This window comes from Pseudoalteromonas sp. Bsw20308 (assembly GCF_000310105.2).
Classification (GTDB): domain Bacteria; phylum Pseudomonadota; class Gammaproteobacteria; order Enterobacterales; family Alteromonadaceae; genus Pseudoalteromonas; species Pseudoalteromonas fuliginea.
This window is the reverse complement of record NZ_CP013138.1, coordinates 3,228,505-3,286,175: the sequence shown is the minus strand read 5'-3', so window position 1 is coordinate 3,286,175 and position 57,671 is coordinate 3,228,505. Positions and strand designations below refer to the sequence as shown.

47 protein-coding genes (2 of these 47 only partly in view) are annotated in these 57,671 nt (G+C 39.2%); 32 read left to right on the top strand and 15 right to left on the bottom strand.

The annotated features are described in order from the left end of the window. Positions 1-1,904, top strand: the 3' portion of a protein-coding gene (locus tag D172_RS14525) for a DUF2339 domain-containing protein (protein ID WP_007377500.1). 739 nt of this gene lie to the left of the window's left edge; 1,904 of the gene's 2,643 nt are visible here — the last part of the coding sequence; its start codon lies off the left edge, out of view; it ends in the stop codon at positions 1,902-1,904. Between the two features lie 122 nt (positions 1,905-2,026). Here D172_RS14525 and D172_RS14520 read toward each other — a convergent pair whose 3' ends face one another. Next, positions 2,027-5,467, bottom strand: coding sequence for a PAS domain-containing hybrid sensor histidine kinase/response regulator (locus D172_RS14520; protein WP_007377499.1), 3,441 nt, complete (start codon positions 5,465-5,467; stop codon positions 2,027-2,029). A 414-nt stretch (positions 5,468-5,881) separates the two neighbouring features. Here D172_RS14520 and D172_RS14515 point away from each other — a divergent pair, with 414 nt between their 5' ends. From D172_RS14515 to D172_RS14495, 5 genes are all read left to right on the top strand, one after another. Next, on the top strand, positions 5,882-6,145 hold the full coding sequence (locus D172_RS14515; RefSeq protein WP_007377498.1) for a DUF4212 domain-containing protein: 264 nt from the start codon (positions 5,882-5,884) through the stop codon (positions 6,143-6,145). 10 nt (positions 6,146-6,155) lie between these two features. After that, positions 6,156-7,880, top strand: a complete 1,725-nt coding sequence (locus tag D172_RS14510; protein ID WP_007377497.1) for a sodium:solute symporter family protein — start codon at positions 6,156-6,158, stop codon at positions 7,878-7,880. Positions 7,881-7,984: 104 nt separating this feature from the next. Beyond that, a complete protein-coding gene (locus D172_RS14505; protein ID WP_007377496.1) occupies positions 7,985-9,823 on the top strand; it encodes a DUF294 nucleotidyltransferase-like domain-containing protein in 1,839 nt (612 codons plus the stop codon). Positions 9,824-9,838: 15 nt separating this feature from the next. Further along, positions 9,839-10,462, top strand: a complete 624-nt coding sequence (locus tag D172_RS14500) for a 3'-5' exonuclease (protein WP_007377495.1) — start codon at positions 9,839-9,841, stop codon at positions 10,460-10,462. A 139-nt stretch (positions 10,463-10,601) separates the two neighbouring features. Further along, positions 10,602-11,324, top strand: a complete 723-nt coding sequence (locus D172_RS14495; RefSeq protein WP_007377494.1) for an SIMPL domain-containing protein — start codon at positions 10,602-10,604, stop codon at positions 11,322-11,324. 58 nt (positions 11,325-11,382) lie between these two features. Here the strand turns inward: D172_RS14495 and D172_RS14490 are convergent, their stop codons facing one another. Beyond that, complete coding sequence (locus tag D172_RS14490; protein ID WP_007377493.1) at positions 11,383-13,176, bottom strand: putative bifunctional diguanylate cyclase/phosphodiesterase; 1,794 nt, start codon at positions 13,174-13,176, stop codon at positions 11,383-11,385. A gap of 524 nt (positions 13,177-13,700) precedes the next feature. On the opposite strand from D172_RS14490, the gene epd reads away from it, so the two are divergent. From epd to D172_RS14460, 6 genes are all read left to right on the top strand, one after another. Further along, entirely contained in the window at positions 13,701-14,717 is a 1,017-nt protein-coding gene (gene epd / locus D172_RS14485; protein WP_002961528.1) for an erythrose-4-phosphate dehydrogenase, read from the top strand. Positions 14,718-14,781: 64 nt separating this feature from the next. Then, entirely contained in the window at positions 14,782-15,957 is a 1,176-nt protein-coding gene (locus tag D172_RS14480) for a phosphoglycerate kinase (RefSeq protein ID WP_007377492.1), read from the top strand. Positions 15,958-16,157: 200 nt separating this feature from the next. Beyond that, positions 16,158-17,222: a class II fructose-bisphosphate aldolase gene (gene fba / locus D172_RS14475; protein ID WP_007377491.1), complete on the top strand. Its 1,065-nt coding sequence runs from the start codon at positions 16,158-16,160 to the stop codon at positions 17,220-17,222. A gap of 697 nt (positions 17,223-17,919) precedes the next feature. Next, the gene (phoB, locus tag D172_RS14470; protein ID WP_006791869.1) at positions 17,920-18,609 is read left to right on the top strand and encodes a phosphate regulon transcriptional regulator PhoB; all 690 of its coding nucleotides are present in this window, start codon (positions 17,920-17,922) and stop codon (positions 18,607-18,609) included. A gap of 199 nt (positions 18,610-18,808) precedes the next feature. After that, complete coding sequence (phoR, locus tag D172_RS14465) at positions 18,809-20,116, top strand: phosphate regulon sensor histidine kinase PhoR (protein WP_007377490.1); 1,308 nt, start codon at positions 18,809-18,811, stop codon at positions 20,114-20,116. Between the two features lie 278 nt (positions 20,117-20,394). Further along, entirely contained in the window at positions 20,395-21,363 is a 969-nt protein-coding gene (locus D172_RS14460; protein WP_007377489.1) for a PstS family phosphate ABC transporter substrate-binding protein, read from the top strand. 96 nt (positions 21,364-21,459) lie between these two features. On the opposite strand, the gene D172_RS14455 is transcribed toward D172_RS14460, so the two are convergent. The 8 genes from D172_RS14455 to sfsA form a co-directional block, all read right to left on the bottom strand. Continuing rightward, positions 21,460-21,696, bottom strand: a complete 237-nt coding sequence (locus D172_RS14455) for a hypothetical protein (protein WP_007377488.1) — start codon at positions 21,694-21,696, stop codon at positions 21,460-21,462. 32 nt (positions 21,697-21,728) lie between these two features. Then, positions 21,729-22,577, bottom strand: a complete 849-nt coding sequence (gene panC, locus D172_RS14450; RefSeq protein ID WP_007377487.1) for a pantoate--beta-alanine ligase — start codon at positions 22,575-22,577, stop codon at positions 21,729-21,731. Then, a complete protein-coding gene (gene panB / locus D172_RS14445) occupies positions 22,577-23,371 on the bottom strand; it encodes a 3-methyl-2-oxobutanoate hydroxymethyltransferase (protein ID WP_007377486.1) in 795 nt (264 codons plus the stop codon). The genes panC and panB overlap by 1 nt, the downstream gene beginning before the upstream one ends. Before the next feature lie 30 nt (positions 23,372-23,401). Beyond that, a complete protein-coding gene (gene folK / locus D172_RS14440; protein WP_007377485.1) occupies positions 23,402-23,887 on the bottom strand; it encodes a 2-amino-4-hydroxy-6-hydroxymethyldihydropteridine diphosphokinase in 486 nt (161 codons plus the stop codon). Positions 23,888-23,891: 4 nt separating this feature from the next. Then, complete coding sequence (gene pcnB, locus D172_RS14435; RefSeq protein ID WP_007377484.1) at positions 23,892-25,313, bottom strand: polynucleotide adenylyltransferase PcnB; 1,422 nt, start codon at positions 25,311-25,313, stop codon at positions 23,892-23,894. A 146-nt stretch (positions 25,314-25,459) separates the two neighbouring features. Next, positions 25,460-26,404 carry a tRNA glutamyl-Q(34) synthetase GluQRS gene (gene gluQRS / locus D172_RS14430; RefSeq protein WP_007377482.1) on the bottom strand — a complete coding sequence of 315 codons (945 nt, stop codon included), beginning with the start codon at positions 26,402-26,404 and terminating at the stop codon, positions 25,460-25,462. A gap of 20 nt (positions 26,405-26,424) precedes the next feature. Beyond that, positions 26,425-26,868 carry an RNA polymerase-binding protein DksA gene (gene dksA, locus D172_RS14425; protein WP_007377481.1) on the bottom strand — a complete coding sequence of 148 codons (444 nt, stop codon included), beginning with the start codon at positions 26,866-26,868 and terminating at the stop codon, positions 26,425-26,427. A 304-nt stretch (positions 26,869-27,172) separates the two neighbouring features. Further along, positions 27,173-27,892: a DNA/RNA nuclease SfsA gene (gene sfsA / locus D172_RS14420; protein WP_007377480.1), complete on the bottom strand. Its 720-nt coding sequence runs from the start codon at positions 27,890-27,892 to the stop codon at positions 27,173-27,175. 123 nt (positions 27,893-28,015) lie between these two features. On the opposite strand from sfsA, the gene pepB reads away from it, so the two are divergent. Both pepB and D172_RS14410 read left to right on the top strand, forming a co-directional pair. Next, positions 28,016-29,311, top strand: a complete 1,296-nt coding sequence (gene pepB, locus D172_RS14415) for an aminopeptidase PepB (RefSeq protein ID WP_007377479.1) — start codon at positions 28,016-28,018, stop codon at positions 29,309-29,311. A gap of 189 nt (positions 29,312-29,500) precedes the next feature. Beyond that, positions 29,501-30,067, top strand: a complete 567-nt coding sequence (locus D172_RS14410; protein WP_007377478.1) for a phosphoribosyltransferase — start codon at positions 29,501-29,503, stop codon at positions 30,065-30,067. A gap of 286 nt (positions 30,068-30,353) precedes the next feature. Here D172_RS14410 and rdgC read toward each other — a convergent pair whose 3' ends face one another. After that, entirely contained in the window at positions 30,354-31,277 is a 924-nt protein-coding gene (gene rdgC / locus D172_RS14405; protein WP_007377477.1) for a recombination-associated protein RdgC, read from the bottom strand. A gap of 84 nt (positions 31,278-31,361) precedes the next feature. Continuing rightward, positions 31,362-33,128: an ATP-binding protein gene (locus tag D172_RS14400; protein ID WP_007377476.1), complete on the bottom strand. Its 1,767-nt coding sequence runs from the start codon at positions 33,126-33,128 to the stop codon at positions 31,362-31,364. A gap of 512 nt (positions 33,129-33,640) precedes the next feature. Between D172_RS14400 and D172_RS14395 the strand changes: the two genes are divergently transcribed. From D172_RS14395 to D172_RS14330, 14 genes are all read left to right on the top strand, one after another. Then, complete coding sequence (locus D172_RS14395; RefSeq protein ID WP_188085272.1) at positions 33,641-34,006, top strand: response regulator; 366 nt, start codon at positions 33,641-33,643, stop codon at positions 34,004-34,006. 228 nt (positions 34,007-34,234) lie between these two features. After that, positions 34,235-36,652, top strand: a complete 2,418-nt coding sequence (thrA, locus tag D172_RS14390) for a bifunctional aspartate kinase/homoserine dehydrogenase I (RefSeq protein WP_007377474.1) — start codon at positions 34,235-34,237, stop codon at positions 36,650-36,652. Between the two features lie 9 nt (positions 36,653-36,661). Further along, positions 36,662-37,597 carry a homoserine kinase gene (gene thrB / locus D172_RS14385; protein ID WP_007377473.1) on the top strand — a complete coding sequence of 312 codons (936 nt, stop codon included), beginning with the start codon at positions 36,662-36,664 and terminating at the stop codon, positions 37,595-37,597. A gap of 11 nt (positions 37,598-37,608) precedes the next feature. Beyond that, a complete protein-coding gene (gene thrC, locus D172_RS14380; protein ID WP_007377472.1) occupies positions 37,609-38,892 on the top strand; it encodes a threonine synthase in 1,284 nt (427 codons plus the stop codon). Between the two features lie 268 nt (positions 38,893-39,160). Continuing rightward, positions 39,161-40,417 carry a serine hydroxymethyltransferase gene (gene glyA, locus D172_RS14375; protein WP_007377471.1) on the top strand — a complete coding sequence of 419 codons (1,257 nt, stop codon included), beginning with the start codon at positions 39,161-39,163 and terminating at the stop codon, positions 40,415-40,417. Between the two features lie 367 nt (positions 40,418-40,784). After that, positions 40,785-41,234 carry a transcriptional regulator NrdR gene (gene nrdR / locus D172_RS14370; RefSeq protein WP_002961761.1) on the top strand — a complete coding sequence of 150 codons (450 nt, stop codon included), beginning with the start codon at positions 40,785-40,787 and terminating at the stop codon, positions 41,232-41,234. Positions 41,235-41,237: 3 nt separating this feature from the next. Continuing rightward, positions 41,238-42,371: a bifunctional diaminohydroxyphosphoribosylaminopyrimidine deaminase/5-amino-6-(5-phosphoribosylamino)uracil reductase RibD gene (ribD, locus tag D172_RS14365; protein WP_007377470.1), complete on the top strand. Its 1,134-nt coding sequence runs from the start codon at positions 41,238-41,240 to the stop codon at positions 42,369-42,371. Positions 42,372-42,387: 16 nt separating this feature from the next. Next, positions 42,388-43,041 (top strand): riboflavin synthase, encoded by a 654-nt coding sequence (locus D172_RS14360; protein ID WP_007377469.1) that lies wholly within the window; start codon positions 42,388-42,390, stop codon positions 43,039-43,041. Between the two features lie 29 nt (positions 43,042-43,070). Next, the gene (gene ribBA / locus D172_RS14355; protein WP_007377468.1) at positions 43,071-44,183 is read left to right on the top strand and encodes a bifunctional 3,4-dihydroxy-2-butanone-4-phosphate synthase/GTP cyclohydrolase II; all 1,113 of its coding nucleotides are present in this window, start codon (positions 43,071-43,073) and stop codon (positions 44,181-44,183) included. Between the two features lie 100 nt (positions 44,184-44,283). Next, on the top strand, positions 44,284-44,748 hold the full coding sequence (ribE, locus tag D172_RS14350) for a 6,7-dimethyl-8-ribityllumazine synthase (RefSeq protein ID WP_002961753.1): 465 nt from the start codon (positions 44,284-44,286) through the stop codon (positions 44,746-44,748). A gap of 15 nt (positions 44,749-44,763) precedes the next feature. Beyond that, positions 44,764-45,174, top strand: a complete 411-nt coding sequence (gene nusB, locus D172_RS14345; RefSeq protein ID WP_002961751.1) for a transcription antitermination factor NusB — start codon at positions 44,764-44,766, stop codon at positions 45,172-45,174. 94 nt (positions 45,175-45,268) lie between these two features. Further along, a complete protein-coding gene (gene thiL / locus D172_RS14340; protein WP_007377467.1) occupies positions 45,269-46,243 on the top strand; it encodes a thiamine-phosphate kinase in 975 nt (324 codons plus the stop codon). After that, positions 46,240-46,725: a phosphatidylglycerophosphatase A gene (locus tag D172_RS14335; RefSeq protein ID WP_007377466.1), complete on the top strand. Its 486-nt coding sequence runs from the start codon at positions 46,240-46,242 to the stop codon at positions 46,723-46,725. The genes thiL and D172_RS14335 overlap by 4 nt, the downstream gene beginning before the upstream one ends. A gap of 37 nt (positions 46,726-46,762) precedes the next feature. After that, positions 46,763-49,849, top strand: a complete 3,087-nt coding sequence (locus tag D172_RS14330) for a ligand-binding sensor domain-containing diguanylate cyclase (RefSeq protein WP_007377465.1) — start codon at positions 46,763-46,765, stop codon at positions 49,847-49,849. 81 nt (positions 49,850-49,930) lie between these two features. Here the strand turns inward: D172_RS14330 and dxs are convergent, their stop codons facing one another. The 3 genes from dxs to D172_RS14315 all read right to left on the bottom strand — a co-directional run bounded on the left by dxs (position 49,931) and on the right by D172_RS14315 (position 53,031). After that, entirely contained in the window at positions 49,931-51,793 is a 1,863-nt protein-coding gene (gene dxs, locus D172_RS14325) for a 1-deoxy-D-xylulose-5-phosphate synthase (RefSeq protein WP_007377464.1), read from the bottom strand. A 105-nt stretch (positions 51,794-51,898) separates the two neighbouring features. Next, complete coding sequence (gene ispA / locus D172_RS14320; RefSeq protein WP_007377463.1) at positions 51,899-52,786, bottom strand: (2E,6E)-farnesyl diphosphate synthase; 888 nt, start codon at positions 52,784-52,786, stop codon at positions 51,899-51,901. Between the two features lie 2 nt (positions 52,787-52,788). Beyond that, the gene (locus tag D172_RS14315) at positions 52,789-53,031 is read right to left on the bottom strand and encodes an exodeoxyribonuclease VII small subunit (protein ID WP_007377462.1); all 243 of its coding nucleotides are present in this window, start codon (positions 53,029-53,031) and stop codon (positions 52,789-52,791) included. 322 nt (positions 53,032-53,353) lie between these two features. On the opposite strand from D172_RS14315, the gene pomA reads away from it, so the two are divergent. The 4 genes from pomA to D172_RS14295 all read left to right on the top strand — a co-directional run. Beyond that, a complete protein-coding gene (gene pomA / locus D172_RS14310; protein WP_007377461.1) occupies positions 53,354-54,121 on the top strand; it encodes a flagellar motor protein PomA in 768 nt (255 codons plus the stop codon). Between the two features lie 2 nt (positions 54,122-54,123). Then, the gene (locus D172_RS14305; RefSeq protein ID WP_007377460.1) at positions 54,124-55,044 is read left to right on the top strand and encodes a flagellar motor protein MotB; all 921 of its coding nucleotides are present in this window, start codon (positions 54,124-54,126) and stop codon (positions 55,042-55,044) included. A gap of 170 nt (positions 55,045-55,214) precedes the next feature. Further along, on the top strand, positions 55,215-55,706 hold the full coding sequence (locus D172_RS14300; RefSeq protein ID WP_007377459.1) for a hypothetical protein: 492 nt from the start codon (positions 55,215-55,217) through the stop codon (positions 55,704-55,706). Between the two features lie 61 nt (positions 55,707-55,767). Then, a protein-coding gene (locus D172_RS14295) for a DNA topoisomerase III (RefSeq protein ID WP_007377458.1) crosses the window boundary here: on the top strand, positions 55,768-57,671 show its 5' portion. 37 nt of this gene lie beyond the right edge of the window; 1,904 of the gene's 1,941 nt are visible here — the first part of the coding sequence; it begins with the start codon at positions 55,768-55,770; its stop codon lies off the right edge, out of view.

The following is a 57,671-nucleotide window of genomic DNA, read 5'->3' as shown; positions in this document are numbered from 1 at the left end:
TTATTGGCGCTTATAGTGTACCAATATGGGTTAGTACAGGCAGTGGTAACTTGTTTGCATTATTTATGTATGTTGGTTTTGTAAGTTTGTCGGCTGCGTTAGTTGCACATAAAGTACAGCGAGCTTGGTTGTGGTATTTATTATGGGCAGGGCACATTGGCTGGTATTTAGTTGGTTTTACATTACTTAAAATTAATACCGTTTGGTTAATGGGGACGTTTGCTTTACTTAGTATTATAGGGCTAATTGCTATACCGCGCTTAGGTCTAAAACTGAATGTTATTGAACATCGCCCGCACAGTTTAAAGCGCTTAATTAAAGTGCTCCCAGATCACCTCTTATTACTCGCTTTTATAGCGCCCTTAATATTTACCATGTTGATCAGTCACTTTGATATGCAGTGGCAAACAGTCGGCGTGTTAAGTATTGGTTTGGTGCTATTTTTAGTCCTTAAAAATAGCCGCTGGGATATTTGGCAGGGCGTAGCGTTAGTTATTTCAACGCTATTAGTTATAAGTGCTCAGCGCACGCATTTGTCGCCAAACCTATTTGATGACACACTCTTTATATTCAAAAATGAGTATGGTTTGGGTTTATTACTCGGGTTGTTACTTACAGTTTACGGGCTTTATTACGGTAAAAAGCAATCTAAGCGTTTAGCGTTTCATATAACTGGGGCATTTAGTGTATTTGTAATGATAGCGGCTTTGTATGCGCTTATTCCTAATTCTGCGTTAAGTACTGCATATCCACTTTGGGCCGTTGTATTGTTTGTAGTGGCGGCTATTTTAATAAAGCTCGCGCAGCATAATACAACGCTATTTCAGCGTTTTACTTATTGGGTAGGCGCTAATGCCAATATTACGTTAGCAATTACCATGCTACTCAGTGACAGCGGCTTAACCATTGCACTTGCTGTACAAGTATTACTTATAAGCGTGCTTATTAAGCGCTATAGCGTGCCTATGCCGCATTGGCCTATAAAAGCCTTGGTTGCTGCGTTGTTACTACGCCTTACGCTTTCACCTTGGACGCCAAGCTACGATGCGTTAACGGTATTTGGTTTGCATTGGAGTATTGTGGTTTATCCGTTATGTATTGCGTTATTTTTTGCCGCAGCTAGGTGCTTTAACACATCTCAATTAAAAGTATGGTTAGAGGGTGCGGCGCTTCATTGTTTAGCGCTTTTTATTACCACCGAAACAAGTTATCAGTTAGTAGGGCATTATCCGCAATTTGATTCACTTAACTTTTACGAACAAATACTCCTTACCTGTAACTGGCTGGCATTAGGGTGCGTGTACTTACACAGAGCAAAACTTGCCGGTACTTTAGCTAAGTTATATAAAGTGGCGGGTTTTGCACTTGCAGGGTTAGCGGGGTTTTTTGCTATTAAAACACTGCTTGACGACAACCCATTATTTGAATCACTTTACATAGGTGAGCTGCCAATATTTAACTGGTTATTACTATTGTGGTTAGTACCTGCAGGATTAACGCTTTGGCTGGCCAAGCTTGTAAAACCAATAAATGCTAAAGCTACGTCATTTATATTGGCCGTTGCGGGTGGTTTTATATTATTGGCTATAAACAGCTTTATTCGCCAATATTGGCAAGGCCCTTACATTTACTTATCAAAAGGCGCAAGCAATGCAGAGCTTTATAGCTACTCTGTTATTTGGTTATTATTGGGTGCGGGTACTGTTATTTTTGGTCATTTAAAAAATCAATTATTAATACAAAAAGTAGGCTTAGGCTTACTAGCTGCCGTTATTGTTAAGGTGTTTTTAATTGATATGGCTAACTTGGAGGGCTTACTTAAAGCGCTTTCGTTTATTGGATTGGGGCTTTCGTTAGTGGGACTAAGTTGGTTGTTCCAAAAGCTCAGAAGCCGAGTAAATTAGTTTAACTTTATGAACACTTTATAAAGCAAAGCCCAGTAAAGATACTGGGCTTTTTGTTTTACGGTATTACTAGATAGCTTTTAACTAGAACACTTTTAACTAGAACACTTTTTACTAGCCTATTATGTACTGTGATTAAGCAGTGCTTTTAGTTTGCCCGGTTTAATTGGCTTGCTTAAATAATGAATATTAGCGGCTTTGGTTTCTTGTTTAAGCTCTGTGTCGCGTACTGCGGTAATTAAAATAGCAGGTACTTGGCTTTGCCAAATTTCGCGCAGGGTTTTAATTAGTGTTATCCCATCGCAGTCGCTGCCTAGTTGATAATCCATTAAAATAACATCGGGTGCGCCATTTTGTTTAGCATAAGTGAGTACACTATCTACGTTATCAAATAGTGTGTAATTAGCTTGCCATTTTTTAAGTAAACTCGCCATGGCGGCTAAATTTTCGGGGTCGTCGTCTACGGCTATTATATTAATTGCTGCGCGGTTTTCTATTAGGCTACTTGCAGTGTTTTTTTGCTGTACGAACAGCTTATCGCCATAAGGTACTTCAACACTAAACCGACTGCCTTTATTGGGCTCTGAGCGTACATGCAATGGCAAGCTAAGTAAGTCAGCCATTCGTTTCACTACGCCAAGGCCTAAGCCAACGCCTTTGTTATCACCCGATTCAACACGGTAAAAGTCGTTAAATATTTTGGCTTGTTCAACTTCGCTAATACCTGGGCCTGTGTCCCATACTTCTATCAGTAGGTTGTGTTTACGGTTTCTACAGGCAATTAATACACGGCCTTTGTCAGTGTACTTAACGGCATTAGATACTAAGTTTTGAATAATTCGGCGTAAATAGGTTATGTCGCTGTGTACGATTTGTTGATTTGAACGCACCGTTAGTTTAAGCCCTTTATCACTAGATAATATTGCGTATTCGCTTTGTAATGGCGCTAAAATTTCATCAATGCAAAAATGGCGAGGCGTTGGGGTCATCGCGCCTTGTTCTAGTTTGGCTATTTCGAGCAAAGCTGACATTAAATGCACGGTTGAGTCGAGGCTGTCGCCCAATTTATCAAAGTTATTTTGGTTGGTGCTATCGAGCTGCTTTTCGTCAATAGCAGCAAGGTATAAACGCGCTGCATTAAGCGGCTGTAAAATATCGTGGCTTGCCAACGCTAAAAATCGTGTTTTACTGTCGTTAGCTTGCTCTGCTTCACGCTTGGCTAAAGTAAGAGCTTGCTCTGTTTGTACGCGACTGTCTATTTGTGCTTGTAAGTCTTTATTAATTGTTTGTACTTCTTGGGTACGTGCTTCTATGCGATTTTCAAGATCCATGTTTACTTCTTCAAGCGCATTTTGTGTGCTTATATGATTTGTAATATCCGAAAAGCTAGTAACAAAACCGCCATCAGGTAATGGGTTACCAATCATCTCAAATACTTGGCCGTTACGGCGGTGGCGAATAAAATGATGGGAACTGCCATTTTTTAAATGTTGTACGCGTTTTTCTACTTGGCGTTCTATTTCGCCTGGGCCACATTCACCACGGTTGGCGTTGTACCTAATAATATCTTCAATATGTTGGCCTACTTCTAAAAAGCCCTCTGGGTAGCCAAACATTTCACCATAGCGTTTGTTCCATGCAACAAGTTTTAAGTCTTTATCGACTACTGAAATACCATGACTTAAATTTTCGAGCGAGGTAAACAATAAATTTTGATTAAACTGCAGTGCTTGTGTCGTTTCGTCAAAAAAGTTTACAACCTCTTCAAACGCCATACGCTTACCCGACGATACCGTATGTATTAATGCTTGTGCCGATGAGGCGCCTAACACACCCGTAAGAGCACGCTCACAATAAGCAATAAATTCAGGTTCAGGGTGAGCGTTGTTGTCACTTAAATGATGTGCCAATGCGTAATGCGCGAGGACTTGTTGGCTACGCTGAATACCTAAAAAAGTTTGCAGTAGTATTTTAAAATCGTAAACCGTGGCTTTTACGTCTTTATTTAAACGCCTTGCTAAAATAGCCTGATCTTTGGGGTTAACAAATGCAGCTGCTTGAATTTTATCGATTAGACGCTCTTCTGCGCCTAATGAAAAGCTAATATAACAACCAATATTGGCAAATAAGGCAATGAGCGTCCCGCGTGTTATGAGTGTTTGTTGTAATTCACTATTTAAGGTGTTGCCTGCATCTAAAATAGGTAGCATTAAAAATAGCACCCAACAAATAATGCCAGCTATTAAACCAGCATAAACACCGTAAGCATGACCTTTTCGCCAGTATAAACCGCCAACAATAGCGGGCAATAATTGCGTAACGAGTGAAAATGCCACTAGCCCCATACTCGCCAATGCACTGCTGTGGCCAAACCATTGTTGATAAAAATAAGCCAAGATTAGAATACCGGCAATGGTAAAACGTCTTACCAATAAAATTTGCGATTTGTAGCTGGTGGTAATTAAGTTACGTTTAAATTTACGGCGTAATATTAATGGCAATACAACATCATTTGAGATCATAGTACTTAATGTAAGTGTTGCGACCACTATCATTGCGGTGGCGGCAGACAACCCGCCTATAAATACAAAAGTGGTTAAAAATGCATTGTCGTTAATTAACGGTAGGGCAAGTACAAAGCTGTCGGGGGAATAACCACTGCCAATTTCAGGATGGATAGCGGCAGTTGCAATGGGTAAAATCATCGCAGCAGTCAATAACAAATACAGAGGAAAAGCCCAGCGAGCAGTAAATAAATGACGTTTATTTTGGTTGTCTACAACGGTGACATGAAATTGGCGTGGTAAGCATATAATGGCAGCTGCAGCCATTAACGACTGACCAATAAAGTTAAAACTGAAAAAGTTAAAATCGCTCCAGTGATCCCAAATTGATTCGGTGATTTTACTTGAGGTTGATTCGGGCAAATTAAATAGTGTGAATATGGCAAGTCCTGCCACAGCCATAAGTGCAATAAGTTTAATCATTGATTCAAAGGCAACAGCAAGCATTAAGCCTGAGCGATATTCGGTTACATCGACTTTGCGCGTACCAAAAAATATAGCAAATAAAGCCATAATTAATGTGGCAGAAAGCGCGAGCATATCGCCGGATATTTTATTACTGTTTTGCAAAAGTAAAAAGCTGGTACTGAGTGCTTTTAGTTGTAGTGCGATATAAGGAATAGTCGCCAGTAACGCGATAACTGTTACCATAATTGCAGTAGTTTGGCGCTTACCGTAACGAGCAGAGATGAAATCGGCAATAGTGGTTATGTTTTGTTTTTTACTCACCAATACTAATTTACGTAAAAAGCCTTGTCCGAAAAAAAACAACAATGCAGGACCAAGCAAAATAGGTAAGTAGCTCCAGCTACTAGTTGCCGCAGTTCCTACTGACCCATAGTAGGTCCATGAAGTACAATAAATACCTAATGAAAATGAGTAAACAAAAGGGTGGTGGCTAATGCGTTTTGCTAAAGGCGTCGTTTTATCACCCCAGTTAGCCAGCCAAAACAGCACACCTATATATCCTAAAGCAACAATAATGAGTACGGCAGTCATGTTGTTATTAAACCTTATTATTTAAAATAGCCCCCCAACCCTATGAGGGATTAACACAATACCAGAACTCAGGTTAAGTGTGAGGGTTGAATTTAAATCATAATTTTAGTTTTGTTTTTATCTTTTTGAATATTAAAGATAAAAATAAAATAACTTATAGCATTAGACTAATGTCGCATTAATTTAGTACTTAGCTTCTTTATAACCCTAAAACTCAACTTAAAAACCTTAACAGGCTGAAAAATAACAAAAAGAGCTATTTAGGTTTAGTTGTTTTTATACAGTTTACGTAAACGTTAATAAGCTGTTACGACTATGGTCGCAATTCAATCTTGAGACAGCATTGCTAAATTGGTAAGTGAAGATAAAAAACCACTCATCGCGATATTGCGGTGCTTAAAGGGGAAAATAAAAATGGCTTTTAAAGATGAAGAACAAGCAAAAGCTTATTGGGCAGAAAATATTTCACTGTTATTTAAACTATTAGCAGTGTGGTTTATTGTGTCTTTTGGCTTTGGCATATTATTGGTAGATGTACTTAATGAAGTACGTTTTTTTGGGTTTAAACTTGGCTTCTGGTTCGCCCAGCAAGGCGCGATTTATACCTTTGTTGCTTTGATTTTTGTGTACGTTTTCAAAATGAATACGTTAGATAAAAAATATGGCGTAGACGAATAGGAGCTAAGCAATGGATGTTCAAACACTCACGTTTTTAATTGTTGGTTTAAGCTTTGCGCTTTATATCGGCATAGCAATTTGGGCCCGAGCGGGTTCAACTAAAGAATTTTATGTCGCGGGCGGCGGCGTACCTCCTCTTGCTAATGGTATGGCAACAGCAGCTGATTGGATGAGCGCCGCGTCGTTTATTTCAATGGCGGGTATTATTTCGTTTGCAGGTTACGATGGCAGCGTTTACTTAATGGGGTGGACAGGTGGTTATGTACTATTAGCTATGTGTTTAGCGCCTTACTTACGTAAATTCGGCAAGTTTACTGTACCTGACTTTATTGGCGACCGTTACTATTCACGCACCGCACGTTTAGTGGCAATTGTATGTGCCATATTCATTTGTTTTACTTATATTGCAGGGCAAATGCGCGGCGTAGGCGTCGTATTTTCACGCTTTTTAGAAGTAGAAATTGAAACTGGTGTTTACATCGGTATGGTGATTGTATTCTTTTATGCGGTACTTGGCGGCATGAAAGGCATTACCTATACACAGGTAGCGCAATATTGTGTACTTGTATTTGCCTACCTTGTACCAGCCATTTTCATCTCAATGATGATGACGGGTCACTTTTTCCCACAAACCGGTTTTGGTGCCACATTAATTGGCAGCGACGGCGTGTACGTACTTGATAAACTAGACGGCTTAAGCGCTGAACTTGGTTTTGCGCAATATACCGAAGGCTCTAAGAGCATGATTGACGTGTTCGCTATTACTGGTGCGTTAATGGTAGGTACTGCTGGTTTACCACATGTAATTGTACGCTTTTTCACTGTACCTCGCGTAAAAGACACGCGTATTTCTGCCGCATGGACTCTTGTGTTCATCGCGATTGTTTATACTACAGCACCTGCGGTTGCAGCTTTTGCTCGCGTAAACATGGTTGATACCATTAATGGTAAAGACGGTAGCGGTACAGCTTACGCAGAAGCACCTGCATGGATTAAAAATTGGGAACGTACGGGATTAATCACGTTTGATGATAAAAATGGCGATGGCAAAATGTTCTACACGGCGGGTAAAATTACCGATCCGAACAGTGCTAACGAAGTTAATGTAGATCGCGACATTATGGTATTAGCAAATCCAGAAATTGCTAACTTACCAGCATGGGTTATTGCACTTGTAGCAGCAGGTGGTATTGCCGCCGCATTATCTACAACAGCAGGTTTACTACTGGTTATTTCGACCTCCGTTTCGCACGATTTACTCAAGCGAACCCTCAAGCCCGATATTACCGACAAGCAAGAGCTACTTGCAGCGAGGTTGGCAGCCATGGTTGCTATTGTTATCTCCGCGTACTTTGGTATTAACCCGCCTGGATTTGTGGCATCGGTTGTGGCATTTGCCTTTGGCTTGGCGGCTGCAAGTTTCTTCCCTGCAATTATTATGGGTATATTCTCTAAAACAATGAACCGCGAAGGTGCTGTTGCCGGTATGGTAACGGGTATAGGCTTTACCGCTGCGTATATCATCTTCTTCAAATTTGTTAGTCCAGAGCTAAACAGCCCTGAAAATTGGTTCTTAGGTATTTCGCCTGAAGGTATTGGCTTAATTGGTATGATTATTAACTTTGCAGTTGCTGCAATTGTTCTTAAATTTACTCAACCAACACCTGTTGAAATTCAAGAAATGGTAGAAGGTATTCGTAATCCTAAAGGATCGGCAGAAGCGCACGATCACTAAGGTTACTTAAAATAAAGCGTAAAAAGCCCGACTTAAGTCGGGCTTTTTATTTGTATAAAAAATGAGTACATTGGTGTTGTGTATACTTTTTAATGAGCACAACTATGAGCGTAGAACAACAAGAAATAGCCCAATATGTTTGCATGCAAGCACCATTTAGCCTACTTGATAGCAGTGCATACGAGTATTTTGTAAATCACCTCGACATTATTTACCTCACCCGCGAAAATCAAACTCAGTGGTTGCAAAGTGAAAACCCTAAACTATTTTTAATTCGCTCTGGTTTGTATGATTTAGTTGATGCTAAAGGCGACGTTGTTACGCGTTTAGCACAAGGTGATTACTTTGGCTTCCCGTCGTTACTAACGGGGGAAGCGATTCAAAACCGTTTAGCGGTACAAAAAGAGGGCATAGTGTATATGCTCTCTCAAACGCATTTTGATTTTTTGCGCAGAGAATATAAATCGTTTGAGCAATACTTTGTACGCGCTCATGCTAACCGGTTGTTGTCATCGCATTATAAAAGTAAAAACGATAGCTGGTCTGAGCGTAAAATATCAGAGCTGATGGCACGCACAGCGATTACGCTTGCGCCTGATGCAAGCATTAGGCAAAGCGCTAAAAAGATGAAACAGCATGGTGTGTCGTCAATAATGATAACGCAGCATGCACATTTAGTTGGCGTGGTTACCGATCGTGATTTACGTAACCGCGTACTCGCCGACGAGGTAAACCCTCAAGATGCTGTAAGCAGCATTATGACCGCTAAGCCCAAGTTTATATTTGAAAATAATCGAGTGTTTTCAGCGCTGCACTTAATGCTTAAGCATAATATTCATCACTTACCGGTTCTTGATGAAAACCATAAACCGATAGGAATGATAACCAGCACCGACTTATTACGCCAACAAAAAAGTGACCCCGTGCAGCTTATTGGGCGCATTTATAAAGCGCACACTATTACTGACTTAAAACGCTATGCAAAAGAAATCCCCGAGTTATTGCGTGGTTTTTCGTACAACATTGACGACATATCGCTAATTGGTAAATTACTAAGTGGATTAACCGATGCGCTTACATCGCGACTAATTCACTTATTTCAAGAAGAGCATGGCGCAGCGCCAACCAGCTTTAGTTTTATTTGCTTTGGCTCGCAAGCACGCGAAGAGCAAACTCTGCACTCAGATCAAGATAACGGCTTATTACTTCCTAACGACTTAAGCACTGATCAGCAAGCTTACTTTAAAAGCATGGGGAAATTTGTATGTGAGAACTTAGTTGAATGCGGCATTAGGCGTTGCCCTGGTAATATTATGGCAAGCAGCGATGAGTGCCGAATGAGCGTAAACGACTGGAGCGAGCGCTTTTTTAAATGGATAAAAAGCCCCACACCAGATGCGATGCTTAATTGTAAAATATTTTTTGACCTGCGCTTTATTGAAGGTTCAAACGCTTTATACACCGCTTTTTGCGAGCAGCTAATTCGTATATCGCGTAACGACTTATTCTATGCTGCAATGGCAACCGACATAAGTAGTAACAGCGTGCCAATTGGTTTATTTAATAAATTTAAAACCGAAAAAACCGATGAAAATAATAAATACATAGATTTAAAAAAACGCGGTGTCGTAATTATAAATGACATAGTGCGGTTATACGCTTTAAAAGCGGGTATTAAGCGAGCTAATACCCAAGAGCGACTAGAGGCACTGCTCAAACATAAATTGCTTAGCAAAGAAGATATATACAACCTAAAAGATTGCTGGCGGTTTTTAACGCAACTTCGACTTAGTACGCAGATAAACGAAGAAGGTTTACCAAGTAATTGTATTAATCCTAATAAATTAAACTCACTAGAGCGCCATCAACTAAAAGAAGCGTTTTACCTTGTTAAACAAGCGCAGCAAGCTGCTGCGTTTAAGTTTGCTCGCGGCAGTTTATAATGATGGATTACTAACATGGTAAAAAAGCTGCTCACTCGGTACTTAAAGCGCCGTAAATTACTAGGCAAAAATGCCTTGCAACAGCGTTACTTAGTGATTGATTTAGAGCTCACTGGCCTTGATGCAAAACAGCACGAAATTGTATTGGTAGCGTGGGTGGTAATAGATAATCAATGTATAAAAATGAGTGAGTCGCAGCACATTATCAATAAAGACGTTATAAGCCTCGAACAAAGCCCTGTTTATCACGGTATAAATGATGATGCGGTAGCAAAAGGGCAAAGTTTACACAGTATACTAACGCAACTAAGTAGCCACTTTAGTGATTGTATTTTAGTGTTTCATAATGCCATGCTCGATTGGGGCTTTTTAAAAATAGCCCTAAAAAATGCCAATATAACAACGCGGCCTAAACTGATACTCGACACCCTCCACATCGAGAAAAAGCGTTTACTCAACCATTCATCTGAAATAAAGCAAGATGATTTAACCCTTAATGCCTGTCGTATACGTTATGAGTTACCAAGCTATCATTGTCATCATGCACTGACCGATGCACAAGCCACTGCCGAGTTACTGCTAGCCCAGTGCCATCAAATAAGCCGTGGTAAAGAGCTAAAAGTAGGCGAGTTGACGTAGGTTGGCTGTAGGCGGGGCTTTATGCCGTGCGAAATAAACTCCCGCCTACAATAAAGAGCAGTTTACTTTTATTGTTATCCGTATGACTATAGGTACAGTTGCGTAATCATTATCTAACTAATTACTTCAAGGAACGAATATGAAACTCATTATCACTATTTTTCTAACATTATTCCCACTCATCACTTTTGCTAATTCAAGCTTAGCTACAAATCGTCATATTACGGTTCAAGGGACTGCTGAGATATTAGTTGAGCCTGACATGGCTCAAGTTTCTTTTGAAGTAACGAGCATTAAAGATACGTTGCTTGAGGCTAAACGAGATCTTGATACCCAGATTAACTTGTTACTTGAAGGAGTCGATAAATACGGTTTTGAGCAAGACGATATTTTTGTATCTGGTTTAAAAAGCAATGTATACAATATTATTGGTACAGAAACGGGGACTGTTTCAGGCGATAAATACTTAGCGCTAAAAACGGTTAAAGTAACAATAAACGATATTAAAAAAATAGATGGTTTTATTGAATTTGCACAAAGTCTAAAAATAAATAATGTTATAGCAATCGAGAGTTTATCTTCAAAAGCAAAGTTGTTAGAGGCGCAGGCAACACAAGCTGCAGTAGATGACGCAATAGCTAAAGGAAGCATGCTTGCTAAAGCATTTGGCGTTGAACTTGGAAAAGTTTATAGTATTAATTCAACTGCTAATCATCAAAGATACCCTACTAATAATGTTAATAGTTTAATTTTTCCAGGTTCTGGTGCTAACTCAAATCCATTCGAACAGGTGCGGTATGTGGATGAAACAATAATTTTTACATCATCAATAAACGTGGTGTTTGATTTAGACGTAAAATAATAACAGTAAGTACGGGGAACTCTTTAACGAATTTGTTTTTGTTTGATTTTTAGCTTTTTTATAAAAACAATTTGGATTTAAATTCATCTATATCGATAGGTTTTGATAATAAATATCCTTGAAAAAAATGGCATCCTAATGACTTTAAATAATCTAACTGAAATTCAGTTTCAACACCTTCAGCCACTACATTTAAATCATATAAATTAGCTAAAGACAAAATCACTTCAACCATAGAGTTCTTATTTTTATTACTTATCGTAGTTTCATTAATGTTATTAATGAAACTACGATCTATTTTTAAAGTGTTAACCGGATAGTTTTGCAACTGATTAAAGGCTGTATAACCAGTGCCAAAGTCATCCAAGGATAACTTAAAGCCTTCATTTTTTAATTGTTCTAGAGTTCGAGTTGCATTTTCTTCTCTAGTTATTAAGCTTGTTTCTGTTATTTCAAACTCGATTATTTCGGGGGGAATATTATACTTTGTTATTAATTTAAGTATTTTCCCAATGAAAGACTCTGAATTTAGCTCCAAAGCTGAAATGTTTATAGCAAAAAAGAATTTTTTATTTTTAATTATTGGTAATATTTTTTTTATTTCATTAAATGCTTTTTCAATTACTATAAAGTCAATTCTTGATATTAGGCCTGCTTCCTCCGCTATAGGAATATATTTATCTGGCCCATGTTTTTTTAAAATTTCGTCGTCATTTCTAATTAGTATTTCTACACCAATCATTTCATTAGAATTATAAATAGGCATGAAATTTAGAAAAAAGGACTTTATTTCTATCGCGCGGTCCAGTGCTATAATAATTTCGTTTTTGACGACTAGTTCATTTGATAATTTTTCATTAAAAAACTCTATTCTATTTTTCCCCGTTTTTTTAGCTTTGAACATAGCTTGATCAGCATCGCTAATTGCCTGTAAAGGTGTTAATTTGAGATCGTTAGTTGTTGATACTCCAATACAAGCATCTAATTTGAACTTTACACGCTCTATATACATTGATAAATTAATTTTTTTTAATAACTCATTGGCTGTTTCGGTAATATGAAAATTATTATTCGAGACTTTCAATACAACTATAAACTCATCACCTGCGACTCTTGATACCGTACCATCGAGGACATTTTTATTTGTTTTTACTTCATCTATAAATGTAATAAGTTTTTGGCTAATTTCTTTAAGCAATAAGTCACCGACAGTATGGCCATAAGTATCGTTTACCCGTTTAAAATTATCGATATCTATGTAGTAGAAAACAAGCTGTGTAGTGGGCTCTAAATTTTTAAACTGATGCTTAATCCAAAAAGTAATACTTCTCCTATTATTAATACCTGTTAGATAGTCTTTGTTAGCTTCTTTAATTAATTTCAATTCATTTCTTTTCAAGTTTTTCGAATATAAATATGAGATAATTATAGTTATCGAAATGCTAATAGATAAACCAATGACTACTCGGATAACTTGTTGGAAACTAACTGCGTATAACGAAGCTATAGCGAAAATCAAGCTAATTAAGAGAGCTTTGTTTGTCGTATTCGTATAGTACATCACGATAATAAAAGGATAGAGGTAAACAATTCCCCGCACATCAAAATAATAAGATGTATATATAATACCAAGCCCTAAAATATAAGTTAAAAGCTTCTTATGATAACTTTTCAAACCATAACGAACAGCTGTTATTGCACAGTATAAAAGAAATATTAGATTAATAAGACAAAACCAAGCCATCTCTGATGCACCATACATAGAGTGATAGTATGTATAAGATGCCCAAGGGACCATGCCTAAAAACATGAGTATAATGTATACTCTATTTGAATTTTTATTTGTAGCCATTAATAACCCTGAAAATAAACAATGTTGTTATTTGTGCCTAATATTAACACGAACAAGAGTAGGAGATACAGCCGGGGAACACAGAGAGGGTGATACATTTTGTAAAATAATGTGATTTAATAGAACTCATTATCTATAGCATATTATTTGAGCCTCATAGATTTCCTTTTGCTAAGATAAATGGATTAGATTTTCTCGAAAAACAGCTCTGGTCATTTAGTTTTGTTAGTAGGCTTGTTTACAGCAATTGGTTTGGCAACTTTAATCGTATACACGATAAACCAATATCAGCGGTCAAATACTATGGTGGTAGTAGGATGGCAGGTTGTTTTAAATAGGTATCTAAGTCATAGCTGCTAGATGATTACGTAACTTAAATGTTTTGAAATATATTTGTACTTTACTCTTAATTTAAAGTTTCTAATGCTTCCCTCTTATAATCAGATGCAAGGTCGATTACAATACAGCCATCTAAAAGGCATATTGCCTTTATCTGCACGCTAAAAGAGTGGATTTTATATTTCATGGCAATCAAACTTGCAATTAATGGTTTTGGTCGTATTGGTCGAAATATTGTCCGCGCGTTATACGAGTCTGGTTTGAGCGACGATATAAAAATTGTTGCGATTAACGAACTTGCTGATCCTGAAGCTATTGCTCATTTATTAAAATACGACACATCCCACGGTCGCTTTTCTTTTCCTGTAAAACTTGGTGAAGACACCATTAGTGTTGCAGGCGATACCATTGCACTTTTTTGTGAAGAAAACCCAATTGAATTACCTTGGCAAACGCTCGATGTAGACGTTGTACTTGAATGTACAGGTGTTTATCACTCGCGCGAACATGCGCAGTTACATATTACAGCAGGCGCTAAAAAGGTGTTGTTTTCGCATCCGGCCGATAACGATGTTGATGCCACTATTGTGTATGGTATTAACGACGATGAGCTTAAAAGCGAGCATACAATTGTGTCTAACGGCTCGTGTACAACTAACTGTGTTGTGCCGGTTATTAAAGTATTAGATGATGCATTTGGTATTGAGTCGGGCGCTATTACAACGATTCATGCGTCGATGAACGATCAACAAGTGATTGATGGTTATCATCATGATTTACGCCGTACTCGCGCTGCAAGCCAATCAATAATTCCAGTTGATACAAAGCTCGCCCGTGGTATAGACCGTATTTTACCTAAGTTTAAAGGTCGTTTTGAGGCCATTGCCGTACGAGTTCCGACTATAAATGTAACGGCAATGGATTTAAGTGTAACGGTTAATACCGATGTAGATTTAAACGCAGTAAATAATGCACTTAAAGCACAAGCAAAAGATCGCTTAGAAGGTATTTTAAGTTATACCGAAGAGCCGCTTGTATCGGTTGATTTTAATCACGACCCACATTCTTGTATTATTGATGGCACACAAACACGTGTTAGTCACAAACGACTGATAAAGTTATTAGTATGGTGTGATAATGAATGGGGTTTTGCTAATCGTATGCTCGACACCGCGCGTGCTATGATGGCAGTGAATAAGTAATTTATTAATATAATAATTTTAAACGTATTTTTCAGGTTCAGTATCGTTAACTAAGGAGATGTTCATGTCGGTCATAAAAATGGTAGATTTAGATTTAAACGGCAAACGCGTATTAATTCGTGAAGATTTAAATGTACCAGTTAAAGCAGGTAAAGTGACGTCAGATGCGCGTATTCGTGCAGCACTACCTACTATTAAACTAGCCCTTGAGAAAGGCGCTAAAGTAATGGTTATGTCACACCTTGGCCGTCCTACGGAAGGGGAATACGATGAAGCGTTTTCGCTTGCACCTGTAGCTGATTACTTAAACGATGCCCTAGAGCAAACTGTACGTTTAGAAAAAGATTACCTAAATGGTGTTGATATTGCTGATAACGAAGTGGTTGTTTTTGAAAACGTGCGCTTTAACAAAGGCGAGAAGAAAAACGACGAAGCGCTATCTAAGCAATTAGCAGCACTGTGTGATGTATATGTAATGGATGCATTTGGTACGGCTCACCGTGCACAAGCATCTACCCATGGCGTTGGCTTATTTGCTGATGTGGCATGTGCAGGTCCGCTGTTATCGGCTGAACTTGAAGCATTAGGCAAGGCACTTGATAACCCCGCTCGTCCATTAGTGGCGATTGTAGGTGGTTCTAAAGTTTCAACTAAATTAACCGTTTTAGATTCACTTTCTAAAATTGTCGATCAGTTGGTTACCGGTGGTGGTATTGCAAATACCTTCATTGCTGCATCAGGTAGCCCAGTTGGTAAATCGCTTTACGAACCTGATTTAATGGATGAAGCGAACCGTTTATGTGCAGCAGCGATTGCTAATAATGGTGAAATTCCGGTACCGACTGACGTAGTTGTTGGTAATGAGTTTTCTGAATCTGCTGTAGCTACGCTTAAAGATGTAAGCGAAGTAACAAGCGACGATATGATTTTTGATATTGGCCCTGATACAGCGAGCAAGCTTGCAAAAATTATTGCAAATGCAGGCACTGTTGTATGGAATGGTCCAGTAGGCGTGTTTGAGTTTGACCAGTTTGGTAATGGCACTCGTGCTATTGCACAAGCAATTGCTAACTCAAATGCGTTTTCAATTGCGGGTGGCGGTGATACCTTAGCCGCCATTGATAAATACGGCATTGCCGATAAAGTATCTTATATTTCTACTGGTGGTGGTGCGTTCTTAGAGTTTTTAGAAGGCAAAAAACTGCCAGCAGTTGAAATGCTAGAATCGCGCGCTAAGTAATTTTAGTCGCGTAAGGTGAGGGGTAATAGCCCTCACCGACAATTAATTATTAAATACCTCTCACCCTAATTTAATAGTTAATTTAGACGGAATTTTACTGCAAAGCAGTGGTTTTTCGTGGCGTTGTTATAACGCCAAACTAACACATCCGTTCAAACTAGATGGTAGGGAACTACTGTCGATAAATTGGAGAATACCCAATGGCTTTAATCAGTATGCGACAACTTTTAGATCATGCAGCAGAGCATGGTTACGGCGTACCTGCTTTTAACGTTAATAACCAAGAGCAAATGCGCGCAATAATGGAAGCGGCTGACAAAACAAACAGCCCAGTAATCGTGCAAGGATCAGCGGGCGCACGTGCTTATGCTGGTGCTCCATTTATTCGTCATATGATTTTAGCAGCCGTTGAAGAATGGCCACATATCCCCGTTGTTATGCACCAAGATCACGGCACATCGCCAGGTGTATGTCAGCGTTCAATTCAGCTTGGTTTTTCATCAGTAATGATGGATGGCTCGCTAATGAGCGACGGTAAAACCCCTTCAAGCTACGAATACAATGTAGAAGTAACGCGCGAAACTGTTGCTATGGCGCATGCCTGTGGCGTATCGGTTGAAGGCGAGCTAGGTGTACTTGGTTCACTTGAAACAGGTGAAGCTGGCGAAGAAGATGGCGTTGGCGCAGAAGGCATATTAACCACTGAGCAAATGCTAACAGATCCTGAAGAAGCGGCTGACTTTGTAAATAAAACACACGTTGACGCACTTGCAATTGCATGTGGTACTTCGCACGGTGCCTATAAATTTACGCGCCCACCAACAGATGACATTTTAGCGATTGACCGTATTAAAGCGATTCATGCACGTATTCCTAACACGCACTTAGTGATGCATGGTTCATCTTCGGTTCCACAAGAGTGGTTAGAAATTATTAATCAGTATGGTGGCGAAATTCCAGAAACTTATGGTGTGCCTGTTGAGCAAATTGTCGAAGGTATTAAGTTTGGTGTTCGTAAGGTAAATATTGATACTGATTTACGTTTAGCTTCTACCGGTGCAATTCGCCGTCACATGGCGTTAAACCCATCTAACTTTGATCCTCGTAAATACTTAGCTGAAGCAACTAAAGCAATGACAGAGATTTGTGTTGCACGCTATAACTCGTTTGGTACCTCTGGTCAGGCGAGTAAAATTAAGCCAATTTCACTTGATGAAATGCATCTTAAATATTTAAGCGGTGAGCTAGACCCTAAAATTAGATAATCGATACTAGGCCAGTAACTTTGTTACTGGCTTTTTTAATGTTAGCCCTTTTTATATTGCAGATTACGGTTTATTGATCAGATCACTGTATTACCAACACCGTACTTTGGGATCACGCATTTACTAACATAGCTATTTTTGGATCATTATTTTACTAAGAAAAGTACACTTTGACGCTATTTTAGGCTTTGAAATAATCTGATCGTTATTTATTTGTACAAACAATCAACAACTTATAGCTTTGACTAAGTACAACTCTGATCTGAGGGGGGATCGGCTTGGTAAAAATCTGATCCTTTATTTAAGGCTTAGTAAAATTTAGATCTATTTTTAAACGTATTGATGGTTGCACAGGCGGGTTTGTTGATTTTGAAATGGCTTTAAGGTTACTTTTAAGTCGCTGATCTGAAAAAAACATTGGTTAGTAAAATAATGATCCCAGTTAGTTAGGTGTTATTTAAATAATCACAAAAAAGCAGGTAGTGTCAAAGTTAAATATTTTATAAATTTATCGTAAACCTCTTTTTATTGCGTTAAATATTAAAAAGGTTTTAAAAATATGACGTTAATGAGGTTATTTATCACTAATTTGTGTTTTTTTTACCACCATTTTAATTTACACGTTACACTTTCATAAAAATGTCATACTTAGTCATAATAATGAAAACTAATTCGATAGCGTAAGAGATAAATTGGAATGTCACGTAAAGTACTAGTCGTAGATGACGAAGCTCCTATCAGGGAGATGCTGGTTTTTGTTTTAGAGCAAAATGGATTTCAGGCGATTGAAGCAGAAGATTATGACTCTGCAATTGCAGCTATGGTTGAACCTTATCCAGACATGGTTTTACTTGATTGGATGTTGCCAGGTGGCAGCGGTATTCAAATTGCGAAAAAGTTTAAGCAAAATGAACATACCCGCCAAATCCCAATTATTATGCTTACAGCCCGTGGCGAAGAAGAAGACAAAGTACGCGGTCTTGAAGTAGGGGCTGACGATTACGTCACTAAGCCGTTTTCCCCTAAAGAGCTTATGGCGCGTATTAAAGCAGTTATTCGCCGTGTATCGCCAACCTCATTAGAGGAAGCTATTGAAGTACATGGCCTGCGCTTAGATCCTATTTCTCACCGTGTTACCTCTGAAGGTAACGAGCTTGATATGGGGCCAACCGAATTTAGATTGCTACACTTTTTTATGACCCACCCAGAGCGTGTTTATAGCCGTGAACAACTGCTTGATCATGTATGGGGAACTAACGTTTACGTCGAAGATCGTACGGTTGATGTGCATATTCGTCGCCTGCGTAAAGCAATTGGCCCACTTGGACATGACCGTTTGGTGCAAACTGTACGTGGTGCTGGGTATCGTTTTTCAAGTAAGCTGTAATACCAAATTGCATAAATATTTGAATAATTTAACGAGTTAAATAACTCTATAACGTTGTTAAAAATTTTATTTAGAACACAACTAGAAATAAAATTTTTGCTTAGTTATAGCGCAATTTCCTTATCGTTAAATAGACCCCATTTATAAGCCAGTTGGTATAACGTGCGTGTGTATTACTACTCTAAGGTAAAGTGAGTGTATGTATCGAGTTGTTAATAAGCAGGCGTTAGTAAAACGTCTGTTTATCTATTTTTTACCTTTACTATTAATTGGTGTGCTGGTTGGCGCGCCATTTTTGCTTTTATTTTTAGGATCTTTTTCCCTCCTTATTTGGCACTATCATCAGCTTTATCGCTTGAGCGATTGGCTACTTAATCAACGCAGTTTTAATCCACCCGAGGGCGAAGGTGCGTGGGAACAAGTATTCGAAGGCATTTATCATCTACAGCACCGCAATCGTAAAAAGCGTAATGAGCTTGCTGATTTAATTCGGCGCTTTCGCGATGGGGCAGAAGCTGTACCTGATGCTGTTGTGGTACTGCAAAATGATTTAAGTATTGTGTGGTGTAATCAACTAGCACTTAAGGTGCTTGGCCTGCAGTGGCCAACAGATCACGGTCAGCGCCTTGATAACTTGGTTCGCGAACCTAAGTTTGCTAAATACATGCACAAAGGTGAATTTGATGATGCCCTTGAGCTTGATAATGGACATGCGGTTGAGCAAGTACTTGAATTTAGGGTTATGCCATATGCAAGTACACAGCTAATGGTCGTTGTGCGTGATGTAACACGTTTAAAGCAGCTTGAACAAATGCGTAAAGACTTTGTAGCCAATGTATCACATGAACTACGTACGCCGCTTACAGTGGTATCTGGCTATCTTGAAATGATGGATGGCGATATGATGCCGCCGCCAGCAATGTGGGGCAAGGCACAAAAAACGATGCTTGAGCAATGTAAGCGCATGGATAGCTTGGTTAGCCAGTTATTATCACTTTCGCGAATAGAAGGTGCTAGGCGTCAAGATAACGATAAAGCAATTAATGTTCCGAAGTTGCTTGGTTACATTCAAACCGAAGCACAATCAATTAATCAGGATAAAGGTCATGAACTTGTTTTTGATATTGATGCGACTTTAGATATTAAAGGCTCTGAGGATGAACTACGTAGCGCGTTTTCTAATCTCGTTTTTAACGCTATTCATTACACCAAAGCTGGCGGCAAAGTACAGGTATGCTGGCAGCATAAAGGTGATCGTGCTTGTTTTAGTGTTACCGATAACGGTGATGGTATTGCGCCAGAGCATATTAATCGTTTAACGGAGCGCTTCTATCGGGTAGATAAAGCACGAAGCAGAACAACAGGGGGATCGGGTTTAGGCCTTGCGATCACAAAACATGTACTAACGCGCCACGATAGCAAATTAAATATTCGCAGTGAAATAGGCAAAGGTTCATGTTTTTCTTTTGATTTTTCGATCGATAAGATAGTTCCGTTGGCTAAGTAATTATACAAATACCAATTCGCAATAATACTTAATCAATTTGAGGGATTAAACCTGGTGCTAGCTGCGTTAAAAATTTCTTATATATAACAACTAAATAACGAAATTTTTGCCTTGTTATCAACACAACTTTCTTATCTCAAAGTAGAACAACGAATTAAGCGAATTGGTATAAAAAGCAAAGTCATAAAAGTGTCACTTAATAGCAATCTAACTGTCATCTACTCACTTTAGAGTGGGCAACAGTTAGTAAATGAGACGAACAAACCGGGGAACCCGACATGAAATTTAAAAATTTAGTTGCCGCAATGGGTGTGGCTGTTACAACTTTCGTATCTGCGCAAGCAGTTGCACTAGATAAAAACATTCCTGAATATCAAAAAATTAGTGGTGTTTCAGGCAACTTTTCATCGGTAGGTTCTGATACTTTAGCCAACATGATGACGTTTTGGGCTGAAGAGTACAAACGTATTTACCCAAATGTAAATATCCAAATTCAGGCCGCAGGTTCTTCTACTGCACCACCTGCATTGACTGAAGGTACAGCTAACTTAGGCCCAATGAGCCGAAAAATGAAATCAAAAGAAATCGAAGCGTTCGAAAAACGTTACGGTTATAAACCAACAGAAGTGCGCGTTGCTATTGATGCGCTAGCGGTTTATGTTCATAAAGATAACCCAATTGAAGGTCTTCGCATTGACCAAGTAGATGCTATTTTTTCATCGACTCGTAAATGTGGTGCACCAGAGCAAGTTAACCGCTGGAGTGAAGTTGGCCTAACTGGTAGCTGGGCAGCAAGAGATATTCAACTTTACGGACGTAACTCGGTATCAGGTACTTACGGTTACTTTAAAAAGAAAGCATTGTGTAAAGGTGACTTTCGTAACAACGTAAATGAACAACCAGGCTCTGCATCGGTAGTACAATCAATTTCATCATCATTGAATGCAATTGGTTACTCAGGCATTGGTTACAAAACGTCGGGTGTACGTACTGTTCCATTGGCTAAAAAAGGCAGTAATTTTGTTGATGCGACTCTTGATAACGTTGCTCAAGGTAAATACCCGCTATCTCGTTTCTTATACGTTTACGTGAATAAACACCCAAATAAACCATTAGCGCCTATCGAAGCACAATTTTTAAAAATGGTGCTTTCGCAAGATGGTCAACAAATTGTAGAAAAAGATGGTTATGTACCACTTTCGGCAAAGCTCGTAGAAGTAGAGCTTAAAAAGCTAGGTTTAAATTAATAAACTATAAGCAATAAAAAAACCGCTCATTGAGCGGTTTTTTTGTGCCTAAAATTAAGGGCCTGAAAGATAAACAGCTCCAAGTATTTTAAACGCTTATATACCACCTAATTTTTCGGCTTGTACTTTACACTGATTGTAGCTTTCAACACATTTGCCAGAGCATACTTGTTGCTTTAAGCCTTCGCCACTTGACTGCTGTTCACAGGTAGTTTCACATTGATAGTTTTGTTGAGCACACTGGTTAAGTTCAGGGCTTTGTATTTGGTTTTGACAACCAGCTAAAAATGCAAAAGTAAGGGCAACTACGCTTGTTTTTATTAAATTGTGCATGTTTAATCCTTAAAAATGGAGTCGCAATAATATTAAATTTCGACCTGAATATTGTCGATTAATCTAACATTACCAAAATAGGCAGCAGCTAAAATAACAAACTTGGTGTCTTTGAGTGTAGCAGTTTTTAATGTATCTCGTTGAGCTATCTCAAAATAGTCTGGCTTTAGACCAGCTTGCTCTAAGCTCTGTTTAGCTAAGCTTTCAAGTTTTACGAAGTCTTTCTCGCCACTTTTTAGCTGTTCTGCGCATGTATTAAGCGTTTTAAATAATACGGTTGCAGTCGTTTTTTGCGCTTCAGATAAATAACCATTACGTGAACTCATAGCAAGGCCAGAAACTTCTCGCATTGTAGGGACGCCAATCACTTCAACCGGAATTGATAAGTCGCGTGCCATGGTTTTAATGACTTGCAGCTGTTGAAAATCTTTTTCACCAAAGCAGGCATAATCAGGTTGTACTAGATTAAATAACTTAGTAACGATTGTTGCAACGCCTCTAAAATGCCCTGGGCGTGAACCACCGCAATAGCCTAATGAAATGTCAGGCACATCGACAAAGCTTTGTGCACCAAGTCCGTTAGGATAGATTGTTTCTACGCTTGGAGTAAATACAATATCGGTTTCAAGCTCAGCAAGACCTTGTTTGTCTTCGTTAAGTGTACGAGGGTAGTTATCTAAATCTTCGTTAGCACCAAACTGCATAGGGTTTACGAAAATGCTCACAACCACTTTGTCGGCCAGTGTTTTTGCTTTTTCGACTAGCGAAAAATGCCCTCGGTGTAAGTTTCCCATAGTTGGTACTAATGCCACGCTAAGACCTGCTTGTCGCCATGCTTTAATTTGGCTGCGTAATGATTTTATTTCAGTGATTGACTGCATTATTTAAACTCGTGTTCAGCGCAAGGAAATGCACCGCTTTTAACGTCTGTACAATATTTTTGAACGGCTGCAGGCATATTGCCTGTTTCGAGCAAAAAGTTTTTAGAAAATTTAGGAATATACCCAGCTGAAATACCGACTAGATCGTGCATTACCAGTATTTGGCCGTCAGTTAGGCTACCAGCACCAATACCAATAGTTGGGATGCTTAGAGCGTCTGTAATGCGTTTTGCCAATGCACTAGGAATACATTCAAGTACTAATAATTGTGCGCCAGCAGCTTCTAGTGCTTTTGCGTCATCAATCATTTTTTGTGCTTTGTCTTCTTCGCGACCTTGTATTTTAAAACCACCAAATACATGCACTGACTGCGGTGTAAGGCCTAAATGCCCGCAAACTGGAATACCTTGTTGAGTAAGTGTTTTAATACTCTCGTAAAGCCATTCTCCGCCTTCAAGCTTAATCATGTTTGCGCCAGCGCGCATAAGCTCAGCTGCATTTTTACAGGTATCACTTACGCTTGAATAGGTCATGAAAGGCAGGTCGGCAATTACAAATAATTCACGACTACCAGCGCGCGCACAACGTGTATGGTATGCGATATCTTGATTGGTTACGCCAAGCGTGTCATCGCCACCTTGAAGTACCATGCCCAAAGAGTCGCCCACTAAAATAACTTCAACGCCGTTATCATGAAATAACTTTGCAAAACTGGCGTCGTATGCCGTTAACGCAGTAATTTTGTTATTCTCTGCTTTCATTTTATTTAAAGTAGAAACAGTTATTTTAGACATAATATTCCTCGCAGGCTGAGCCTAGGTTAATTACAGAGGTAATTGTTGTAAGTCGTTGAGCGGTAAATTTTTTGCAATGGTTTTTAATGCAACGCCGCTAGGTAAAATAAGTTCAGGTGTAAGCTCTAATAGTGGATACACTACAAACTCGCGATTATTCAAACCATAATGAGGCACGGTTAAGCGCTGTGTATTTATGATTTGATCATCAAATAATAGGGTGTCTATATCAAGAGTGCGTGGCCCCCAACGCTCTGCTTTTCTAACTCGACCGTGCTCAAGCTCTATACTTTGTGTTAAATCAAGTAATTGCTCTGGCTCAAGGCTTGTTTTAATACATGCAACGGCATTTATGTAGTCGGGTTGATCTTGTGGACCCATAGGTTTACTGGCGTAATAATGCGATACGCTCATAAATTCACAGTGAGGCAACTTTTTAAGCGCAATAACGGCGTTATCAAGCTGCTCTTTTGGTGAGTTTAGATTTGCACCTAAACCCAAATAAACACAATGCATGGTATTACTCAGCAGGCTTTTTAGGTGCACGACGGCGTGTGCGCTTTCGTGGTTTAGGACCGCCAGGGTGACCTAGGTTCTTAACCATCTCTTTTTGGCCGTTAATGTCTTGGCCTAGATACTGTGTCCACCATTGTGCTAATTCGGTGTGCTGTGTTTCACCTGCATCAACACGTAATAACAAAAAGTCATAAGCGGCTTTAAAGCGAGGCTGTTGCGTTAGTCTGTAAGCGCGTTGCCCTGCTCGTTTATCTAAACGGTGCTGAATATGCCAAATGTCGCGAGCACCTAGTGTAAAGCGTTTTGGAACTGCAATGTGCTGAGCGCTATCGCTCAATACTTTATTCATTGCTTGAGCAAAAGCATCGTATTCAACGAGTTGCTCTTGTTCTTGAATTTCTTTAGTTCGTGCTAATAATGGAAACCAAAGTAGCGCTGCAAAAATAAATGCAGGTGTTACTTTTTTATCGGCATTTATACGTTCATCGGTGTTTTGAAACATTTGCTGAACAAGTGTGTGCTCTAGCCCACCAGGCTTTTTATTTAAAATGCTATCAAGGTCTGGAAATAGCGATTTAAATAAACCGTATTTACGCAGCATTAAAAAGTTAGCTTCAGCTTTACCGTTTAAAAACAGTTTAAGTACTTCTTCAAACAAGCGAGCTGGCGGAATGTTATCAAGCAAACTTGCTAGTTCTGTAATTGGTTTTTCGCTTTTCGGTGCGATGCTCATATCAAGTTTAGTGGCAAAACGCACTGCACGTAACATACGAACAGGGTCTTCACGGTAGCGAGTTTCAGGGTCACCAATGAGCTCAATTTGTTTGGCTTTAATTGCAGCTAAGCCGTTTGCGTAATCATGAATACTAAAATCATTGATTGAGTAATAAAGTGCATTGATTGAAAAGTCGCGGCGCTCTGCATCTTCTTCAATACTGCCAAATACGTTATCACGTAGTAATTGACCTTGATCGCTCGATTGGCTTATTTGGTTTTTATCTTCTGGCGCTTCGTGATGTCCGCGCATCGTTGCGACTTCTATAATTTCACGACCAAATACGATATGTGCTAAGCGAAAGCGACGACCAATTAAGCGACAGTTTCTAAAAAGTTTCTTTACTTGATCTGGCGTTGCATTGGTTACTACATCAAAATCTTTTGGTTGTTGGCCCAACAATATATCGCGAATGCAACCACCAACTAGGTAGGCGTCGTAACCACCATCTTTTAAACGGTACAGTACTTTGATTGCATTTGGGCTAAATTGTTTGCGCGAAATACCATGCTCACCACGAGTGACAACAATAGGTTCACTGCTTACCGAAGCGCTTTTTGCACTGGTATTCGGGCCGATTATTTGTCGGCAAAATTGAAAAAGCTTGGAAATAATAGTCTGTCTCCTAGAAGGTGTTGATTGACTTGTCATCGCAATCAAAAATTACAGCAAATAGGGAAGTTATAACCCAGTACAAGCTGTTTAACGTAAATAGCATATATTTAGGCGGCTATCATATACCAGCAGGGTTTAAAAATTAAGTTGATGTGTTGAAATTAAGCCGTTTTTAGCGATTTTTATTTACTTAGTTGAGTAAATTGGATGGCTTGACTCGTCGGATGCTGAGAAATCTGTATTTCGGGAACGTGTGGCACCTGTTTTAAGCTAAAGTTTTTAACTCCCCAAGCGACTAATTGTTCAATATTTAAATCGATTAGATCAGCAATTACAGGTAGTCCTAAAAACTCAAATGCACTGATTAATGCAGGTTTTGGATTGTTTTTACTAATTGCGGGTGCATAATTTTGTTTAGACAGTTTAAAGCCAGGTTTGGCAACCGCTAAAGGTAAATGAGCAAATTCAGGTACAGGGCTGTTGAGTTGTTTAAACAAACTAATTTGCCGAGCAGTAGGTTCAATTAAATCTGCACCTCTTACAATTCGATTAATCCCTTGATCAATATCATCAACAACCACTACAAGCTGATAAGCAAATAAACCATCGCTACGTTTAATTAAGTAATCTTCATGGGCAAGGGGACTATTTACCGTTATATCACCTTGGATTAAGTCACTAAATTGAGTCGTTGGATGTTGTTGAACTAAGCGAAGTGCACCGGATTCAGTGCTGTGATCAAGTACTTTGCAATGCCCCTGATAAATACCACCAATGGTTTTTATTTGTTTGCGAGTACAGGTGCAACCATAAATAAGCTTTTGTTTTAAAAGTGAGTGGGTAATATCTTGATATAAAGGCAAGCGCTGTGTTTGATAAACAACCGGTTCGTCCCAGTAAAGGGCGTAAGCGTGTAAGGTATTTAGAATATCGGAGTCGGCATTTTTTACAACGCGCGTAGTGTCTATATCTTCGATACGGACTAACCATTTACCTTTGTTTGCTTTTGCATCAAGGTAACTACCCACAGCCGCCACAAGTGAGCCAAAATGTAATGGCCCAGAAGGAGACGGTGCAAAACGACCGCGATATTTACGCACTGGCGCAGTAACGGCTGTAGGAGACATAACTAATTAATAGAGGTTAATTAGCCGCGTCCAGATTGTTTTTCTTTGATTTCTGCAAGTGTTTTACAGTCTACGCATAAATCGGCAGTAGGACGCGCTTCTAAGCGGCGTATGCCAATTTCGATGCCACAAGACTCACAAAAGCCAAAATCATCTTCTTTAATCAGGTTAATTGTTTTTTCAATTTTTTTGATTAATTTACGTTCGCGGTCACGAGTACGAAGTTCTAAAGAGAACTCTTCTTCTTGTGCAGCGCGGTCAACTGGGTCAGGAAAGTTAGCAGCTTCGTCTTGCATGTGCGATTTAGTACGGTCGACTTCATTGCGTAAATCATTACGCCAAGCTTCTAAAATCGCTCTAAAATGTGCACGTTGTGCATCATTCATGTACTCTTCACCTGGTTTTTCTTGGTATGGTTCTAAACCGGCTTGAGCCAATAAACCATGTTTCTTTTGGTCTGGCATAACTCTCTCCTAAATCCTTAATTTAATGCCTCAGCATTAGCCGGCGGTATAAATAACAGAATCTTATACCCTAGGCAAATTTATTTTTAATTAATCGAATTAGCTTCAACCATGTTCACTGATCAAAAAGTGTATTAATAGTCTATTTACACTTTTATTAATTCATGTATTCGCTCTTTAAAACTTGCCTAGTTATGTGGGCAAAAGTTTTAAAAACAAGCTGATTTGTACAATTTAACAAGGACTATTTTCGAGTCTTTGTCATTTCAACAGTAAGACTAGTTTAATTGTTTGTATTTATACATTATTTTACAAATGCTATTTTTTTATGAAGCAAAACCTCATTTGCTGAAATTTTTGCTTTGTATGCTAATACTTCAACCCCCGCCACAATTGCTTGGCTTAATAGCATGGCGTACTTTTCATCAATATGCGCAGCTGCACTTACTGTATTTATTCCTTCATGCAAAACAGCAAACAGTAATACTGCTCGGTGACCTTGTTCGATCATTTCTATTAGTTCGCGAATATGTTTTTGTCCGCGCAGTGTTTGCGCATCTGGGAAGTAGCCTTGCCCACTTTGTGGTGCATCTTGGCTTAGTAATGTGACTGATTTAACTTCTACGTAGCAATCAGGTTTATTTTCGTCTGTGAGTAAAAAGTCTATGCGGCTATTTTCACTGCCGTACTTTACTTCGCTTTGCAATTGACTGTAGTCGAGTAGCTCGCTTATCACATTATTGTTTATTGCTTCTTCTACTACTTTATTGGCCACCGCTGTATTTACACAAATAAGCTGCGATAAATTATTTTGCGTCAGCTCTAATGAATGTGGGTATTTTCGTTTTGCGTTATCGCTCGTTGAATAAAAAGCAGTAAAACCCGGCTCTGCGCATCCGGTCATTTTACCTGTATTAGCACAATGTGCGGTAAATTCGCTGCCATCACTTAATTGTAGGTCGGCTAAAAAACGTTTGTAGCGCTTTAATAAGGTGGCAGGTTGCAGAGTTGGCGTGTACTTCATGATAAATTCCAAAGCGTAAATACTGCACAGCAGTGTGGTTTATGTTATTTATCTCAAGCTGTTGGGAACTTAAGCGCTCTATAGTAAACTCGGTGGCACATTTAAGTGCAAGGGTATTCTAACATGAGTGAAAAATTTGTTGTTCAACTAAGCGAACAAGCAGCAGCGAGTCATTGGGGCGATAATGCGTCATTGTCTTTTAACGAGCGCGGTGCAACTGTTCATTTATCTGAGCAAGACACATTAAAAAATGTTCAAAAAGCAGGCCGTACTATTGCAAGCCAAGGCGTTAAAAACGTTGAACTAGCAGGCGATACCTGGTGTACAGAAAGTCAGTGGGCTTTTTATCAAGGTTTTGTAACACCAAAATCGTTAAACGGTGTTGAGTTTGTTGATAACGCACAATCAGATATTAAAGAACTTGCTCACTTAAAAACGTCAGCAATTTGGGCTCGTGAAATGGTTAACGGCACTGCCGATGACATTTATCCTGAAAGCCTTGCAGAAAAAGCGGCTGAGTTTATTCAATCATTAGCGCCTGAGCATGTAAGTTACCAAATTATTAAAGGTGATGCCTTACTAGAGCAACAATGGATTGGTATCCATGCTGTTGGTCGTGGCAGTGAACGCCCACCAGTATTGCTTGAGCTTGATTACAACCCAACAGGCGATGAAAATGCACCAGTAAGTGCTGCGCTTGTAGGTAAAGGTATTACGTTTGACTCAGGTGGTTACTCAATTAAATCAAGCGAAGGTATGCTTGGTATGAAGTGCGACATGGGCGGCGCTGCAACTGTAACCGCAGGTTTAGCATTGGCTATTAACCGTGGTATTGAAAAGCGCATTAAACTGTTTTTATGTTGTGCTGAGAACTTAATTTCGGGCCATGCATACAAATTAGGTGACATTCTTACTTATAAAAATGGCACGACAGTTGAAATTGTAAACACTGATGCTGAAGGTCGCTTAGTACTTGCTGATGGCTTAATGGCAGCAGGAGAGACTGGCGCTCCACTTATCATTGATGCAGCAACACTAACTGGAGCAGCGCTTGTTGCTGTTGGCCAAGAGTACAATGCTTTATTTGCACTTGATAAAGAACTTGCACGCGAAGTTGAAAGTTTTGCATCTCAAGAAATGGAAGCTGCTTGGCCACTGCCTCTTGAAAAATGGCATCAACAAAACTGCCCGTCTCCTTATGCTGATACGGCAAATAGCCGTGCACAAAAGGGTGGCGGTTACGGCGGTGCATCAAATGCGGCTGGCTTCTTATCACGCTTTGTGCCAAACGACGGCAAAGGTTGGGTACACATAGATTTAGCCGCTGCGTTTAACATGGGCAGCACAAGCCAGTGGGCAGCGGGTGCAACTACTCAAGGTATGCGTACAGTTGCGCGAACTTTACTAGAAAAAGCATAGTATTTACTAAATTTATGCTTTTTATACTTTGAATGAATAGGCACCACTTGGTGCCTATTTTTTTGTACGTGAAGCAAGCAATTTTATTTCATTTGCGGTAAAATCCGTCGCCAATACCTGTTTGAGTTTAATTTATGCTTAACTCTAAGCTGCACTCAAGCGTTATATCCACCACTGGGGTTTCTAATTATGTCAGATAAGTGCTACATCACAGCTCAACAACTGCTTGAAGATTCGTTCCGCGTAGCGGCACAAGTATACCAAGATGGCTTTCGTCCTGATTTTATTATTGGTATTTGGCGAGGTGGTGCACCGATCGGTATTGCTGTTCAAGAATATTACGATTACAAAGGCATTGAGACTGACCACATTGCAGTACGTACTTCGTCTTATTACGGTATTGGTAAACAATCGAAAGAAATTAAAGTACATGGTTTACATTACATAGTTGAAAACGCGAATGCAGGCGATTCATTATTAATTGTTGATGATGTATTTGATTCTGGTCGTAGTATTGTTGCATTAAAAGAAAAACTTTCAGAGCTTATGCGTTTAAACTTGCCACGTGATATTCGTATCGCATGCCCATATTACAAACCAAAAAACTCAAAAGTAGATACAGTGCCAGATTACTATATTCATGAGTCTGAAGAGTGGTTGGTGTTTCCGCATGAACTATCGGGTTTAACACCAGATGAAATTATTGCAGGTAAATCTGACCTTGCAAAAATACATGATATTTTGCTAGAAAAGTAAGATTCATAAGTAATACCAACCTGCATAAATCTTTGATCAATTTAACGAATTAAATTGCACTATAACGTCGTGAAAATTTTTATTTAGAACAACTAGATACAAAGATTTTTGCCTAGTTCTAGCGTAATTTACTTAACGTTAAATAGACCCCATATATAAGCAAGATTGGTATAAAAAGATAAAATAAATACGCCGTTCATTTTAAATGAACGGCGTATTTATTTCTGGCAATTAGCTATTAATACGAAAGTTTGCCTTTGCTCTTAGAATATTAAAGAGTTCTAAGTTAGAGTTCAGGTTTAGCTAAATCGTCAGAATCACCTAAGCCAAGAGTAAGTTCTTCAAGAAGTTGCTTAATCTCTTCTGATGACAAAATAAAGTCAGCATCTAGTTTTACAGCCATATCTTCTTTTGGGATATCCGCATTTTCTTCTTTTAATGTTTCTGAGTAACTTAAGCGCTTAATAGAGCCATCATTTTGTAGCATGAACTTAACGCGTTCTTGCCAATCTAGAGCAAGTTTGGTTACGCGTTTGCCACTTTCAAGATGTGATTTAACTTCGTCACACGACAAGTCATGACCTTTAAGCTTTACCTGTGCTCCGCTGTCATCTGCTTCTTCAAGCTCTGCGTCTGAGCCTATAGCAAAGCCTTCTGGTGTACTAAAGTTAGTTAACCAATCAGTTAAAAATACATCCAAGTCGTAGTTTGCAAATGCAGGTACTACTGGTAACGTACCAAGTGACTTACGAAGCAATGCAAGTAGCTCTTCGGCTTTATTAAAGCTGCCACTATTAACAACTACCCAGCCATTTTCTTGGTCGATAAATGCAAATTGTAAGCTCGATTTTTTAAATGCTTGAGGTAGAAGAGCATGAAGAATGTTTTCTTTTAATTCGTCTTTTTCTTTTTTCTTAACTGGACGGTTTTCTTCAGCTTCAATTAAGTCAATTTTTTCAGCGACAAGTTCATTAATAACTGATGCTGGTAGTACCTTTTCTTCACGTTTAGCGCAGACTAAAATACTTTTTTGAGAAAAATGCGATAGTGTTTCACCGTGCTTTCCAAATGCTTTTGTCCAACCAAATGTAGAAAGCTCCTGGCCTGTACATGGACGAAATAAATCTTGCTCTAATGCTTTGTCGAAATCTTCTTGCGTGTATGAAACGTCTTGTTTAAAGCGATAACATATAAGGTTACTAAACCACATAGGGGTACTGATCCATTTGAAAAATTTGCCCAATCATAACAATAAAATCACTATCTCGAAATGCTTGATTTTATTCCTGCCAATTTAATTCTGATTAAAAATAGGCAGGGGTTTAGGCATGTTTTTAGGGAATTGTATATGGTAGTGCAAACCCTCACCTGGTTCGCTAATCGCTTCAATTGAACCACTTAAAGTTTGTTTTACTAAATTGAACATTATATGTGTACCAAGCCCACTACCGCCTTGATCTCGTTTTGTTGTGAAAAAAGGGTCAAACAGCTTTTTAAGTTGTTGCTCTGTAACACCGCTCCCATTATCTTTATAATCAATAGTTAAAAATGTTTCGTCGCTGGCTATTTTTATATCTATAATGCCGTTGTTTATATTTTCAAAACCATGAATTAGCGAGTTCATTATTAGGTTAGTGAAAATTTGGCTTATTGCCCCCGCAGGTAAATTTAAAACTAAGTCATCAGGACATTCTAGCTGAAGTTTATGAGATGTTTTTTTGAGCTTGGGATGAAGTGAACGGATCACCTCGTTCACGTAGTCTTTAAAATTGATCGTTCTTACTGCATCACTTGCCTGATCTACGGCTATTTGTTTAAAACTTGCAATTAGTTCTGAGGCTCTATCAAGGTTAGTTGTAAGCAAGCTCGTACTTTGCTTTGCGTCATTAATGAACTCTTCAAGGGCTTTCGGCGAAAGCGTTTTTTCTTTATAGGCGGCTTCAAGCTGATTTAAGCGTTCTTGTAAAAACGAAATTGCAGTCACCCCAATTCCTATAGGGGTATTTATATCATGAGTTATCCCAGCAACGAGTCCCCCTAATGCAGCCATTTTTTCAGTGCCAAGTAAGCGCTCTTGTGCAAGACTTAATTCTTCAACATAGCGTTCTAGTTCAGTTTGTTTTGTTAGCAGCTCTTGCTCTGTACTTCTACGAAGATCAACTTCGTCAGTAAGTACAATTTTTTGTTTTTCTAATTCATATTTTTGCTGCTGTAGATCCATCATTGCTTGGCTTAAATTTGATGTTTTACGTGCTACATCTTGTTCTAATTGAATGTTATGTTGATCTAGCTTCTCATTACTAATAATGAGTTCTTTTTGTGCTTGCTCGAGCTCTAGACGGTATTGGACTACTTTATCTATTAATTTATTAAACGATTGTTCCATAACGTTGAGTTCATTATGTTCCTCCGTTTCGATTTCTATATGTTGCCCTTCAAGTTCGTCTAGTTCGAGGTTTTCTATTTGATCTGTTAGCTGAGATAAAGGGTCTGTGAGTAACTTTCTAAATGCCATTAGAAATAGAATGATTAAAAAAGTAGTTTTAATCATTGCGTTACCAATCAAAAAGTAGATTGAAACCATGATTCGACTAAAAACGACTTCACGACTAGAAAATAACGTCACATCGCCAACTTGCGTTGCTCTGCCTGAAAACTCAAAAATAAGCGGAAAAGTATAACCAAACAAACCAGACTTAGAGTCCTCTAACATGACTTCTTCTTGTACTAGCTGTTGGCTGTAAAGTTTATGTATATCGAGAGAACGGCCGAGTTGCGAAATTACTTCACCACTATCATCACGGACAATAATACCTTCAATCATAGGAATAGCTAACAGACCTTCTGCAGTTGTTATGGTTTGCTTTATATTCAGTTCCCAAATAGCACGGGTTAGGCTTCGGCTGAAGGTTTTTTGTAAAGTAGTTAGCTCGTCTCTTATATAGTCCTTAGTGTTTACATATTCGGCAATAACTTGTCCGCAAGTGACCACAAAGGTAAGCAAAAAATAGACCGATAGCACACTGGTCAGCAACTTTTTAGAAAGGCTTTGTTGTAACATAAGTGATTTATGGTTCCTTGGGTTGAGTTAAATAACTGCGGTTTATATAAAAGCTAGTCAATAAAGGCGTAAAAATAAATAAAAATTAATTTTTACTTATTAAAAAGTGTTAAAAGTCGGAAGTGTATCTCAGATATTTAACTTTCCCCCTTAGTTAAATAATGATTTCTGTTAATGTAATCAAAATTTATTTTCTGATTACATTGAGTCTTTAGCTTTATTTTACTTCGGCATGTTTGATTTTAAGCAAGGAATGCATAACCAGAGCCCGACATTTTTACTAAGCGGTTAGGTTACAAACTTTGTACCTGATTAGCTACCGAAATGAGCATGTTTAGTTATGTAAGAACAATACGCCTAGTACTATAGTTTATCGTAGGGTGAAAATTTAAGAGTAAATAATTACCATTACTTTGTTTGCTTATAAAGAGACCGTGATAAGATAAAATAAAGTTGCTATGGATAGCTGTTTTTTAACAAATTTAATTATGCTTAATACAGTAGTAAATATTATGAATTTTTCTATTTTAGTATGTGATGACTCAACCGTGGCTCGTAAGCAAGTTATTCGATGTTTGCAGCAATGTCTTGATGCAGATATTCAGCAAGCAATAAATGGCGCACAAGCTATTGAGCTATTAAATACTCATAATTTTGATTTGTTATGTTTGGATTTAACTATGCCTGAAGTTGATGGAGTTCAAGTGCTTGAGTATATCAAAGCTAATAAAATAGAGTGTTTTGTGCTCGTCATATCGGCAGATATTCAAGACAAAATGAAGTTACGAGTTACTCAATTAGGCGCTATCGATTTTATAAATAAACCAATAGATAAAACCCGCATGAATAATATTTTGCATAAATTTGGCATTCATTAGGTTTTTTCATGTTCAAAAAGGCTGTTTTATCTTTTAATTTGGGGTTGACAGCATAGCCTTTGTTAAGGCAGTCTTAACCTATGAAAACAATTAATCGCGTACTGACCATTATTATTACAACCACCATTCTTACTGGATAGTGGCATAGGTCGGTGCAACAAATTTAAAGGCCTGTGTTCACTTAGAACACAGGCCTTTTTTCGTTTTATGGGATGAGGAACATAAACAATGCGCGTTTTAAAATTTGGAGGCTCGTCGCTTGCCGACTTTACTTGCCTTCAGCAGGTAGCTCAATTAGTTAAAGCACAGCTAAAAGATGAAATGTTATTGGTGCTTTCTGCTCCAGGTGGAATGACCGATTCATTAGTTGCGTTAGCAAGTGAGGCAGAGCAAGGCTTAGATTTTTCGCAGCAATGGCAAGCATTAGCTAGCCGTTGTGAAGGCTTAAAAGCTGACGTTGAAAAAAGTGGCGTAGTAGTTACAAGCTGGCCAGACCTAAGGGGACTTAAAAATAAATTAGATGGCGTATCGCTTATACAGTGTTGCCCTGATCAAGTTCGCGCATTTGTAATTAGTTTTGGAGAGCGCGTTAGTGTTTCTTTAATGCAGGCTTTATTGAACTCGCAAGATGCAAGATACTTAGAAGCAACAAGCTGTATAGCTTCAACGGGTGGTTACATTGATGCAGAAGCGGATTTAGTGGCAAGTAAAGCGCGCTTTCAAGCTGTGCTTAAAGAAAACCCTGCAACTATTTATATCATGCCTGGTTTTACGGCGAGTAATGATAAAGGTGAGCTTACAACGCTTGGCCGTAATGGTTCAGATTACTCAGCAGCTATTGCTGCGGCATGTTTAGAAGCTGAGATTTGCCAAATTTGGACTGACGTTGATGGCGTATATAGCGCTGATCCTCGTTATATTAAAAAAGCCACTAAAGTAGATTTTTTATCTTATAAAGAAGCGATGGAGCTTTCTTACTTTGGTGCAAAAGTACTTCACCCTAAAACAATCTTACCGTGTGCTAAAGCAGGCGTGCCATGTGAAATTAAAAATACGCATAACCCAGACGCACAAGGCTCATTAATTGGTAACGATTATTCATCTGATGAGCCCGTAAAAGCGCTTTCTAGCTTACAAGACCTTGCAATGTTAACTGTTTCAGGCCCTGGCATGAAAGGTAAAGTAGGCATGGCGTCTAAGGTATTTAACGCGCTTGCTCACGATAACGTATCAATTGTATTGATCACGCAATCATCATGTGAATTTAGCATTAGTTTTTGTGTGCACGAAACAGACTTAGCACTTGCACTCGATGCGCTACAAACTGCATTTGAGCTTGAATTACAAGCAGGGCTTATTGAGCCTGTACAAGTGCAGCGCAATTTAGCCATTGTTACTTTAGTGGGTGATAACATGCGCGCACACCGTGGTTTAGCAGCTAAGTTTTTTGCATCGCTTGCACAAGCGCAAGTAAATATTGTGGCAATTGCACAGGATTCTACAGAAAGTGCTATTTCTGCGGTAATTGATGGTGAGTTATGTAATGACGCCGTAAAAATATGCCATGAAAACTTTTTCACACATGTGCCGTCAATTGATGTGTTTTTACTAGGTTGTGGCTTAGTAGGGCAAGAGCTTATTAATCAGCTTGAACGTCAACAAGCTTGGCTTGAAAAGCGTAATATTAAACTCAACTTGTACGGTGTTGCTAACTCTCGTCAATTACACCTTGATAACGAAGGCATTGCTTTTAGTGATTGGCAGCAAAAATTAGCCTCATCTGAGCAAGCATTTGATTTAAAGTTAGTAGAGCAATTTGTTAAGCAAAACCACTTAGTGAATCCGGTATTAGTAGATTGTACATCTTCAGATGCACTTGCTGCGCAGTATGTAGACTTTTTAAATGCAGGCTTTCATGTGGTTGCTGCCAATAAAAAAGCAACAACAAGCTCATACACGTATTACCAAGATTTAATTGCGGCAACACAAAAGAATAATCGTAAATTTTTATACGAAACAAATGTTGGTGCAGGCTTACCAGTAATCGATAACTTGCAGTCATTATTTGGTGCCGGTGATGAGTTATTAGAGTTTAGCGGTATTTTATCAGGCTCACTTTCGTATATGTTTGGCGCACTTCAAGATGGTTTATCACTTTCTGAGGCAACTATTAAAGCCAAAGAAAGCGGTTTTACTGAGCCAGACCCTCGTGATGATTTATCGGGTACCGATGTAGCACGTAAGTTATTGATCATTGCTCGCGAAGCCGGCATGAAGTTGGAGCTATGCGATATCGAAGTTGAGTCAGTATTACCACAAGGTTTTGCACAAGGTGATAGCGTTGATGAGTTTATGGCAAAACTACCAAGCCTAGATGCTGATTTTAATGACCGCATTCAAAGTGCTGCGAGCGAAGGTAAGGTACTTCGTTATGTAGGTACAATTAAAGAAGGTCACTGTAAAGTAGGTATTGAGGCTGTTGATGAAAAACATGCCCTTAATGTAATTCGCGATGGCGAAAACGCGCTGGCTATTTTAAGCCAATACTACCAGCCACGTCCGTTTGTAATTCGTGGTTATGGTGCAGGCTCTGAAGTAACAGCAGCGGGTGTATTTGCTGATATTTTAAAAACGTTATCGCGCTAGGAGCTCGTTATGATTGAAGTATATGCTCCGGCGTCTATTGGTAATTTTGCAGTGGGTTTTGATGCACTTGGCGCAGCGCTTGCGCCAATTGATGGCAGTTTATTAGGCGATGTAGCCATTGTAAGTGCAGCACCAAGTGACGAATTTATTTGCACTGGCGACTACGCTCACAAGTTACCAAGTGATGCTAATGAAAATTTAGCGTACCAGTGTTTAGTGCATTTTAGAGCGCATGTTGCGCCTAATATGCCAAGCGTAAAGCTCGAGCTTAAAAAGAATTTACCAATTGGATCTGGGCTTGGCTCTAGTGCATGTTCGGTAGTGGCTACCTTTGCAGCTCTTGATAAGTTTGCACAAACTAACTTGAGTCAGGTTGAGCTTATTGAGCTTATGGCTGACTTTGAAGCTGTGGTAAGCGGCGGTCGTCATTACGACAACATCACGCCATGTTATTTAGGTGGTTTGCAATTAACAGGTGATTTAATCCCTGATAAATCGATTGCACTGCCTGTTGATGATAATTGGTACTACGTTGCTGCGTTCCCTGGTTTTTCACTCAACACTGCAAAAGCGCGCTCGGTTTTACCAAAAGAGTTGAGCATGAATGCAAGTGTTGAGTTTGCACAGCGTTTATCGGCATTTAGTAGCTTACTGTTAACTAACCGTTTTGACGATGCGCTAAGCATAATGAAAGATGAAATAGCAGAACCTTACCGCGCACCGCTTATTAAAGGTTTTAGTGAAGCCAAAGCAAGCTTGCCAGCGCTGGGCGCTGAAATAGTGAGTATTTCGGGCGCAGGACCCACCTTGTTTAGTGTATGTAAAACACTTGAAGCTGCACAGCAATGCGCACAGTGGTTAGAGGCAAATTACATTAACGAGCAAGGCTTTTGCCACATTTGTAAATTAGATAACGACGGCACGCGTCAATTAACAGTTTTATAGGATAGGTAGTCATGCAATTACATAATTTAAAAGATAGCTCACAAAAAGTGTCGTTCGTTGAAGCCGTAAAAACAGGTTTGGGTCGTAATCAAGGTGTGTTTTTTCCTGAAACCCTTGCCCCACTGTCCGATGTTGATGCATTGCTTGATATGGACTTTGTTACACGCAGTGGCAAAATATTATCTCACCTAATTGGTGATGAGCTACCAAGCGACACTGTGGCACAAATGGTTAAAAATGCATTTAACTTTCCAGTTAAGCTGGTGGAAGTTGAAGAGAACACATACTGTTTAGAGTTGTTTCATGGTCCTACGCTTGCGTTTAAAGACTTTGGTGGTCGCTTTATGGCAGAGTGTTTGGCGCAATTTAATAAAGATGAAAAAGTAACTATTTTAACCGCAACATCGGGCGATACTGGTGCAGCCGTTGCACATGCTTTTTATAATAAGCCAAATATTGATGTTGTAATTTTATATCCTAAAGGCAAAATTTCACTTGCTCAGCAAAAGCTATTTACTACGCTAGGTAACAATATTCATTGTTACGCAGTTGAGGGCAGTTTTGATGATTGCCAAGAGTTGGTTAAAAATGCCTTTTTAGATGAAGAAGTTAAATCAACACTTGGGCTTAATTCTGCTAATTCAATTAATATTAGCCGTTTAGTTGCTCAGGTTTGTTATTACTTTGAGGCCATTGCACAACTACCAAAAGAAAAACGCGCAAAAGCGCATATATCAGTGCCAAGTGGCAACTTTGGTAATGTATGTGCTGCAATGATTGGTGCGGTTATTGGCTTACCTGTAGGTAAATTAAGTGCAACAACCAACCAAAATGATACTGTGCCGCGCTTTATGCTTGATAAAACGTGGACGCCAAACGCAACACTTGAGTCGCTTTCAAATGCAATGGATGTAAGTAAGCCAAACAACTGGCCGCGTGTGCAAACAATGTTAGATAATAACTGGTTTAGCTACGATAACTTTTATTCAACTAGCGTAAACGAGCAAGACACGCAATCGGTGATGAAAAAAATTCAACAAACGGGTTATGTTGCAGAGCCTCACACTGCGATTGCTTACCAAGGTCTTGTTGAAAATCGAACGCCAGGTGCAGCGGGTATCTTTTTAGCGACCGCTCACCCTGCTAAGTTTAAAGAAAGCGTGGAGGATATTTTAAATATTGAATTGGATATGCCAAAACCACTTAGCGATGCATTAGCAAAACCATGTCTAGCAAGCGATATAAACGCCGATTACGACGCATTACGTACAGAAATACTTGCAAAGCTAGGATAATAAAAAATAACAATTGAAGCGGCTATGGCCGCTTTTTTTATAAATTATAATTCAAAAAAGAGAGGCTTTCATTAGCTAATTAAATGTGAAAAATGAAATGCATTTAAAATAGTTATGTACTTATTAAAAAATATCATCTTAAAAAGTCTGTGAAATAGTTTCAATCCCTGTTTAAATATCCTCAACTTAAGAGCGTAGGCAAAGAGTCGTTTAAAGCGTACAATAAAGCCTCTAAAAAACACCATACACGTTGCCCTAGGAGACCCCAATGTTAGAACGTAGCATGAATATTTCGGATTTTGATCCAGAGTTATTTGACGCAATCACTAAAGAAACTGCTCGCCAAGAAGAGCACATTGAACTAATTGCATCTGAAAACTACTGTAGCCCACGTGTACTAGAAGCACAGGGTTCACAGCTTACTAACAAATACGCAGAAGGTTACCCAGGCAAACGTTATTATGGCGGTTGTGAGCATGTAGATGTTGTTGAGCAATTAGCAATTGACCGTGCTAACGAATTATTTGGTTCTGACTACGCAAACGTACAGCCACATGCTGGTTCGCAAGCAAACGCTGCTGTTTTTCTAGCGCTATTAGAAGCAGGCGATACTGTATTAGGTATGAGCTTAGCTCATGGTGGTCACTTAACTCACGGTTCTCACGTAAGCTTCTCTGGTAAGCTTTACAATGCAATCCAATACGGACTAGATGAAGCAACGGGCGAAATTGATTACGCACAAGTTGAAGCACTAGCACTTGAGCACAAACCAAAAATGATTATTGGTGGTTTCTCAGCGTACTCAGGTATTGTTGATTGGGCTAAATTCCGTGAAATTGCTGACAAAGTAGGTGCTTACCTGTTTGTTGATATGGCTCACGTTGCAGGTTTAATTGCGGCAGGGGTTTACCCAAGCCCAGTTCCTCATGCACATGTTGTAACTACAACTACGCATAAAACACTTGCTGGTCCTCGTGGTGGTTTAATTATTTCTGCATGTGGCGACGAAGCAATCTATAAAAAGCTTAACAGCGCAGTTTTCCCTGGTGGCCAAGGTGGCCCTTTATGTCACGTTATTGCAGCAAAAGCAGTGGCATTTAAAGAAGCGCTTCAGCCAGAATTTAAAGTATACCAAACACAAGTTGTTAAAAACGCAAAAGCAATGGTTGCTGTAATGCAAGAGCGCGGCTACAAAATCGTATCTGACAAAACTGAAAACCACTTATTCCTACTCGATTTAATCGATAAAGATATTACTGGTAAAGATGCAGACGCAGCCCTTGGTAACGCTAACATCACAGTTAATAAAAACTCAGTGCCAAACGATCCACGTTCTCCGTTTGTAACATCTGGTTTGCGTATTGGTTCTCCTGCAATCACTCGTCGTGGTTTCAAAGAAGAAGAATCAAAAGAGCTTGCTGGATGGATTTGTGACGTACTAGATAACATCACTGATGAATCTGTACAGGTGCAAGTTAAAGAAAAAGTTAAAGCAATTTGTGCAAAATTACCTGTATACGCTTAATTGCATAAGCAGCAGTAATTTAGAGCACAACAGCTAGGGCGTGTTGACCTTTCGTGGTTGAATTTGCAGCAGTATGTTTGGTATTTGAGCAAGGCAGAGCCTATGAGGTGTGGTATTCCCCATAAATAGGCGATAACGCAGCATAAATGCCAAACATGCGCTGCCCTTTGGGTTCTTTCTAGGGGCGATTAACTCTTTGTTACTCGGTTTTTACTTAACCCGTTAGGTTACAAACCTCGCGCCGCGATTAAATCGCCCCTAGATAGAACAAATTTAATCCTGAAAGATCAACAGGCCCTATTTTTTTGCTAAGATAAAAGACCGCTATTTAGCGGTCTTTTTTGTTTTAAAACGGAAGTACCGAGCTATGCATTGTCCATTTTGTACCGCAAAAGATACTAAAGTTATTGACTCACGCCTTGTTGGTGGAGGCCATCAAGTTCGCAGGCGCCGTGAGTGCAACGACTGCCACGAGCGCTTTACTACATTTGAAGGCGCTGAACTGGTTATGCCTCGTGTTATTAAACAAGATGGCAGCCGCGAACCATTTAACGAAGATAAATTATTAAATGGCTTAAATCGCGCACTCGAAAAACGCCCAGTGAGCACAGAGCAAGTAGACGAAGTAGTGAATATAATAAAATCGCAGTTGCGTGCTACAGGCGAGCGAGAAATTTCAAGCCATTTGGTTGGTGAATGCATTATGGAAGCCCTCAAAAAGCTCGATAAAGTAGCGTATGTAAGATTTGCCTCTGTTTATCGCTCGTTTGAAGATATACGCGAATTTGGCGAAGAAATTGCCCGCTTAGGGGAGTAATAAATGCAAAGCCAAATTACTTTTACTGAACATGATGAAATGTATATGGCACGCGCCATAGAGCTTGCCAAAAAAGGTCGGTTTACTACCACACCTAACCCTAATGTTGGCTGTGTTTTAGTTAAAAATAATCAAATAATTGGTGAGGGGTTCCATCAATTAGCTGGTCAAGGTCATGCAGAAGTAAATGCACTGGCTGTCGCTGGAAAAAATGCACAAGGTGCAACGGCTTATGTAACGCTTGAACCGTGTAGTCATTATGGCCGTACGCCACCGTGCGCCGAAGGCTTAAAAGCTGCCGGTGTGGTAAAAGTAATTGCTGCTATGGTTGATACAAATCCACAAGTTGCTGGCAAAGGCCTTAAAATACTGAGCGACGCGGGTATTGACGTTGCTTACGGGTTACTCGAATCACAAGCTCGCGCACTTAACGTTGGCTTTTTTAAGCGTATGGAGCAAGGCTTACCTTATGTGATTTGCAAAATGGCAGCGAGTATTGATGGTAAAACAGCGCTTAAAAATGGGCAAAGTAAGTGGATCACAAGTCCTGCTGCTCGACAAGACGTACAATTATACCGAGCGAAAAGCTGCGCTATTTTAACCGGTGCCGATACAGTGTTAGTCGATGATGCTAAACTTAATGTGCGACTAAGTGAGCTGCCTTGCACACTGCCTACTGATTTGCCGCTTCGCCAGCCCGTGCGTGTTATAATTGACTCTCAAAACCGTTTAACACCTGACCTTGCTTTATTTGAAATCCAAAGTGATGTAATAATATTTACGACTAAGGTTGATAAATCATTGCAATGGCCGCATTTTGTAAAGCATATTGAAGTCAGTGAAAGTAACGGTAAAGTTGATTTACAAGCCGTTTTAGAAAAACTTGGGCAACTGCAGTTTAATAATGTTTGGCTTGAAGCTGGCGCAACACTTGCTGGTAAAATGACAGAGCTTAATTTAGTTGACGAGTTTGTTTTTTATTTAGCGCCTAAACTAATGGGCCATGATGCAAAAAGTTTAGTTAATTTTCCTGAATTGACGAGTATGCAAAACACCGTTGATTTAACATTTAATGAATGTGCGCGCATTGGTGACGATTTACGTATCACCGCGTCAAAACTCATTAAAATCACTTAATAAAAAGAGTAGTGCTATGTTTACTGGGATAATAGAAGCCACAGGCAAAATTGCTTTATTACAAAAAAAACAAGGCGACTTAGCCATTCGTATCCAAAGTGCTGATCTTGATATGACAGACGTAAAGTTAGGTGACAGCATTGCAACCAATGGTGTTTGTTTAACTGTAGTTGATAAACATATTGATGGTTTTAGTGCGGATTTATCTAATGAGACGATTAGTTTGACCGGTTTTGCTCACTATGCTTTAGGACAAACGGTGAATCTTGAAAAAGCCATGCAACCTGTTTCTCGTTTAGGCGGTCATTTAGTGTCTGGCCATGTTGATGGTATCGCAACAATTACAAGTATTACAGCAAACGCCAGAGCAACAGAATATTGGCTTACAACCGAAGAAAATTTAATGAAATACATTCCTTACAAAGGTTCGGTATGTATTGATGGTATAAGCCTGACAGTAAACGCTGTAGAAGGTAATAAATTCAAATTAACAATTGTCCCACACACGAGTGAGCAAACCACAATTGCTCATTTTAAAGTAGGTACCCAAGTTAATTTAGAAGTCGATCAAATTGCACGTTATTTAGAGCGCCTTATAAAAGGTGCAGAGCAACCAACGGGCTCTGATATTTCGATGAGCTTACTCGCTAAAGCGGGTTTTATTAAATAACGAAACTGATAACTTACACGAGCAAATTTATGAATTTACACAGTGCGCAAGAAATCATCGACGATATTAAAGCCGGTAAAATGGTTATTTTAATGGATGATGAAGATAGAGAAAATGAAGGCGATTTAATAATAGCTGCTGAGCATATTAGCGCAGAAGCGATTAATTTCATGGCTACCCATGGCCGTGGTTTAATTTGTTTAACCATGACGCAAGAGCGTTGCGAGCAACTTGATTTACCGTTGATGGTTAAAAACAATGGTGCAGCATTTTCGACTAACTTTACAATGTCGATAGAAGCATCAAAAGGTGTTACAACCGGTATTTCAGCAGCAGATAGAGCGCGCACAGTGCAAGCGGCTATAGCTAAAGGTGCAATACCAAGTGATATTGTGCAGCCGGGGCATATTTTTCCTATTATGGCACAACCTGGTGGCGTATTAACTCGCGCAGGACACACCGAAGCTGGCTGTGATTTAGCGCGTTTGGCTGGGCTTGAAGCATCATCTGTTATTGTTGAAATACTTAATGCTGATGGCACCATGGCGCGTCGCCCTGATTTAGAAGTCTTTGCGAAAGAGCACGATATTAAAATTGGCACCATTGCTGATTTAATCGAATACCGCAACTTAAACGAAACAACAATTGAGCAAGTAGCAAAATGTAAGTTACCAACAGAGCATGGTGAGTTTGATTTGGTGACTTACAAAGACACAATTGACGGCCAATTACACTACGTATTGCTTAAAGGCGATATAAAAGAGCAAGAACCGACAAATGTACGTGTACATTTGCAAAGTACCTTTAACGATATCCTACTTTCGGACAGAAGTGCTGACCGTAGTTGGGGCCTTTCTGAAGCAATGGCTTATATCGCTAAAAATGAAGGTGCTTTAGTTATTTTAGGTAAGCAAGAAAGCACTGAAGAATTAGAAGCAACAGTAAAAGCATTCGCGGCAGCTGATGCTGGCGAAAGCGTTACGCCACGTAAATTCAAAGGTACATCTCGTACTGTTGGCGTAGGCTCGCAAATACTTGCCGATCTTGGAATTAAACAAATGCGATTAATGAGTCGCCCTAAAAAGTACCATGCACTTTCGGGCTTTCATTTAGAAGTTGTTGATTACATTGAGCCACAATAAGCATCACGCTTAAACTAGGCTATTATTTTATTTTTATGGTATGATGCGCAGCAATTTTTGCGCAATCGCAACCGCTTGAACTTATTTTTAGGGTTATCAAATGAAAATTATTGAAGGTAATAAGTACGCTCCAGGCAAAAAGTTTGCCATTGTCATTTCTCGTTTTAATGACTTTATTGGTAGCAGCCTCCTTGCAGGTGCTGTTGATGAGCTAAAACGCACTGGTGGCGTATCTGATGACGACATTACCGTTATTTATGTACCAGGCGCGGTAGAATTACCTTTAGCGGCTAAACGCGTTGCAGCAAAAAAAGAGTATGATGCAATCATCGCATTAGGCGTAGTGATCAGAGGTGGTACACCACACTTTGACCTAGTTGCTGGCGAATCAAACAAAGGTCTTGCGCAAGTATCACTTGAGTATGATATCCCGGTTGCATTTGGCGTATTAACCACAGAAAGCATTGAACAAGCAATTGAGCGTGCTGGCACCAAAATGGGCAATAAAGGCGGCGAAGCTGCTTTAGGCGCGCTTGAAATGGTTAATGTGTTAGATAAAATTTAAGTTTAAGGAATTTTTGTGAAACCAGCAGCAAGACGTAAAGCACGTATCTTAGCACTCCAAGCCGTTTATTCTTGGCAAATAAGTGGCAATCTAATTGCCGATATCGAACAACAAATGTTGATCGAAACAGACGTTACTAAAATTGATGTTGAATACTTTAAAGATTTAGCGACGGGTGTTGCTGTAAATTACAAGCAACTAGACGAAGCTGTATCACCACATTTAACACGTCCGTTTGATGACTTAGATATGGTTGAGCGTGCAATTTTACGTTTAAGCAGCTATGAGCTTAAGTTCCGTGAAGACGTACCTTATAAAGTTGCTATTAACGAAGGTATTGAGCTTGCCAAAATTTTTGGCGCTGAAGATAGCCATAAATTTGTAAACGGTGTACTTGATAAAGCTGTTAAGCATTTACGCAAGTAATAACAATTCAATCTGAATTTTAAATTTTAAATTTCAGATTGATTGGTTAAACAACCGTTAAAAGGAGAGCCGGCATAGGTCGGCTTTTTTGTGTATGAAGGAATTTGAATTAATTAATCGCTACTTTAAAGGTCGCGGTATCACTCGTCGTGATGTAAAGCTAGGAATAGGGGATGATTGCGCATTGGTCTCTGTTCCACAAAATTGCCAACTTGCCGTTACAACAGATACTCTTGTTGCTGGCGTGCACTTTTTTGATGATATTTCCCCTCGTGCATTAGGTCATAGAGCACTCGCTGTGAATTTAAGTGATTTAGCTGCAATGGGCGCTGAACCAACATGGGTTTCGGTTGCACTCACATTGCCAAGTATAGATCCGCAGTGGATTGAAGAATTTACTGAAGGCATGCATGAAATTGCAGAATACTTTAATGTACAAATTATTGGTGGCGATACGACTCAAGGGCCATTAACTATTACTATTTGTGCAAAAGGAACGGTACCTGAGGGGAAAGCTCTGCGCAGAAGTGGTGCTAAAGTGGGGGATTGGATTTATGTTACAGGTCCTTTAGGGGATGCAGGTTTAGCTATTGAATCGCGCAAGCAAGGTTTTAAAATAGAGCCTGAACATTTAAAATATGTTAATAAACGTTTCGATTATCCAACACCTCGCGTAGCAGCTGGCCAAGTTTTACGCGGACTTGCATCATCGGCTATTGATGTATCTGACGGTCTTATTGCTGATTTAGGCCATATTCTAGATATGTCGCAAGTAAGTGCTGTTATTAATGTTGAAAGTATTCCTACATCAGATGCGATGAAATCGAGCCTTGATTTTGATCAGCAATTACCGTTTATTCTTAGCTACGGCGATGACTACGAATTGTTATTTACTGTTCCTGATAGTAATAAAGGGATGTTGGATTTAAAACTACGTCAATATGGTGTAGATGCCGTATGTATAGGACAAGTTAAAAGTGGTGATGGCCAAATTGAGCTTTTATATAATGGTGAAGAGTTTAATTTTGAGCAGCATGGCTTTGAGCATTTTGCAAAGGAGCAGGTTTGAATAATAACCGCAAGTTTAATTTAAAGCGTCCGCACCAATTTTTTGGTTTAGGGTTTGGCACAGGCCTTGCGCCTAAAGCGCCTGGTACATTTGGTACTTTTGCTGCACTGCCATTTATTTTTATGACAATGTACTATCCATTATGGTTACAAATTGTGTTTGCTGTAGTGATCAGTATATTTGGTATATGGGCATGTGGTAAAACGGCTGATGATTTAGGCGTGCACGACCATCCTGCAATTGTATGGGATGAAGTGGCTGGCTATTACATTACCATGATTGGCGCAGCGCTTAGCTGGCAGAGTTTATTAGTTGGCTTTTTGTTATTTCGCTTTTTTGATATAGCAAAACCAGGCCCAATACGTATGCTAGATAAACGAGTACATGGCGGTTTAGGTATTATGGCTGATGATATATTGGCTGGTATTTTTTCGCTTATTTGTTTGCAAGCGTTAATAAAAGTGGGTTTACTACCCTTTTAATTTTTATATTTGAATTGTTTAACTAGGTGGCAGCAATATGATGCGATTTTTACTGGTTTGTGTACTGATGTTGTGCGCGACGCCAAGCTGGGCCTCAATTACTGATTATGTCGTTAAGCAATGGAATATAAAAGACGGTTTGCCGTCACAATCACTCAAAAGTGTAGTGCAAGATCAGCAAGGTTATATGTGGCTGGGTACTCAGTTTGGGTTAAGCCGTTTTGATGGAACAACATTTACTAACTATAGTACCCAAAATAGTTATTTTTTACCAAGTAATGGTATTAATAAACTTTTAATCGATTCGAACGGGTTATTGTGGATAGGTACTAAAAGCGGATTAGTTGTAATTAACCCGGCAACATTTGCAGCACAAGAATTTAATATTAAAGGCCCTGTAAGGGATATTTTAGAAGATTCTAAAGGCAGTATCTGGATTGCAGCAAATGGTTTGTATTATGTTGATAGAGGGCAAGTTGACTTGCAAACTCACGCTAGCGGTCAACTACCTATTGTCAATGCGACAGTAATCACCCAAATTGTCGGCTCAGTTAGTCAAATGGCACTTTCTCCGGAAGGTATTTGGCTGGTTAATGACCGTCATTTATTACGCCTTACTAAAAACGCCTCCGATTTTTCTAAATTACGTTTAGAGCTCACTGCAAAAATATCGCTACCAGAGCGTTTAGCGCAAACTATTGTGCATGATTTATCATTTTTGAACGGCAATTTATACTTGGCTTCAGAACTAGGTGCATATTTTCTAGATTTAGATGATGAACTAAGGCCATTTCCTTTACCCAATGCTAATAATTCAGCTGTTTATAAGTTTATGAGTGATACCAATGGTGGATTATGGGTTTCAACTTACGGGCGTTTATTATTTAGAGATAAGTCAGGCGAATGGCAATGGGTTGAGCCAAGCCAACTAGATCAAAGTATTTGGTTTGCAGATATTTTTCGTGATGATAAAAATAATGTATGGCTAGCAAGCTTCAGTGAGGGCTTATGGCTTGCGCATGAAGGGCGGGTTGAACGACATTCAGCTGTATCTGAGATGACTGAGGCCGTTATGGCAATAAGCCAAGCACCTGATGGTAAATTATGGGTCGCCAACAAAAGTGGTATTGGTTACTTTGATTTAAGTAAAAGCTTTATAAATCTGATCCCTAGTAGTAAATACAGTCGATCGTCAGTCCATGACTTACAGTTTGATGGTGAGCGACTCTATATAGCCACAGGAAGAGGTTTATTTGTTTATGAGAATAATACACTTTATACCGTTCCAGGGCGTGCGCTACGTGATAACCCTGTATTTGCTATAAGCCGTTCAAGCAAAGGTGGTTTTTGGATTGGCACTGGACGGGGGTTATATCGTCTTGGTTATGCGGGACTAACGCCGTTTGCGTATAATGCATTTTTAGGTAGTAAGTTTATTACTTACGTATTGGATAAAACTAATTTTGGAGTGATAGGTACAAGTAAAGGCGCCTATTACTTTACCGAGCGTGGCATTGAAAAAATTGGTGATCAAACATCTTTAGAAAGTGCTTATGTAACAAGTGTACTGCATATTGATGGTGTAGGTATTTTAATTGGTTCTCTTAACGACGGGCTTTTTTATAGAAGTACCCAAGGGCAATGGCGTCAACTTGATGCGGCTAATGGTCTACCATATGGATCAATTTTTAGCCTCGAATACGATGAAAAGCTAAAACATGTTTGGGTTAGCACCATGAAAGGCGTTTATAGGATGCCTGTAGATCAATTCAAAGCAGATATTAAAAGCTTAAAAGTAGAGGAAGTTATTTCTTCATTTGATCGTCAACTCGATGGTAAAGCTAATCAGTGTTGTAGTGGGTTAGGCCATGACGCAGTTGCTAATATTGGCAGTTCAATTTGGTATCCTAGTTTGCAAGGGATTGTAGAGATCCCTAAAAACGTAGAGCTATTTGGCGTGTTGTCATTGAAGCCAAAAGTAGAAACAATTACCACACCATTGCGTAATTTAACAACTGCAGCCTTAGGTCAAAAACCATCATTAGAAACTGATGAGCGAGATATAACGCTTACCTACACGGCTATAGATTATTATGCACCAAACAGCATTGAATTTAGGTATAAGCTAAGTGGCTTAGATAGCGATTGGCGTTATGCAAATACACGTAGAGAAGCTATTTATACTAACTTACCAGCAGGGTCGTTTTTATTTCAGCTTGAAGCAAAGCGACAAGGTGAAGATTGGAGTAAAGCACAAGAAGCTGAATACGGCTTTATTGTGCCAGAGCGCTTTGATGAAACTATTTATTTTAGATTGTTGATCACCAGTGGCTTCATTTTGTTTTTTTACTTGGTTTTTTGGGTATTTAGAGCACAAGAGCGCAGAAAGCAAGAAGCACTCGAGGGATTGATCACCGAACGTACATTAGAGTTACGTCAAGCTAATGATAAGCTTAATCAAGTGAATTCACAGCTCAAGCTAGTAAGTCATTCAGACGAGCTTACGGGGCTTCGTAGTCGTCGATTTTTGTTCGATCAATTGCCTAAAGATATCGAACACTTTCAACGTAATTCTCAATCGCTGCAAGCTCAGGGTAAGTCACTTGTTTTACTAATAATCAACTTTGATAACTTTAGTCGAATTAACGATGCATATGGCCCAATAGCGGGTGATAGCTGTTTGCAGCAAATGGCAGCATTACTTAACTCTCGCACACAAGGATCCGACTACGTAGCGCGTTGGAGTGGCGATGAATTTTTACTCCTACTGCGTGATTTTAAATGTAATAAAATAGATAGCTATGCTTCGGAGCTGTGCCAAGCTGTTGCAGAGTATTCATTCCAGCTTCCGAATGGAAAAAGTACTAATATTATGGCGTCAATTGGTTGGTCTTTCTACCCGTTACCACTTTTAGGTGGGCAAGTAATCAGTTGGGAGACATCTATTAACTTAGCTGATATTGCACTGCACCAAGTTAAAAAGCGTGGTGGCGATGGTGTTGCAAACATTACATTTGATGATCAGCTTGATGCATTTGAGTTTGAGCAAAACTCTAACGTTGACCAACAATTAGGTATTTTACAAAGTAATGGCCTAGCTGATATTAAAGTGTGGATGCGCTGATCAGCTGATGGGTAATATTTGACATTAAAAAAGGAGCCTAGGCTCCTTTTTTAATGTGCTCTACATTTAAATGTATAGAAGTTAATTAATAAACGTTTTAATCGCGGTTAATATTCCTTGCTCGCCTAATCCCATTTCATCGTGCATTTCATCTTGCGTGCCGTGTTTAATAAACTCATCAGGAATACCTAAGTTAAGGATATTAATATCAGCTTTTTGCGTTGCGAAGTATTCGTTAACTGCAGAGCCGGCACCGCCAGCAATCGCGTTATCTTCAAGCGTAACAATTACATCGTGGCTAGTAGCAAGCTCATTTAAAAGTGCAGTATCAAGTGGTTTAATAAAACGCATATTAACAAGCGTTGCATCTAATTCATTTGCGGCAAGCTGTGCGTTTTCAAGTAATGTACCGAATGATAAAATGGCAATCTTTCTGCCTTGTTTAACCGTATTTGCTTTGCCTATTTCAAGCAATTGCATAGTGCTTTCAATGTCTGCAGTACCTGCGCTACCTCGAGGATAACGAACTGCAACAGGGCAGTTTGCTTTATAACCGGTGTATAGCATTTGGCGACACTCGTTAGTGTCGCTTGGTGCCATAATGACCATATTTGGAATACAGCGCATAAAGCTTAAATCGTACGCACCTTGGTGAGTTTCACCATCGGCTCCAACAATGCCTGCCCGGTCAATGGCAAATAATACAGGTAAGTTTTGCAGTGCAACATCATGTATTAATTGGTCATATGCACGTTGTAAAAAGCTTGAGTAAATAGCCACAACAGGCTTTAAACCTTCACAGGCAAAACCAGCAGCTAAAGTAACAGCATGCTGCTCTGCAATGGCCACATCAAAATACTGGTCAGGGAATTCTTTAGAAAAACGCACCATACCTGAGCCTTCGCGCATTGCTGGCGTAATCGCCATTAAATTGCTGTCTTGCTCTGCCATATCGCATAACCAATCGCCAAATACTTTTGAAAAAGTAGCTGCACTAGGTTTAGATTTAGGTAAGCTAGTTGTGCTTGGGTCAAATTTTGGTACGCCATGATAGCCAATCGGATCGGCTTCAGCTGGTTTATAACCCTTACCTTTTTGCGTTTTTATATGTAAAAGTTGCGGACCTTTTAAATTACGCATATTACGTAATGTATCTACAAGCATGTTTACATCGTGACCATCAATTGGGCCGATGTAATTTAGGCCTAATTCTTCAAAGAAGGTACCTGGGATCATCATGCCTTTAATATGCTCTTCCATTTTACTGGCAAGTTGCTTTACCGGAGGCACGCCTGAGAGTAACTTTTTGCTACCTTCACGAATGTTAGTGTAAAAGCTACCTGATAAAATTCGGGCAAAGTGATTTGTTAAGGCGCCAACATTTTCAGAAATCGACATTTCGTTATCATTTAAAATAATAAGCATGTCTGATTTTACATCACCTAAATGATTCATCGCTTCAAATGCCATGCCTGCGGTTATTGCTCCGTCACCGATAATGGCTACAGATTTTCGACCTTTGCCTTCTTTTTGGGCGGCAATAGACATACCTAAAGCGGCTGAAATAGAGGTGCTTGAATGACCTACGCTAAACGTATCGTATTGGCTTTCATCGCGAAAAGGAAAAGGGTGTAAACCGTCTTTTTGGCGAATAGTGTGCATTTGGTCGCGACGACCTGTAAGGATTTTATGTGGATAAGCTTGATGACCCACATCCCAAACTAGGCGATCGTCTGGAGTGTTATAAACATAATGCAGCGCAACGGTTAGTTCAACCGTCCCTAAACCAGACGCTAGATGACCGCTACTTTGCGATACTGAGTTGAGTAAATAATCGCGCAGCTCATTGCTAAATGCAGGGAGTTTATCTTGCGCTAAATCACGCAATTGGGCTGGCTCGTCAACCAAATTAAGTAATGGATACTTGCTACTATCAAGTGTCATGGTTTTATATATATCCTTCGCTAACATTAATTAATCCAAAGCTTTTACGAATAATTAATGTTGAGTAATAATGTCAGTGTTAATTGCAATACGTATGAGTAATAATTAGTGGTCACGCTCAATTAGGTAATTTGCCAGCGATGCAAGAAGTGTGGTGTCTGCATCTATATTTGCCAACGCTTCATGGGCTTGTTGTATTAAGTTTTGTGCCTTTTCTTTAGCGCCTAGCATACCTAATAACGCAGGGTATGTCGCTTTATTCGCGGCAATATCGGAGCCTTGTGGTTTACCTAAAGTAACCGTATCGCCTTCAACATCTAAAATGTCGTCGTGTACTTGAAATGCAAGCCCTATAGCATACCCAAAAACGCTTAAGTTTTCTAAGGTTTGTTCATCAACATTTTCGCTGCACAGTGCACCAAGTGTAATTGCGCAATTAATAAGTGCGCCAGTTTTTAGCTTATGTATTCGCTCAAGTTCTTGTACTGTAATTATTTTATCAGTGGCTGCAATATCTAAACCTTGACCTGAAACCATTCCTTCAAGGCCTGATGCGTGGGCGAGTGCCGCTATCATTTTTACCTGTGTTTGAGCAGAGCAGTTAAAACTATGTTTAGCAATTAGTTCAAAAGCTAAAGTTTGAAGAGCATCGCCGGCTAAAATTGCTTGGGCTTCACCATAAACTATATGACAAGTTGGTCGACCACGACGCAGATCGTCGTCATCCATAGCAGGTAAGTCATCATGTACTAGCGAGTAACTGTGTATGCATTCAATAGCTGCTGCTAATATATCTAAATCTTTTTTGTCTGCCCCTAATATTTTGCCTGTTGCGTAGACTAAAAATGGGCGCAGCCTTTTTCCACCATTAAACAAACTGTAATGAGTTGCTTCTTTTATTGCTCTATCACTATCAAGTGCTTGTTCAAAATAAAGGTTTAGTGCTGATGCAACGTCTATTTGAGCACGCTCAATATGTTCTTTAATGCTCACCGCTATTCCATATCATTATCAAAGTTTGTAAGTACTGATTTATCGCCATTACCCATTAAAATAGATACCTTTTGTTCTGCTTGCTTGAGTTTACCAGATGAAGCGTTAGCTAGAGCAATACCGCGTTCAAACTGCTTCAATGACTGCTCAAGCGATAAATCACCTTGTTCCATATCACTAACAATTATTGATAATTCTTCTAGTGCTTCTTCGAAACTTAAGTTTTCAGGTTTTTTAGTCGCCATCTTATTTCAGCTTACTTGATAAATTTAGGAGCCAATTTTAGGGGGAATGCTAAACTAGGTCAAAGAATGATATGTTTTTTTCTTCTATTACGGCTAAATGTTACTTTATGTGGATTAATAAAGCCTTAATTACGGTCATACTGATATCATTTAAATGATTAATCGTTATATTAACATTGTAACTTTGTTTAAAAATAATCTTGGAATTGTTTTTTATGTTTATTTTCATATATGACTCAAGCAATTTAGCATGTTGCCGATAAGCAGTTAATAATAAAAGTTTTACAATAAGGCCTTAGTGCATGAAACCTCTGGAGGTAATGTGGATTTAGCAACCATAATAGGGATCCTTGGCGCAATTGGCTTAATTGTCATGTCCATGTTTATGAGTAGTAGTGGTGAAATGGCCATGTTTTACAATACCCCTTCAGTGGTAATTGTATTTGGTGGCTCTATATTTATAGTTTTATCTAATTACACCATGGGACAATTTTTTGGGATAGGTAAAGTTGCCGCTAAAGCTTTCATGTTTAAAATTGAATCGCCGGAAGAGTTAATTGAAAAAGCGGTTGAACTTGCAGATTCAGCTCGAAAGGGCGGTTTTCTGGCGCTTGAGGAAGCTGAAATACCAAATCAATTTATGCGTAAAGGTGTAGATATGCTAGTTGATGGTCACGATGCTGACGTTGTTAGAGCGACCTTACAAAAAGATATCACTTTAACTTCAACACGACATGAAATGGGCGCAGGCTTATTTAAAGCGATGGCCGATATTGCTCCTGCAATGGGTATGATTGGTACGCTTATTGGTTTAGTTGCTATGTTATCGAATATGGACGATCCAAAATCAATTGGTCCTTCAATGGCTGTTGCACTATTAACTACCTTATACGGTGCCTTTTTAGCAAACGTAGTGGCTATCCCTATTCAAGTTAAATTGGAACTTCGTAAAGACGAAGAGGCGATGAATCAACGTTTGATTTTAGATGCAGTTTTAGGTATCCAAGATGGTCAAAATCCAAAAGTGATTGAAGGTATTTTGAAGAACTACTTAGCTGAATCAAAACGTAAAGTTGATACTGAGGAGTAACCATGTCTGAGCAAGAGTGTAAATGTCCGCCTCCTGGTTTACCTGCTTGGATGGGGACCTTTGCCGACTTAATGTCTTTACTGATGTGCTTTTTTGTACTCTTGCTTGCATTTTCTGAAATGGATGTACTTAAATTTAAACAAATAGCAGGCTCGATGAAGTTTGCTTTCGGTGTACAAAACAAAATAGAAGTAAAAGATATTCCCAAAGGTACCTCGGTTATTGCAATGGAGTTTACGCCAGGTAAACCAGAACCTACACCAATTGAAACTATTCAGCAGCAAACCGTAGAAATGACTCAGCAAATGCTTGAATTTCAAGCCGGTGATGAAAGTTCAGCTGGCGGCAGGCAAGAACAACGAGGTGATAAACGTGGTGGTGAGTCTCGGAGCACTTCGCAGGAAAAATCTTCAGAGCAGGCTATTTCAGCAGCGGATCAAGAACAAACAAACGAGCTTGTTAAAAAAATCGCGCAGCAGCTTGAAAAGCAAATTATTGATGGTGCAATAGAGCTTGAGTCTTTAGGGCAGCAAATAATTATTCGTATTAGAGAAAACGGTTCCTTTCCTTCAGGTAGTGCATTTTTACAACCTAAGTTTAAACCTATAATTCAAGATATCGGTGTTCTTTTAAAAGATGTGCCAGGAGAGATTACAGTTTCAGGGCATACCGATGATTTTCAGGTGTCGAATGAACTGTATGTTAATAATTGGGATTTATCATCTAAACGTGCTGTGGCTGTTGCAAGTGAATTACAAAAAGTACAAGGCTTTGACAAAACTCGGATGATGGTTGTTGGGCGAGCTGAAACAAGACCTCTTGTACCAAATGATACAGATGAAGACCGCCGTCGTAACAGGCGTGTAGAGATTTCTATTTTACAAGGTAAGGCAAAAGAGTCAGCACCTATTGATGTTAGGTAACTTTACTTGGCAAATACGTTTATTTATCATAAAGTAAGCTTTCAATAACAAATGTAACGGAGTCAGCCATGAAGAATATCGATAAATTTAGTTATATGCCAGGTAATGGCGGTGGTAATGACGATAATGATGATAAAGAACCTGATAAAAAATAGGCTGAGTGTAATATTTTGCCTGAATGGTTTGAAAGTATTTCTAGGTTACTCGAGAGTAGCTGGGTTTTTATATTAAGCCCTGCTATTTTTGTGTTTTACCTACGCAAAGATCACCTTGCATTACGCTTTGTGTTGGTTACTGCTGTATTTTTTTTTTATGGAGCGTTGATCAACGACTATTTAAAAGAGTTCGATAGCAGTACTTATATATATCGTTACGTTATTTGGGCATTTAATGATCTTGCTTGGATGGCTTTGATCGCCTATTTAGGAATAAAAGACAAAATTTATTTGTGGCAGTGTGTTATCGGTCAACTAGTTGTTATAAGTGCCCCTATTTTACAGCTATTTAGGTTGGTTGATCGCCATCTATGGGATCTTTCTTATAGTACATATATTTATAAAACCTTATTGCCTTTCATTAATATTGGTACCGTTGTTGTTTGTTACCTACCGCTAGTTTATTTCTTAAGTAACAAGCGCAATATTGCATCAAACGAACAATAAAATTTATAGCTTTAAACTAATGTGCTAGACTACTGTTTATATAAACAGTGGTGAGCAAGCTATGAAACTCTACATTGCAGAAAAACCTTCACTTGGACGCGCTATTGCTGATGCGTTACCAAAACCACATAAAAAACACGATGGCTATATAGAAGTTGCTAACGGTGATTGTGTCTCGTGGTGTATTGGGCATTTGCTAGAACAAGCAGAGCCTGATGATTATGATGAGCGCTTTAAAAAGTGGCAGTTTGATCACTTACCTATAATACCTGAGCAGTGGAAGTTAAAAGCCAAAACCAAAACTCGCAAACAGCTCACTGTTTTAAAAAAATTAATTAAACAAGCTTCGCAACTTATTCATGCTGGCGATCCAGACCGCGAAGGCCAGCTTCTGGTTGACCAAGTAATAGAAGAAGCTAAAATAAGTCAGGCTAAAAAGCAAAGTACGCAACGTTTACTCATTAGTGATTTAAATTTATCTGCGGTAAAAAAATCACTGGGCGTTATGCGTTCTAATCGAGATTTTATTCCGTTAAGTGTATCTGCTTTAGCGCGCTCTCGTGCGGATTGGTTATTTGGTATGAATTTAACGCGTGCATATACATTAGCTGGGCAAAAAGCAGGATTTGGTAATGTGCTTTCGGTAGGGCGGGTTCAAACCCCTATTTTAGGTCTTGTTGTTAATAGAGATAACGAAATAGCGAATTTTGTATCTAAGCCTTTTTACGATGTATTGGCGCATTTGTTTACTCCAGATAATCAACCATTCATAGCTAAGTGGGTTCCAAGCAAAGCATGTGAGCCACATCAAGATGAAGAAGGGCGAATACTTAACAAAGCTCTTGCAGAAAATGTTGCTTCACGCATTACAAAGCAAAGTGCTGAGCTTACTTCACTCGACCAAAAACAAAAAAAGCAAAGTGCTCCATTACCTTATAATTTATCTGCTCTGCAAATAGATGCCGCTAAAGCATTTGGTATGCCAGCTCAAAAAGTATTGGATATTTGCCAAATACTTTACGAACGTCATAAACTAATTACTTACCCACGCTCAGATAATCGTTATTTACCCAAAGATCACCATCAAGAAGCATCTGCTATTTTTAAGGCAATAAGTGCTAATGGTGGGCAAAGCAGTGAATTAGTAAACGGGGCTGATGTAAAAAAGCGTAGTAAATGTTTTAACGATTCAAAAGTGGCTGCCCATCATGCCATTGTGCCTACGGCTAAACAGTTAAAGTCAGCGAGTTTGAGCGGTGACGAAGCAAAGGTATATCAATTAATAAGCCGTCATTACTTAATTCAGTTTTATCCCGACTATATATATAACGAAACTAAAGCTGAGGTAATTATTGCTGGTGGGCTTTTTAAGGCAAATGCAAAGCAAGATGTAAGCTTGGGTTTTAAGGTGTTAATGGGTAAATCTGAATTAAAAGATGAAGCCTCGCTACCTCCTTTAACAAAAGGTATGCCTCTTTTTTGCGATAAAGGCGAAGTAGTCGAAAAGCATACGTCGCCCCCTGCTTATTTTACCGATGCCACATTATTGGCTGCGATGACGGGCATTAGCCGTTATGTTAAAGATCCACAAATTAAAAAAGTATTAAAAGACACTGATGGTTTAGGTACGGAGGCAACACGTGCGGGAATAATCGAGTTGCTATTTAAGCGGCGTTTTTTAAAACGTGAAGGTAAGTCAATTAGAGCGACCGAAACGGGACTTGCTCTTATTAGCGTATTACCACAAGGTTTAGCGAGTCCTGATTTAACCGCAAAGTGGGAGTCGAGCTTAGGTGATATTGCACAGCAGGCAATGAGTTATCAGCAATTTTTACAGCCTTTACTTGCTGACCTAAATGGGTTTGTTCAATTAGCAGCAAACTGCGATAGCAATGCATTTGCGAAGTTACCAAAAACCTCACCTAAAAAACGTTTTGCTAAACGAGGTGGAAAAGCGACCTTTAA

Bases quoted from the DNA above. Each gene is read 5' to 3' on its own strand.
- D172_RS14520 (WP_007377499.1), bottom strand. From the start codon at position 5,467: ATGACTGCCGTACTCATTATTGTTGCTTTAGGATATATAGGTGTGCTG.
- D172_RS14515 (WP_007377498.1), top strand. From the start codon at position 5,882: ATGGCTTTTAAAGATGAAGAACAAGCAAAAGCTTATTGGGCAGAAAAT.
- D172_RS14510 (WP_007377497.1), top strand. From the start codon at position 6,156: ATGGATGTTCAAACACTCACGTTTTTAATTGTTGGTTTAAGCTTTGCG.
- D172_RS14505 (WP_007377496.1), top strand. From the start codon at position 7,985: ATGAGCGTAGAACAACAAGAAATAGCCCAATATGTTTGCATGCAAGCA.
- D172_RS14500 (WP_007377495.1), top strand. From the start codon at position 9,839: ATGGTAAAAAAGCTGCTCACTCGGTACTTAAAGCGCCGTAAATTACTA.
- D172_RS14495 (WP_007377494.1), top strand. From the start codon at position 10,602: ATGAAACTCATTATCACTATTTTTCTAACATTATTCCCACTCATCACT.
- D172_RS14490 (WP_007377493.1), bottom strand. From the start codon at position 13,176: ATGGCTACAAATAAAAATTCAAATAGAGTATACATTATACTCATGTTT.
- epd (WP_002961528.1), top strand. From the start codon at position 13,701: ATGGCAATCAAACTTGCAATTAATGGTTTTGGTCGTATTGGTCGAAAT.
- D172_RS14480 (WP_007377492.1), top strand. From the start codon at position 14,782: ATGTCGGTCATAAAAATGGTAGATTTAGATTTAAACGGCAAACGCGTA.
- fba (WP_007377491.1), top strand. From the start codon at position 16,158: ATGGCTTTAATCAGTATGCGACAACTTTTAGATCATGCAGCAGAGCAT.
- phoB (WP_006791869.1), top strand. From the start codon at position 17,920: ATGTCACGTAAAGTACTAGTCGTAGATGACGAAGCTCCTATCAGGGAG.
- phoR (WP_007377490.1), top strand. From the start codon at position 18,809: ATGTATCGAGTTGTTAATAAGCAGGCGTTAGTAAAACGTCTGTTTATC.
- D172_RS14460 (WP_007377489.1), top strand. From the start codon at position 20,395: ATGAAATTTAAAAATTTAGTTGCCGCAATGGGTGTGGCTGTTACAACT.
- D172_RS14455 (WP_007377488.1), bottom strand. From the start codon at position 21,696: ATGCACAATTTAATAAAAACAAGCGTAGTTGCCCTTACTTTTGCATTT.
- panC (WP_007377487.1), bottom strand. From the start codon at position 22,577: ATGCAGTCAATCACTGAAATAAAATCATTACGCAGCCAAATTAAAGCA.
- panB (WP_007377486.1), bottom strand. From the start codon at position 23,371: ATGTCTAAAATAACTGTTTCTACTTTAAATAAAATGAAAGCAGAGAAT.
- folK (WP_007377485.1), bottom strand. From the start codon at position 23,887: ATGCATTGTGTTTATTTGGGTTTAGGTGCAAATCTAAACTCACCAAAA.
- pcnB (WP_007377484.1), bottom strand. From the start codon at position 25,313: ATGACAAGTCAATCAACACCTTCTAGGAGACAGACTATTATTTCCAAG.
- gluQRS (WP_007377482.1), bottom strand. From the start codon at position 26,404: ATGTCTCCTACAGCCGTTACTGCGCCAGTGCGTAAATATCGCGGTCGT.
- dksA (WP_007377481.1), bottom strand. From the start codon at position 26,868: ATGCCAGACCAAAAGAAACATGGTTTATTGGCTCAAGCCGGTTTAGAA.
- sfsA (WP_007377480.1), bottom strand. From the start codon at position 27,892: ATGAAGTACACGCCAACTCTGCAACCTGCCACCTTATTAAAGCGCTAC.
- pepB (WP_007377479.1), top strand. From the start codon at position 28,016: ATGAGTGAAAAATTTGTTGTTCAACTAAGCGAACAAGCAGCAGCGAGT.
- D172_RS14410 (WP_007377478.1), top strand. From the start codon at position 29,501: ATGTCAGATAAGTGCTACATCACAGCTCAACAACTGCTTGAAGATTCG.
- rdgC (WP_007377477.1), bottom strand. From the start codon at position 31,277: ATGTGGTTTAGTAACCTTATATGTTATCGCTTTAAACAAGACGTTTCA.
- D172_RS14400 (WP_007377476.1), bottom strand. From the start codon at position 33,128: ATGTTACAACAAAGCCTTTCTAAAAAGTTGCTGACCAGTGTGCTATCG.
- D172_RS14395 (WP_188085272.1), top strand. From the start codon at position 33,641: ATGAATTTTTCTATTTTAGTATGTGATGACTCAACCGTGGCTCGTAAG.
- thrA (WP_007377474.1), top strand. From the start codon at position 34,235: ATGCGCGTTTTAAAATTTGGAGGCTCGTCGCTTGCCGACTTTACTTGC.
- thrB (WP_007377473.1), top strand. From the start codon at position 36,662: ATGATTGAAGTATATGCTCCGGCGTCTATTGGTAATTTTGCAGTGGGT.
- thrC (WP_007377472.1), top strand. From the start codon at position 37,609: ATGCAATTACATAATTTAAAAGATAGCTCACAAAAAGTGTCGTTCGTT.
- glyA (WP_007377471.1), top strand. From the start codon at position 39,161: ATGTTAGAACGTAGCATGAATATTTCGGATTTTGATCCAGAGTTATTT.
- nrdR (WP_002961761.1), top strand. From the start codon at position 40,785: ATGCATTGTCCATTTTGTACCGCAAAAGATACTAAAGTTATTGACTCA.
- ribD (WP_007377470.1), top strand. From the start codon at position 41,238: ATGCAAAGCCAAATTACTTTTACTGAACATGATGAAATGTATATGGCA.
- D172_RS14360 (WP_007377469.1), top strand. From the start codon at position 42,388: ATGTTTACTGGGATAATAGAAGCCACAGGCAAAATTGCTTTATTACAA.
- ribBA (WP_007377468.1), top strand. From the start codon at position 43,071: ATGAATTTACACAGTGCGCAAGAAATCATCGACGATATTAAAGCCGGT.
- ribE (WP_002961753.1), top strand. From the start codon at position 44,284: ATGAAAATTATTGAAGGTAATAAGTACGCTCCAGGCAAAAAGTTTGCC.
- thiL (WP_007377467.1), top strand. From the start codon at position 45,269: ATGAAGGAATTTGAATTAATTAATCGCTACTTTAAAGGTCGCGGTATC.
- D172_RS14330 (WP_007377465.1), top strand. From the start codon at position 46,763: ATGATGCGATTTTTACTGGTTTGTGTACTGATGTTGTGCGCGACGCCA.
- dxs (WP_007377464.1), bottom strand. From the start codon at position 51,793: ATGACACTTGATAGTAGCAAGTATCCATTACTTAATTTGGTTGACGAG.
- D172_RS14315 (WP_007377462.1), bottom strand. From the start codon at position 53,031: ATGGCGACTAAAAAACCTGAAAACTTAAGTTTCGAAGAAGCACTAGAA.
- D172_RS14305 (WP_007377460.1), top strand. From the start codon at position 54,124: ATGTCTGAGCAAGAGTGTAAATGTCCGCCTCCTGGTTTACCTGCTTGG.